Consider the following 55810-nt stretch of genomic DNA (forward strand, 5'->3'; position numbering starts at 1 on the left):
GAGGTCGACACCGTGGAATGGTTGGTGCGCTATCACTTGCTGATGTCGGATATGGCGCAGAAACGCGATATCTCTGACCCACGTACGGTGCGGGACTTTGCCAAGGCCGTGCAAACCGTCAAGCGGCTTGATCTGCTCTGCGTGCTTACCGTCTGCGATATCCGGGGCGTGGGACCGAACACGTGGAACAACTGGAAAGCCGTGTTGATCCGTGGATTGTACCGCCAGACCAAGCGGGCGCTTGAAACCGGCCTCGAAGACCTCAACCGCGAGAACCGTGGCGCAGGAGCTAAAAAGGCGCTGCGTGCCGCGCTCGCCCATTGGCCACGCAAAGACATTCAGGCTGAAACCGCGCGCCACTACCCGCCCTATTGGCAGGGGCTTCATACGGCATCGCAGGTCGTGTTCGCCGAACAGCTGCGCGACATTCAGGATGGTGAAATCCGCATTGACCTGCACCCTGACGATGACCGCGACGCCACCCGCGCCTGTTTTGTCATGGCGGACCATCCGGGCATTTTTGCACGGCTTGCGGGGGCGCTGGCGCTGGTCGGGGCCAATGTCGTCGATGCCCGCAGCTACACCACCAAAGACGGCTGGGTGACCGATGCCTTCTGGATACAGGACGCCGAAGGCAATCCCTACGATGTCTCGCGCCTGCCGCGCCTGCGGCAGATGATTTCCAAGACGCTCAAGGGTGAAATTCTGGCCCGCGATGCGCTAAAATCCCGCGACAAGGTGAAAAAACGCGAGAAGGTGTTCAAGGTCCCGACGCATATCACCTTTGATAACGACGGGTCGGAAATCTACACGATCATCGAGGTGGACACCCGCGACCGCCCCGGCCTGCTCTATGATCTCACCCGATCGCTGGCTGAATCCAACGTCTATATCGCCAATGCGGTGATCGCGACCTATGGGGAACAGGTGGTCGATACCTTCTACGTCAAGGATATGTTCGGGCTGAAATATTATACCGAAAGCAAGCAGAAGACGCTCGAGAAACGATTGCGCACGGCGATCATCGACGGTGTGGCACGGGCGCAGGACTGACATCGGCGCTTTCGCGCGGGCATGACGGCTGTCTTCGCATTTCCCTGATTGCGCAGTGCGGCGCCAACGGCTAGGCCATTTGCACCGCAGTTACGGGGCAGCACCACCATGAAACCTATCCGCCTTATGTCCGGCTTCTTCACCGTCGGAATCTGGACCCTCCTCAGCAGGGTCATGGGGTTCGTGCGCGATGTGATGATCGCGGGCTACCTTGGCTCCGGCCCCGCAGCCGAAGCGTTTCTGGTCGCCTTTTCCCTGCCCAACATGTTCCGCCGCTTCTTTGCCGAAGGCGCGTTCAACATGGCCTTTGTGCCGATGTTCTCGAAAAAGCTCGAAAGCGGCGATGATCCGGAAAAATTCGCGCAGGATGCTTTCGTCGGCATGGCGTTCATCCTGACGCTGTTCACCATCATCGGGATCGTCGCGATGCCGGGGCTGGTACTGCTGATGGCGTCAGGCTTTGCGGGCGACGAACGCTTCGATCTGGCGGTCGAATACGGACGGCTGGCCTTCCCCTACATCTTGTTCATCTCCCTTGCCGCCCTCGTGTCAGGCGTGCTGAACGCTACGGGGCGGTTTATGGCAGCGGCGGCGGCCCCTGTGGTGCTGAACATCGTTTTCATCCTTGCTGTGCTGATCGGGGCCGCCCTTGGCCGCGACGGATCAGAGGCGATTGGCATGGGCATCGACAAGGCGCTTGGGCTGCAAATCGGCGATACGCTGGCGCTGTCGGTCCCGCTCGCCGGGATCGCGCAGCTGGCGCTGGTCTGGTGGGCGGCGAAACGCGCAGGCTTTACGCTGGGCTTCAGCCGGCGCCCGCGCCTGACACCCGAGTTAAAGCGGCTCGCCATCATCGCCGCACCCGCAGCCTTGGCGGGCGGGGTCATGCAGATCAACCTGCTGGTGGGCCGTCAGGTCGCCAGCTTCTACGAAGGCGCTGTGGCATGGCTCAACTATGCCGACCGGCTCTACCAGCTGCCCTTGGGCGTGGTTGGCATTGCAATTGGCGTAGTGTTGCTGCCCGACCTGTCGCGGCGGCTCAAGGCTGGGGACGAACAGGGATCACACACCCAGATCAGCCGCGCTGCCGAGGTGTCTCTGGCGCTGACCATCCCGTCCGCGATCGCTCTGATGGTGATTCCGTTCACGCTGGCAACGGTGCTGTTCCAACGCGGGGCAACAACCACGGATGACGCAGCAGCCATCGCCATTGCCGTGGCGATCTATGGCCTTGGCCTGCCTGCCTTCGTTCTGCAAAAAATCCTGCAGCCCCTGTATTACGCCCGTGAAGACACCCGCCGCCCGTTCTACTTTGCCGTGGTGGCGATGGTGGTGAACGTGGTGCTGGCCGTCGGTCTCAGCCCCGTCCTCGGCTGGATCGCTCCTGCCATCGCGACGACATTGGCAGGGTGGGCGATGTTTGGCCTGCTGGCCTATGGCGCACGCGGCTTCGGGCTGGCCGCAAAATTCGATGCGCGGTTCCATAGACGTATATGGCGGATCATGGCAGCCTCGGCTGTCATGGGCGGCACACTGTGGATTGGAAATCTGGCGCTGCAGCCCATGATTGCCGAACCCTGGTGGCGCGGTATCGCCCTACTGATCCTGATCGCCCTCGCCGCCATTAGCTATTTCGGCACAGGCCAATGGATCGGCGCGTTCAAGCTCGGCGAATTCAAACGCGCCCTCAAACGCGGCTGAGCCAGCCTACTTCCAGATGGCGCAAAATCCCGGGGGGCAGGGGGCTGGCCCCCTTTCCGCCCCTTCGACACGCATTATCGATGCCGGATACGGCCCCGCAGCTTGCTCCATTCGCCCGGCGCAAAAACAAAGCTCAGCGCGAAACCACAGGCGAAACCCAAAAGCTCTGCCAGCCACTGGGTGCCCGCGTCAAAGAACACGCCCCAGATCAGCTGCAGCCCCATCAGCACGGCAATCAGTGAAAACGCCCGATATTGCTGTTCCCCTTGCCCCGCCAGCTTGCGCCACATGACAAAGGAATAGCCGCCGATCAGCCCATAGACCGAGGGATAGGCCCCGACCAACCAGACCGGATCATTAAGCACCAGCGCATAGACCACCGCTCCGAAAATGCCTGACACAAAGAAGATCGCCAGAAACGCCACCTGCCCCATTGCCTCGGCCACCATCTTGCCAAGCGCCAGCAACAGCACGCAGGCAAAGATCGCATGGGTGAACCCCAAATGGATGAAACTGTAACTGACCACGCGCGACAGTTCGCGCAGGGGGAATTGCATATTCGCAACCATCCAGTCGAACACATCGCCCGAGAACCCGTAGTCGCGGATCAACGCCAGACGCCAGCCCACCGCCGCAGGGCCGCCGATGATCCCAGCCTCGGCCAGCGACAGCACGATCTCTATCCCCGCCAACGCCAGAAAAAGCAGCGTTACGGTCGCGGGCATCGGGTTCACGGGGGGGTGAAAATCTGGGTCTTCCATAGGGCCTCCTTGACGGGCATGGTGCGCATGGGTAAGCCCATCTGGCCGTAGTTTCCAGCCTTATCGGAGCATCCAATGACCGACACCACTTTCACCCCGCGTGTGTTTTCCGGCATCCAGCCGTCGGGCGATTTGCATCTTGGAAACTACCTGGGCGCACTAAAACGTTTCGCCGATGCGCAGGACAAGGGGGTGCAGTCGATCTACTGCATGGTCGATCTGCACGCGATCACTGTCTGGCAGGACCCTGCCGACCTCAAGAAAAGCACGCGCGAGCTTTGTGCCGGCTTCATCGCGTCGGGCATCGACCCCGATAAATCCATCCTGATCAACCAAAGCCAGGTGCCCGAACATGCGCAGCTCGCGTGGGTTTTCAACTGCGTGGCGCGTATGGGCTGGATGGGCCGCATGACCCAGTGGAAGGACAAGGCCGGCAAAAACGCCGAAGCTGCCTCGCTGGGGCTCTTTGCCTATCCCGCGCTGATGGCCGCCGACATCCTGATCTATCACGCGACCCATGTGCCCGTGGGCGAGGATCAGAAACAGCATCTTGAACTGACTCGCGATATTGCAGCCAAGTTTAACCATGACTACGGCGTCGATTTCTTCCCGCTGACCGAACCGGTGATCGAAGGGGCCGCAACCCGCGTCATGTCCCTGCGCGACGGGTCCAAGAAGATGTCGAAATCCGACCCTTCGGATGCCAGCCGCATCAACCTGACCGACGATGCAGACACTATCGCCAAGAAAATCCGCAAGGCCAAGACCGACGCCGATGCGCTCCCCTCCGAAGTGGACGGTCTCAAGGACCGGCCAGAGGCGCGCAATCTGGTGAATATCTTTGCCGCGCTGAACGACCAGACCGTTGAACAGGTTCTGGCCGATGTGGGCGGCCAGCAGTTCGGCACCTTCAAGCCCGCGCTGGCCGAACTGGCCGTATCCAAGATGGGCCCGATTACCCAGGAAATGTCGCGCCTGATGGCCGACACTGCCGAGATCGACCGCATCCTAGCACACGGCGCGACCCAAGCCCGCGAGATCACCGCACCGATCCTCAAGAAAACCTACGAGATCGTAGGCATGGTAGGCTGAAAACGCGGGGGCGGACCCAAACCCGATAGGCCAGACCCCCTCTGATTAGGGCAGCTGGCTTGCGCCCCTGCCCTTCACCCTTTTGTCAAATACTCATCCTAGCGCCCCGCACCGAACCACGGCTGCGGCCCCTGCCCCCATGGACAATCCTTTAACGTTGGGCCAGCTTTGACCCGAAACCTCGGGGGACACATCATGACGACCGGCTTTTTCATGGATGAACGTTGCTTCTGGCACGCGGGCGGCAACTATGCCTTTACCATGCCTGTGGGCGGCTTGGTGCAGCCGCTGGCCGCGGGCGGTCTGCCTGAAAACCCCGAAACCAAACGCCGCCTGCGCAATCTGATGGAGGTCACCGGCCTGATGGCTGAACTCGACGTGCGTAGCGCGCCGCTTGCCACCCGCGAAGAACTGCTGCGTGTTCATCCTCCCGCCTATCTCGACGACTTCAAACGCCTCTCCGACGCGGGCGGCGGAGAGCTGGGCCTGCGCACCCCTTTTGCCGCGGGCGGGTTCGAAATTGCGGCGCTGTCCGCGGGCCTCTCTATCGCCGCGGTAGAGGCCGTCGCCAAGGGCGATCTCGACAATGCCTATGCGCTCAGCCGTCCCCCCGGACACCATGCGCTGCCTGATTTCCCCAACGGGTTCTGCCTGCTCGCCAATATCGCCATCGCGATAGAGGCGGCAAAGGCCAAGGGGCTGGTGCGCCGTGTTGCCGTGCTGGATTGGGACGTGCACCATTTCTTCCCGGTCGGGCATTAGCTTTGTATGACTTATTAACAGCTTAGCGCACAATGACTACCAAATCCTATCATTGAGCAATAATTCTGCGCTTAGAACCCAGATAGAGAAACCTTATAGGTTGTATAAAGCCACATGGTCACTTCTGCTTCGCCGATGAACCGTAGTTAAGGCAGCCTCACAATCGGGCGACCCGAACCAAAACAAATCTCGAACGCACCTTCGGAAAAAACAAAAAGATACTTGGCCCGCGGCTCGGTTTGCAAACGCATAAGGCAGTTCCCGGCTGAGCTTTGAAGTAAAATGGCTTAGCCAATCGGGACCGAACACTACCTCAAGTCCCAGAATCAATCAATTCTCGGTTAGCGAAGCTTTCACGAAGCTTTACACCATGCCGTTTTCTTTGCTGTGAAACCAGTCGAGCCCCTCCTCCTTTCGTCCAAGGGGAGTCCCACCGTAAACGTACCAAGGGTCAGTAGTAACCTTGCCATACGCCTTTAAATAGGTTGCATAGCTATAGGCCATTTCACGATCGAACTTTTCGATCAACCACGCCCTCAGCCGACGCATTCCTCGCTTTGTTAAGTATGCTTGCACACCAATAGATTCAGCGTGATGGCTCTTCTTGATAACGATGAGCCCCCGCTTTTTCGCAATGTTGCCTTGCTCTTCAGAAAGCCAGCCGTACCACACAAGCAGAAACGGCAAGACGAGGTCAGTGTTTAGGCCTTGGGCAGTAAGTTCGCCGTTCAACGGGGACATGATTCACTCCTATTTTGGGAGCATCCAACTAATCAACGTAAAGCGTCTTGTCGAGAGCAATCGGAGCAGAACATTGGCAGGCGCCGCGCATACAGGAACATATCTACTGTTCCGCAAGAAGTTAGTCGAATCAAGGAAGGCTGCGAACCTATCACAAGCTCAGCTTGCGAAAAAACTAGGGAAGCCGCCTTCCTATGTAGCCAAGTACGAGCTAGGAGAACGCCGATTGGACGTGATTGAGATGTGCGTCATCCTGAAATGTATCAACATTGATCCATACCAGTTTTTAACCCCTATTTTCGAAGTCGCGCCAACAAACCTTTCCTAACCGGACTTTGTTGAATTTATCGCCTTCGTCGTCCTAGCTTGTAATAGCTAAGCGGCTGACAGAATTTACAGTAAACCTAGCGTTGTACGTGCTGGCGAACAATGCAATCAATATACAAAACACGATCAGTCTGAGATCACCAACCTCCGGGTCTTTGACCGCATTGCAAGCAAAAACCTATATTAGGGCGAAGTCTATGGCATTTCACCGAAACCCCAATCAACAAGACCTTTCATGGTTCGTGGATATGCAGACGCAAAAGCGGCTGGAACTTGATCCGCCCTATCAAAGAAAGAGCGTTTGGACTTACAAAGATAAGCAATTCTTTCTCGACACCATCTTCAATAATTATCCCTGTCCCGCCGTATACCTTCAAAAAGAAAACACTGCTAAAGGCCCGCTCTACAACGTTGTCGACGGCAAGCAGCGGCTTAGCACTGTTTTGGATTTTTATGCCGGTAAGTTACGCATTGGCAAAGATTTTAGCGTGCCACGTCTTCGCGGCAAAAAGTTTGCGGACATACATGATGACGATAAAAGCCATTTCTATAACTACATTTTCATGGTTGAACAGATACGCTCTGAGACCGAAGTTGACTGGGGAGAAGTTTTTCAGCGGGTTAACAAAAACCAAAAGAAGCTTGGTGATCAGGAACTGCGGCATGCCCGTTTTGATGGATGGCTCATAAATAGGGCGGAGAAAGAGGCTGACAGAGAAGCATTCTGGCGAAACGTTGGGGTTTCAAGCAGTGCAAAATCTGCCCGGATGAAGGATGTTGAGTTCATATCAATTCTGATGCTAGTTTTACTCGAAGAAGACTACGTCGGCTTTCCCCAGAGCCATATTGATGAGCTCTATGCTAAGTACGATTTTGAGGAGGACCAACTTCCTGAGAATGAGGTTGGCCTTGAGGACACTGACGCTTGCGAGTGGCTTGAGGTAGACTTCACCAAAGAAAAATTAGGACACTTTGAAGATAAATTCGCAAAAGCACGTGATCTTCTTAAGAGCATGGAGGACACGAACAACTGCATCTCCAAACACAAGCGTCGCATTACAAACGACCTATACTCACTTTGGGCTGCGATCGTGTTTGAAGAAACAATAATCAATTCTGACCCGGATCTTTTGGCCGTTAAGTACAACGAGTTTATATCAGGCGTCTACCTAGCGTATAAAAAGGTTAAGAACGACGAGACCATAAAGGATCTTGACCAAAACGTTCAGGTCTATTTCTACAATAGCACCGGCGCTGCGACCGAAGTCGAGCTTCGAAAGAAGCGAACCAAAGCCCTTATTGCATTTTTGACCAAATGAGCGTCAAGATCGAGGCAACCATACGGCGTGCTCATGAAGCACTTCATGAGGAATTTACCTTCGTCGAAGCAGACGTAAGGGGCCTCCTGAAAGAAGCGTGCGAAATTCAGGGATGGAGTTTTGAAGATCGCTTGAAGTCAGCGGACTCCTACGCCATGAAACTAATGACCGGTCGCTACGACGACTACCAAATCGATGATTTCTATGCCTGCACTATCGTAGTTCCCAACCTCAAGGCGGTTCTGGAGGCTATAGATTTTGTAAAAAAGAGTGTCGTTATTATAGAAGAGAAACCAGGTGCTGAAACTCATTCTTGGCCGACCAGTTTCGGGTTCGACTCTGTTAGAATTTATTGTAAGTTGCCGACAAGTGTAAACCCGAAGCCTTACCAACGCCATTCCTTTGAAATTCAGGTTAAGACCCTATTGGAGCACGCTTGGGCAAAGGCGACGCATGATTTCTCGTATAAAGGCGATGATGTAAGCTGGGCAAGAGAGAGACTTGCGGCTCAGATCAAGGCGGTTCTGGACAATGTCGACCTCTCTATAAATGAACTCGAACGTACGGCTAATTCGGAGTTCCTTGACAAGAAAAATCCAGCATATGAGAAACTTCGCAGAATAATTACTGTTCTGAAAAGTGAATTCGGCACAGAGGACAGCCCGCATACGATAACTGACTATAAGCGCCTGGCAGAGCAGGTCGCCCGGCTGCTGGATCGCCTTGAGCTGGAAGCAGACGACCTTATCACGATCTTGTCGGCAGAGGCCGAGCTTGACCGAGGAAAATTCACGATCAACCTTTCGCCCTATTCAATTATTCTAGTGAGTATTGCGATGCAGCTTCCGGATAAGTTGAGAGATAAACTCACTGCCAGGCCGCAAAACTCGCGTTTAGGAAAAATTGTTATCCCACACGAGGTAATTGAGCTTTGTGAATTTGACCCCACCCCATTCAAGCGAGTGAAGATCCTTAGGCGCAATTAGTGGACGTCTATTTACACGAGATATTTCTCAAGGATTTCACATGGCACTGATTCCTAATTTTGCCCAGACTCAAGCATCCCCAGGCGAGGTTCATTAAATCTTTCGAACTGTTTCTTAGCGAGCTGCTCCATCAATTATACGAAATTTGGCATCTATGAGATTTCTTCTACAAGCTGTAAATAATGAAGATCACCTTACCCCGGCACGCGAAGTGTTCGGCATGGCTGATCTGCTATCTGCCACGATCAGCACGGCCTTTATGACCGAGTCGGGTCTCTCTTTGTTGCAAAGCGTTCTGGAACCCATTGCAGACCGGACGCGCATTTTCGTTGGAATACGCAACGGGGTGACCACTGTGCAATCAATTCAGAAGGCACTCGAAATTGGTTGCGAAACATACATGGTGGACACTGGCACTCGCCAGCGCATCTTCCATCCGAAGCTCTACTACTCCCGCTCAGCTTTGCGGTCTAAGCTGCTGCTGGGGAGCGCCAACCTGACGATGGGCGGCCTCCGAACGAATATCGAGGCCAGCGTTCTACAAGAATTCGATGTAGCTGATGATGCGGCATTCGTTAACGACCTAGAAGGTAAACTTGATGCGCTAATATCAGACTACCCGGACCATGTTATTCGCGCGATAGATGCTACGCAGCTAGCCGACCTCCAACGTGCGGGCCGGTTGATAGACGAGCGCAAACGTCGCCCCCCCGAACCGGCTGGAAGCTCAACAGACCGCTCGCTTGATGCAGTGCCAAGGATGCTCTTGCACACAAATCCAGTGAACGTTACGCGCCCTGCCCCGCCGCCGGCTCCGCCTGTGGTCCCAGCCGCTCCGGTGGCGCGGGCGCGGTTGGAGCAAGTTTGGGAAAGCAAAGGATTAACCCGCCGCCACTTAAACATTCCGACAGGGGCCAACACCAATCCTACAGGCTCCATGTTACTTGGAGTGGGGGCATGGGAAGGTGTCGACCAACGGCACTACTTCCGGGACGAAGTATTCGCTGCACTAGAGTGGGAACCTGATCCTGCCCCCGCGCGAGCTCACATTGAGCGGGCGGAGACCGTAATGCGCCTAATTGTTAAAGATGTGGATTATGGAGAACGCAGAATACATTTGTCTCATAACACTCGAACGGACACGGCAGCCTATCAGCAGCGAAACAGCATGACCGGGCTTCATTGGGGAGAGGCGAAACCATTGGTGGCACATGAAGATCTTTTGGGCCGGGTCCTCAAGTTGTACCGTGAGACTGACGCCCCGACGCGGTTCACATTGGAAATCGATTAAGTAGGCAGGCGGTGCCGCCGGTCGCGCAAAGTAGCCCATGCCGCCAGAAGGTCCATCTGTTCGGACTTGGAAAGTGCCGCGAGCACTGTTTCGGACTGCACCTCTAGCGTTTCGGCCACGGTATTATCGCGGACCATACGGTCTAACCTCTCTACATCCGGCACGAGATCTTCTGACGTGGGAAGCAGCAGCTTCTCTATCTCGGACGGGACCAGTTCGAGCACGCCGCCGCCGTAATGTCGTCCTTCCAACTCCGCGCTCAGGGCGGTGAGGCTGTTAAAGAAGCCGTAAACCAGCCCTTGAGCCGTGCCGCGCAACGGTTGGATGCGATAGGCAGTATCCGTCGTGTAGGCTCCAACGGTATTGAGAATGAGGCGCGGCGTGTCATGGCTTCGCTTAAGCATTCCCACTTCTGTAGCGTACACAGACGGCACGGTATACCATGGCTTTCTAATGCGGCACTTGTATCGCGTATGTAGATTCTCGTCCTCCCCCGATGCGATGTATGCGCGACCATTGGCACAATCTTCCACCGAAGGGTCAAGCCACAGGAAGTTCGTCGGCTTGCCGGTAGCCGCGTTGCTACAATGCTGCGCCTCGTCGTAGATCACGCCGGGGCAGTGATCGCTGCGACCGAACATGGGGTGCGCCCACTCATGCAACCCGTGTCGCTCCACGACTTCGTCAGTGACAAGGAAAAACTTGTTGGCTCCCGTAACGATTCCCACGTCGACCTTAGCAATATCGTTGAAGCGACAGAAACGGTCGCTGGACTCTATCGCGTCAAGAATAGCCAGTGTGGCGGGCGGCACAAGTGCGCGGGTCCACTTGCCCTGCACAGTCTTGCCATTGATCGCGCGGGGTTTATTAAAGACCGCCTCGGGATCCTGGCGCAGGAAGTCACGGCCCGCGACGCGAAGAATACCCAATCCCTCGCCGTGATCATCTGGGGAGGCCTTTTTTTCAGCCATGAGCAGAACCGCCCCCTGCAAAGTACCCTCGAACCAAATCTCTTGAGGGTCCACAATGACCATCCGGCGGCATTGCTGACCCAGGTAGGTCCGTAGCGATTGGGCATGCATGACATGTACAATTTCGGAAGGTACAACCATTGCCAGCCGCCCGCCGGGACGCAGCAATTCCATAGACGCTAATATGAACGGCACCCACGCATTCGTGTGCTTAGTGAACTTGCACCCCAGTCGGGAAAAAACCTGTTCAGCCTTGGTTTGGAAGGTTGCGGGTAGGTACTGATAGCGAATGAAGGGGGGGTTGCCGATGACAGCGTCAAACTGGCCGCCTTTAGCGTCCAAGGCCCAGCCAAGAAAATCTTGGTTATGTACGGTGCAATTCTGCAAGCCACGGGCCATGGCTTTTGCCGCTTCCTCTGGTGCCAACTCAAACGCGGTGACTTCAGCGCCGGTGCCTCGCAAAGTGGGAAAAAAAGCGCCATCGCCGCAGCTTGGCTCCAGCACTCTTGTCTCAGCGGTCGGCGCTACCCAGCGCGTAAGAAATTCCGCAAGGTCCTCTGGAGTATAGTACCCGCCACGTAGCTTCTGCTTAGTTTCTGATGCGATGAAATTCACTGCTGCCCCTATGACACCCCTTACCTAACATAGCCGAGTTTCACTAGACCTGACTGAGGAGTGTTGCTGGCTTATTGCCCGATTCACCATGCAGGACAAGGATAGATGAAAAGTGGTTTGTATCGGCATCCTGTTCAGGCAATATTCTTCTCAAGTTGAGGCGACCCTAGCGCCAAGTTCAAGAGATATTTCCTGATCGGACCCATTAACTGAAATGCAATCGGGCAGCATTGGATGCCAGCCCTTTCCATTCAGTGGTACAGTGCAGCGTCTCAGAGCCACGAAGCGCAACGTCCGCCTTGAGCCCCAGCTACCGCAACTGTGTCTCAGCTTCGCTCCTGGCGCGTTCGTGTGCTCCGCTGAAATATCCATGCCTTCCTTGACATTTATTATGCAAGTATCTTCAAGCGTGGGCGATGAGGTGCAAAGAGTGAACCGAACACATGACATTAGTTGATTTTCTTTCAGACCCTAAGCATTTTGTAGCCCGTGAGCGCCTCTTGCATACGAAAGCAACGTTGGACATGAAGTTGGCCGCGGCGCACTGCGGGGTTCAGCTCCAGGTAACGGAACCGGAGATTGATAATCTCGGACATGACTTCATCGCCTCAGTCTCTTTTGATCAAGTTTACCTCCAGAACAAGGCGACGTTAAGCAAAGCAAATGTCGAGAGATGGGAAATCCACACAAGGTTTCTGGAGGCTTCGTTCAAGGATAGAGATTTGGCGCCTGTTGTTCACGGGTTACCGGTTGGCGGCATGGAGGGCGCTTTCGGTGGCTTCCTTTTGCACGAGGTATCGACAGAGGCTGCCGCCCTAGGTGAGCTAAAGGTATCATATTGGTATTTTGATATTATTTTCGCGAATGCTGTTCGCACCGGTCTATGGAAGAGCAATACTTTTTCCCCGCAACAGGCTGAAAGTTTGCTCGTCGATATCGCGAAAGCCGATCGCGGGGGACGGGTGAAGATCCGCAAAGCCTTCATGCTGCCGATAACTTCACCAAATGCTATCTTGAACTTACGACTTCACTTACCTCGACCGTCCAACTGGAATTCTCTAGGGAGCGTAAATGACACATGGGATCAAAGTTGTCTCGTCGACCTTTGGCGCCGTGAGATCAGTTGTTGGGTGCCAGACACCTCTGAGTAAACGAAGGTGCTCGCCAAGCACCCCGCACGGGCATCGCTTCGCTATGCGAAGGCTTCGCTCAGCCCGCGCTACCAACGGAAGTTGCACTAAAATGCTTTCGCTAACAAACTAGTTCTTTACAAAATTCGAACCTCCACTCAATTTAAAGCACACCGAGTGCTAGCTTCACTCGCGATTTGCGCACGTCGTTGCTCTCTGCATGCTAAATTCAACCATACCTCAAAGCCGCAATAGCGCATATCCGCCACTGCACGGTCCTCGACAGCACGTCGGATCGATGAATATGATCCGACGAAAACTACTTGCTCCTGCGCCCGCGTAAGTGCGGTGTAGATCAGTGAACGATCTACGATCTTGCTCTCAAAAATCGGGATGATCACGCGCTTCCACTGGCTGCCTTGCGCCTTGTGAACACTAATCGCCCAAGCGAGATCGATAAACTGCCGGTCGGCAGGCGAGAGGTAGTGAAGTTGTCCGTCGAGCTCCGCAAGGATCGTCTCTCCCTCAATTTTGACGATCCGCCCCAGCGACCCGTTCGTAAGTCTACGCTGGGGGTCATTTCGCGTCCATATCACTGGCTCCCCTTCAGCAATGTGTTCAATATGGGGCCAAAGGTTCGGCTTTCTTCGAACAAGTCGGCGGTGGAAGAAATCATTTATATGTCCGATCCCAGCATTGGTTGGGGCAATTATCTGCATCTCCTCGCGTGTGCCCCCCCCTCGGGAGATCTCAACGCCAATCCTCGTTATCTCGTTGCAAAGATCCCCTTTCGAACACGGGACGAACGTCACGCCAGGCTCTGCACCTGAAAAGCCCGTCATCTCGGGCGCTAAGCCAATTCGAATGCGTTCTGCAAATTTGGGAATACCCGTTCGCTCATCCTGACGATGAACTCTGTCAAGAACGACGCTTACAATGCTGCGACTAGCACAGAGTGCGTTAAATACAACGCCTGGCGAAACAGGAGGAAGCTGGGCGGGATCGCCGCACAACACCAGCGACGCGTCGCCAAGCCAACGCAGAATGCGCCAAAACTCAACTAATCCGATCATACTGGCTTCATCAGCGATTAGAACCTGGTCAGCTCCTAAAACACTATGTGATTTTTCCTGTAATAGAAGGAAACGAGCGACCGTGATCGCAGGCCGTCCAGTGGCCTCGGAGGCGCGCTGCGCGGCTCGTCCCGAAAGGGTCACGATCAGCGGAGTTCTTCTTATGGCTTCCTGCGTTTCACAGATGGCCTTGAGCACAGTAGTCTTTCCGGACCCAGCGTAGCCAGCAAGAATGAGCAGGCGATGATCGTGGGACTTTTTGATAGCCTCCCTCTGACGTTCAGTTAACGGAAATGGCTGCGCCCCTTCATATTTTGTGATGAGATCGGCCAGCCTCCCCTTGGGAGTGCGCCCGGAACAAGGGGGCTGGGGGGCAAGTTTGAGAAGATGAAGCGCGCATGCAGCTTCCATGTGCGCCGCACCAGGGGGCTGCAATCCGCCGACAAGCCGTATGGCCGCGCCGGAGCGCACGGCTTTATCGATTACTGAAGGACACGGCTTGCACCCAAGGAGGCGCTCAGCAAGCTGCAAAGCGCGCGCATCGGGCATCAACGTAGATCCTCCCTCCAAGCCTTCTTGCCCCATCAGCACTGCTTCTAAAGCGGCTATTTGGCGTCTCACGTCAGTTTTCGGTATCGCCAAGCCTTCCGCTATGGCCTCTACCGTCTTCCAGTCACTGACGGCCAGCAAGAGAAATGGATTCTTCTTCACCTGCGCGACGCCTTGTTTTCCCCACGCACGCGCGAGCCGGATTGCCTTCGATATCGGGATATCCGCGCGGATATCCGACAGCCAGTCCAAAAAATCGGCTTCCGGCAGACGCGTTTCGAGCACGGCGGCCGCATTTATTGCCGATGCTTCACCGAGTATTGTCACAACGCGATCATCCAACCCGAGGATGGCTTGGCGAAGTTCCGATCCAAATGTGTTGAGCAGTGCAGCTGCCCGTTTTCGGCCGATGAACTTGAACGCGCGCTCACGAGCAAGATACTCTGCAAGGTGGTGACCATGCTCCGGCAAGCCGCATGGCGGAGATTGCCCGAGAGCCCTCATAAATCGAGGTCTCCGGGCTTTATGCGTCCGCCGATCTCAATGAGTTTTGCGACCTCATCCCCTCTGGACAATTGACTACGCAGGCGGACATTTTCAGCCATCAATTCGGCACTCCTGCGCTGTGCCGCACCCAATCGCCGTTGGGCTTCACGTAACCGCTCTACCGGAACCATGCTTCCCGTATTTACAGTTTCCTTGAGGGTCTCCTCCTCAGGAGCCACTTGCCCTTTACTACTGTAGGCGAGGTTGCTCTTCTGTGCGTAATCTTCAAGCATCTGCCGCAAACCATGATTGGTACTAAGCTGGTTCCGATTTAGTCCAGTTTCTCGAAGTATCTCAGCCAGCCAAAGCGCTGCGCCTCTATTCGGAAGAAGCTTTCCGCGATCACGGTGTTGGTTAATGTAGGCTTTCATTGTCTGTCTCGCGACCTTCCCTGAACCGCGGCCCAAGATTTTTTCAGTCATCCCAATACCCTTTCGGCGACTCGGGGTGTAGTGCAAGGACATTCGGATCAACCCTGCCACGCAATCCTTCTATGAAAGCATCACGTTCCGACAAGAGCTTCTTTAGCCTGACTAACTCTTTCTTGTAGCGCTCAATTTCCGCTTGCGTAGCCAGTCGATCAGCATCTTGGAGGCGGAGTATACGAGAAGACTTATCGAGCGCTTGGAGATAGTCCGGCTTTGCCTTTTTGCCATTAGCCATTTCGTTCGCATGAATCGTACGGTACCACGCCAAGAGATCTTGAACCTCCGACATATCGTTGATGGTATTTCGACTTGCGCCTGCCCTTCGCGTGATTTCAGCGACGGTCAACCTCATCTTACCTGGATAAACTTTTTGTGACGAAGCTTCGATCTCAGAACGAATGACATTGAGAGTTTCCCGGACTCTTCCCCTAACTCTCTCAGAGCGAATTTGGGAGGGGGGCTTGACGGTGCTCATACTGCTTGACCTGTACGGATTTCGTGGATGACTCTCATTGCGCGTTGGGCAGCTGGTAAAAGCTCTTCGAACATCGTCCCATCGATCGCATCCAGAACTTCATGGACCCGCAGATCATGGGCCTTCTCTTCCACCTCTCCATGGATTTCGTCGAAGCAATCAAGAAGGGCTACGGCGATATGATAGAACCCAAAATCTTTTGGATCGTAGGGTTTTTTGTATGCCAACATACCGAGGTAACCTTCAATCCTTTCGGCTTGGTCAAGCACGTATGCACCACTTTCAAGTCGATACATGCAATCTTTGTTTTCATTGCATTGCCCCGGATTAACTGCCTGGACCGCGTTCCGACACGCACCAATTTGGTCATTCCGCCGATTGCAGAAGACACCTGGTGCAGTCATTTGAAGCCCCTCTCCGAGCATACTCTCAATGTCTTCGACTTCACTTGTACCTAATTGCCTTATGGCGGAAGGAATTAAGCCATCAGGAAGATTGAGCCCTTCACCAACATGACATTTTATAGATGCGAGGCGTGTGGAAACTTCTTTAAGGCTGCGTTTCGGCAGCCTGCCACTGCAATAGTCGTCAAGCAGATGTTTGCCAAAGACCTGCTGTACTCGCGTCCGGGTAGCAAGCAATTCCGAAGCTAATTTCCCGTTTGCATTGGCGTACCCCATTGTCGTTGCTAGATCTCGGTGCCCCATGATCTGCCGCGCAATATTGTCGCCACCGAGTTCTGCGAGAACAACCAACCTACAGGCGGATGCCCGATACCGAGTGGGTACAATTCTTTGTTCATTAATCAAACGTCTTCCCTGGAAGTCCCGCATTCGGTCCCAGAATCGCGAATATCTAATATCGCTGACTAAGTCGTCACCGGAAAAAAGATACTTCGGTCGGGCACCTGCCTTTGCCATCGCTAAGGTCAAAGCTTGTTGGCGCTCAATAGTTTTCACCGCGAGTGGCGAGAGCGGCCAATCCCGGTGGTCGCCCGACGTGCTGAATGCCATTTTAGCGAAGTTTGAGGTCATGAGATGCAGGTCTGTTCCCAAATGCTTGCGAACCGCATCGAAAGGAAGATGCTCGGTTTCCCAAGCTCGCATCATCAGGAGAAAATTTAGAAGTTGCATGTGAGCAATCTGAACCTGACGCATCAATCCCCGCACAAAACTCCAAGGAAAGCTGTGTTCATCAATCCGGGAAACCAATCTCCCCGTAGTTCCCATCCAAAGAAACGGGAGGGCCCCATATTTAAGGTGCCTTCCCTCGTAGCCAAGCACGAACTGCCGTAGTTCCTTCGTCCTATATTTTTTCTCGATCAACAGGAGCTTTTGAGCATGGCTTTCAATCACTATCAGATCGTCTGTTAGATCAGACAGCAAAACACAGTTCTCTAAAATAGTGGCAAGATCTTCGTCTTCGAATGGCTCAATCTGGTTTTGGCCATCCGGTTTTTCGTTGCGGCCAGTTTCGCTACTCTTCTGTTTCCTCAGTTCAGCGTCACTCCACTCATTGAGATCGAATTCGAACCAATCATCAAAAAGAGATTTCTCCCGGGCGGATACTAAGATGGCATTCAGTCGATATAACTCTTTCTTGTATTTCGCATGCAGGAGGAGGTCCTGTTTTGTCAGATGGATGAAGATTGACAGTCCATCTGGGCAACTGTCGTCATCTCCAACCTTTCCTTCGATAAGCGCCACACGCGCCACTTCGACGAGACCCCGCGCTTCACTCGCAGCGGTTCCCCAGCTGTAGCTAGATTTGCTTTTCTTTCTCGGCCTAAGTGATGATTTCTTGTTTAAGATAAGCATAGCCCAAATGCGCAAAATTCGGCGTTTGAGGGCCACCAACCGCCTATCGTTTGGCGCAATCTCCTCTGGCCGATTTACCCGATGCAAGGGGATAGTCCGTTGTGATAGAGCAGTACCACTCTTGAAGTAGTGCTCAGGAATTTCGATTCTGTGATCTGCGGGCTCGCCACTCAATAGTCCGAGAACGTCAATGCCGAGGCTGCGATAGAAGTTTGTGACGCTGACCCAAGGCGCGCGCCAAGGATCGAATGTATCCAAGTTGGAATTCGAGCTTCTCAGTGTCTCGCTTATAGAATTACTACTGACCTTCATTTGTGGCCCCCTCGCGTTCGAAGCTTGTGGCTAATGCTTCGAATTCTTGCTTTCTTTCGGGGTAGTAGGCATAGACAATCTCTTGAATGCGGACGCTCTCATAGTCTTCCAGGCTTCCGCTGACATCATTGATAGGCATACGGGTCAGGCGTTTCTTAAGAATAGCATGCCGCCGAGCCAATGCTTCAAATACCCCAGGAGCGTCATCGACGATGATTCCGTGTTTGCAAATGACACACAATTCCAGCGTGCATCGAGACCTCTGATTTGTCGTTTCCCCTAGATTGGGAGGATCGTATGGGTCGGCACAGGGAACGCCAACGCGACCGCGAGGTAAGGTGTCTTTTTTCAGTTCAGCTCTAACCGCAGGAGGAATCCTCGCCTCTTGACCAAGCAATATACGTGCGTGGAGAATCCTTGGATCTACGCCTTCCCCGGCTTCGACTTCATCACCCAGAACCCCCATTACATTTGCGAAGCTTGCGAATGCTTCAAGGCGCTTTTGCCTTCGGTTCTGATAGGCCGCAGTCACACTAATATGACTATGTCCGAGTTGGGCCTGTACAGCGTAGAGACTACGGGTTTTATCCCAGACACGATCTGCTGCAGCATCTCGGAGATCGCTAAGTTTGGTGCTTTTTATGCGTTGAATGAGCTCTTCACGTCTTTCGTCGTCAAGGTGTCTGAGCATATGCCGCCCGGCGCGGCCAATGAGCGTGCCAATTTCATTTCTATAATTGTCCAAAACGTCGTCAAATAGAGAAACGACTTTTGAAGTATTTGTCGTGGGTCCGCCTCGAGGAAGGTAGGCAAATGGACTTCCTACGAGCTCCTTCAAGCGTACAATTTCGCGAATGCGCTCATCGTCATGAGGAAGATTTTCTTCTTCGAGACAGGCCAACCTCTCCCGCGTCAGTTCTCGAACAAGACTGGTCCGATTTTCCATACGTTTGATGATCCGGTAGGGGCTATATCGACCGCACGTGCTGGTATGGACCTGGAATCCTCCAGTTTTGGAGCGCCGAGCGGAGAGTAGATATCGAGGTTTCGGTCGACCTCCTGCTGATGTTGGATTCGCTTCATCCACCCAGTGCCTTGCTAAATTGAGGTGTGAAAGAGCATCAAGCCAACCAGTTCGGCCTGCCACCAAAATCCAAGCCGCGAGCACCTCCGACTTGTCTGGGATTAGCGCATTGACGTAGTCACCGAAGCTCTGGGTTGCGATACCGTTGTTTTCTGCGCGATTTAGTCCGACCTTCTTGGTAAACCCATAAGCGCCAACCGGGAGAAGCCTATCTCTACCAAGAATCCTTAGACGGAGGTCTTGATAAACTTTTTGACGACACCCAACTTCCGTTTTGGCCCAGTCATCCGGCGGGCTAGCATCGCGATCAATAGTGACGCCATCGAAAAACTTGCGTAGCGGCAGATTATCGGCTCTCCGAATTTCGCTGATGCAAATCTTATGAAGCCAACGTAGCGCCTCGTGATCGAGATCAGGGTGAACCCTCGAGCCCGCAGAACTCTCTGGAAGGTAATGAACACAAAGGGGTTCAAATTTCTCTATTCTCAATGCATCGTCGACTACATCTCTTACGAAAGAAAACCTTGTGCGCGCTGAGGCTCGCGAACTTACTGCGCTTCTAAGATAGTAATCAAAAAGATGCCAAGTATGGTGCGGTAGATCGCATAAATCGTCGATATAGGTGACAGGTGCGTCAAGTCCGTTGACTTCTATGGCACCTCTACTGCCCAACCTTTGGAGTAGTTCTCCCTCTCCCCTCGCCATTTCGATCTCGTATTCGTCCAACATGCACCAAAATAGAGCTAACGCCGATACATTTCGGGCTGCCGTCCTTCGGCTTGTGTCATTCAAGCGCTGTTCTATGGATATCAAAAGCTGTCTGACGAGGCGCGGTCGACCACGATACTCCAGCCGTCCGGTCGATCCCTTCGCGAGCCGGCCAATTGAGACTTCTTGCGGTATTCCGTTAGGATCAATGAAGCGAATCTCATCGACATAGGCCGTTTTAGTGATCTCGCTCATTTAGTACCTTGAGCATAGTTTAGAAGGTAATACTGCTCCTTCGCCCAATCCCGATAAATCTTCGTGGTAGAGCCATGACTATGCCCCATCTGCATTTGAAGTTGGAGCTCGGCTTCGTTAAGCGCGTGATCAAGCAAAGGGCCTGCATCTTTCCCAGAAACGGCTCCCGCAATGAGCATGGCGCGGACTGTGTGTCGCAACATGAACCTGGATGCAAAGTAGTGACGAAGCTTATGGGTCGTGTCTAAGCCACCGATGACCGCAGTTTCTTTAATAATATCGTCGTTAATATGGTTCTTCCCCCAAGGCCGACCGGTTTTAGGGTTAAAGAAGAGATAGGAAGGCTTGGCAGAATTAGGGTTCTTCGGAGTAAACTGCTTTACCGCATACGGGCGGTGTCTTTCTATTCGGACCCAAGCTTGCAGTGAAATCATCAGGTCCCTTGGAACCCAGATTATGCGTTGCTTTCCATATTTCGTGCCGTCTTCCGCCTCAATGCTGAGCTCGAAAATTTCCATTGAGGGGTCGCCGAGAATCCCCAACCTAGTCGAGTGCCCACCCCCTTGAAGCACAGACTTCTGAGGAATCCTCGATGCCCGGATATACCGTATCTCCCTAGACCTAAGACCAACTTCGAGCCCCAGTCGGATCATCAAGTAAGCTTGCCAATCAAACTGTTTCTTAACTCTTTCAAGCCAACGGCGGACCTCGTCTTCGTCCGGAATTCCGACCATTTCTTCTACGCGCATCTTCGGACGTACACCGCGGACGAATGTATAAGTGGTCGGCTCATAGAGGGATCGATGTTTATTCTTACCTGACCACCACAAAAAGTGTTGGACGTAGTAGAATCTTATGCCGACCGTGCTGGGGGAAACGATCGATTGACCGCAAGTACCTTCGAGCGAGGAATAGGCCCAATGCATCACTGACGGCCTGTCCCCTTTGTGTCCCAAATGAATGTCCCGCCAGTTCACGCGGTTGCGAATGCAATAGCTGAGAAAGTTAGAAAGGGCGCCGGCCACCTTTTTCGTAGTTTCGAATGCGTCATGACGAGCCCGACGTGGCTCCAGAACTGGATGATGCGTTATTGCTGGGGATGATAGGCCAGCCCGCGCCTCCAAAAACTCGCGGGCAGCATAGTATATTTCACCAGGGACCACTCGGTTGCCTGGCCAGACCAAGGTAGGTATGGAGGCAAGGCGCTGGTCCAGACCATGTTCGACAAGCCGGCCCATTTCCGGCCATATACTCGCTATGCGCGAAGACGCTGACATCTCTAAACGATGGGAAAAGGTGAACGCTCTGTCAATCTTAAAGTTAAGAAAAGCACTCCGGGAAGAACATCACGGCAATGGCACCGAAGCAATTTTCTATGACCGCGACGATGTGCTGACGATCTCGCTCCATCAGGAAGGCAACTATCCGCTTGATACCGGCGCGTTGGCGGATCGGGGCGTCGGGGCCGGGACGGGTTACAACATCAACCTGCCGCTGCATGCGGGGTCGGGGCATACCGCCTATCTGCATGCGCTCGAGCGCATCGTGATCCCCGCGCTCGAGGCATTCGCGCCCGACATGATCATCGTCGCCTGCGGCTTTGACGCCTCTATCGTCGATCCTCTGGCGCGGATGCAGGCCACAGCCGAAACGTTTGCCGATATGACCCATCGTATCAAAGCTACGGCGCAAAAACTTTGTGGCGGCAAGCTGGTGCTCGTCCACGAAGGCGGCTATTCAGAGGCCTATGTCCCCTTCTGTGGCCACGCCACAATCGCAGCCCTCGCAGACAGTGACATCACAGCGCCAGATCCCCATGCGAAGAACTTTCGCATTCGCCAGCCCAGTCCCAAATTCGACGCGTTCCTGCGCGCGTCCATTGACGCGATGGCGCAAGAGCTGAACCTATAAGAGAGACCCCGATGCCGACACCCAATACCGACGCGCTGCATTTCCTGCAAACCCGCCGTTCACGCCCTGCAAAGACGCTGACCACACCAGTTCCCGACCGCGACACGCTGACCGAGCTGCTGACCGTCGCCTCGCGTGCGCCAGATCACGGGATGCTGGAACCATGGCGTTTTATCGTGATCGAAAAGCCCGCGATGGCGCATCTGGCCGACATTGCCGAAGCACGCGGCACCGCCTTGGCGCTCGATGCGGAACAGATCCAGAAAGGTCGCGGGCAATTTGATCAGGGCGATCTGGCGGTGGTTGTGGTCGAGGTGCAAAAGCCGTCGCCCAAGATCCCGCCATTGGAACAGACCTATGCCGTGGGCGGGGTCTGTCTGTCGCTGGTCAACGCCGCGCTCGCATCGGGATGGGGCGCAAACTGGCTGAGCGGTTGGGTCAGCCACGACCGCGCCTTCATGACCGAGGCTTTCGGCCTCGCGGAACATGAACGCATCGCAGGCATCATTCATATCGGCACCGAAACCTCAGCCCCGCCAGAGCGCGGGCGCCCCGACATCACGGCGATCACCACATGGCAATAGCACAGATCTTTCGCGCCTTCGGGCTGGCGGTCGGACAGGTCGGCGATCCAAGCTTTCGCCGCGTCCTGCTGCTGGGTGTCGGATTGGCGTTGCTGCTGCTGGTCGGTGCGTCTGCGGGCTTTGTCTGGCTGATCGACTGGCTGACCGGAGAGGATAATTGGCTGCCCGTTCTGGGCGAAGTGTCCTGGCTGGACGATTTGTTCAGCTGGGGTGCTGCGCTGTTGCTGATGGTGCTGTCGGTGTTCCTGATGGTGCCCGTCGCCTCGGCGATCACATCAATGTTTCTGGACGATGTGGCCGACGCGGTAGAGGCCGAACACTACCCCCATCTGCCGCCCGCCACGCATGTGCCCTTTGGCGATGCGCTGCGCGATACGGTAAACTTCATGGGGGTGCTGATCGGTGTGAACATCGTGGCGCTGGTGCTCTACCTGATGTTCGCCCCCTTCGCGCCCCTGATCTTCTGGAGCGTGAACGGTTTCTTGTTGGGGCGCGAATATTTCACGCTTGCCGCGATCCGGCGGGTGGGCCGGACCGAGGCAAAGCGTCTGCGTGGCAAACATGGGCTTACGATATTCGTCGCCGGAGTGTTGATGGCGATTCCCTTGTCGGTGCCCCTGCTGAATCTGGTGATTCCGATCCTAGGGGCGGCGACCTTTACCCACTTGTTCCACCAATTGGTGTCGGTGCCCCGTGCAACAGACGTTCTACATCGGCCACGGTGAACCATCCCGACAGGATGATCCCCGCAATGATCGCCCAGAGAATCACCGAGATACCTGTGGTCCACAGGGCTTTCTTCTTAAGGTAGTGATGTTCGGGGGCCCCTGCATGGGTGCCCTCGACGATCTGCCCGAGATCCCCCTGCGTCTGCACCCGCACCGGCAGCAGGATCATAAAGACCATCGACCAGATCACGGTGAACAGAACGATGCCTGACATGACGGCCATGTTTACACCTGCTCCAGCTCGACCAGCGCGCCGTTAAAGTCTTTGGGGTGCAGGAAAATCACCGGTTTGCCGTGGGCACCGATCTTGGGCTCTCCGTTGCCCAGAACGCGCGCGCCGCTTTGTGTCAGACGGTCCCGCGCGGCGATGATGTCTTCGACCTCATAGCAGATGTGATGGATACCACCGGCAGGGTTCTTTTCCAAAAACCCGTTGATCGGGCTGTCATCACCCAGCGGGTACAGCAATTCGATCTTGGTGTTGGGCAGTTCAATAAAGATCACCGTGACGCCGTGGTCGGGCTCGTCCTGCGCAGGACCGACATTCGCGCCCAAAGCGTTGCGGTATTGATCCGCAGCGGCCTCAAGGTCCGGCACGGCGATGGCTACGTGGTTTAGGCGACCGATCATCATTCTTCTCCCTCAAATCAACATTTGACGCAGTTTATGGGCTGCCGCTGCCACAAGAGCAATGCGTCACGTTAACACCGTATTAGCGAAGCGCGCCTAACCATAGGTCACCCACAAAGCATAACGGAGGAATCATGGATACGCTTGAACATCAGGCCCAAAGCCTGCCCGCCCCCACGGCCGACCGCCCGCTTTTGGGCCTTACGGTTCTGGTGATCGAAGACAGCCGCTTTGCCTGCGAGGCGATGCGCCTGCTCTGTCTCCGCTCTGGCGCGCGGATCAGACGGGCCGGCAGCCTGCGCGCGGCGCGGCGGCATTTGCAGGTCTACCGCCCGTCGATCGTGATTGCCGATCTGGGGCTACCAGACGGAAACGGCATTGATCTGATTGCAGAACTAGCCCGCGCGCAGCCCCGCGTTGATGCCCTGCTGGCCATTTCGGGCGATACCCATTTGGCGGCGGATGCGCTGGCCGCTGGGGCGGACCGGTTCATGAGCAAACCGTTGCAATCGCTGTCGCAGTTTCAGCAAGTCGTGCTGGCCGCCCTGCCCCCGCATCATCGCCCACCGGGCCTGTCGGCGCTGAGCGATGACACAGTTAGGCCCGACGATATCGCGCTGCAGGATGATATGGCGCATATGGATGACGTGCTCACCGGCCCCTGTACGCCAGAGACGTTGGATTACGTCGCACAATTTCTGGCAGGCGTGGCGCGCAGTGCGCAGGACGCAGCACTGGAACAGGCCGCGACAGCGCTGGCAGCACGACGTGCCATGGGGCTGCCCACCAATGAAGAAAAACGGGTGATCCGGTCGGTCCTGCGCCAACGGCTGACGCGTCAGATCGCGATCTAGCTGCGGCGCATCACGTCAACGGATCGCTTGATACCCGCACAAGGCTGGTCAGATCGCCTAGACGTTCGCGCTGCTTGCCCTCTGCGTCGAAATTGGCGGGGGAAAGCCACGCTTCGAAGGCTTCGCGCAGGCCGGGCCATTCGGCATCGATTGCGGCAAACCACGCAGTATCACGGTTGCGCCCCTTGGCGACAGCAGCCTGCCGGAAGACGCCCTCGTAACTGAACCCCAACCGCTGTGCCGCGCGACGCGACGGCAGGTTCAACGCATTGCACTTCCATTCATAGCGACGGTATCCGGCGTCGAACGCCCATTTCATCATCAGATACATCGCATCCGTCGCTGCCCGCGTGCGCTGCAACGCTGGCCCGTAGGTGATCGACCCGACCTCTATCGATCCTGCCTCCGGTGCGATGCGCAGATAGCTCGCCACCCCTTCAATGTGCCCTGTCTCAAGGTTTTTGATCGCGTAGAACAGCGGATCGTCCTTGGTTTCGACCTCTCGGACCCAGCGATGAAACTGGGCAGATGATGAAAACGGCCCGTCGTACATGTAATGCCACAGCTGGTCCTGCCCCTCGAAGGCGCGGAACAACAACGCGGCGTGGGCTTCTGCGTTCAACGGTTCAAGCTGAGCATACCGGCCCGTCATCACCGCCCGCGGCGGGCGTGGCGGCACAGTGAAATTCGGGACAGCGGCACCAAGGGGGCCAGAGGGGTGGTCATCTTGCTTCATACACTTACGTTAGGGCCAAGCATCGCCACCGCCAAGGCCCGAATGTCATATGACATTACCCAACCTGACGCTCAAAAATGACCTTCTTTCGCCACAAACGCCTGCAAGTTTGGTGACAACCACAACGGGCACCGACCCACGCCATCCATCCCAAGGGGGCAAGATATGTTCACCAAGCTGCGCCGCATCTATATCAAAGAGACCCGCTTTGACTGGACTGTCTTTGCGGCGAATGTGGTGGGTGGGGCAATCGTTGCTTTGGCGTTCACCCAAGCACGGGCGACTGGCGCAGATGCGATCGTGCAATTGGCCCACGCCGGTTTCTGACCACCGGTGCCGCATGCGGAACGCCTGTCAGACACCACGCGTTAATCCCCGATACACATCGCACCAGGGGGTTAAGCCATGACATCCATTTATGACGCAATCAAAGCCGACCACGAAACACACCGCGACCTGCTGAACAAAATCGCCGAGACATCGGGCGACAGTACAGAGCGGCAGACCGCGTGGAAAGAGTTCTATGAGGATGTAAAATCCCATGCCGCGGCCGAAGAAGAAACGTTCTATTCGAAGCTGCTTCACGAAACATGGGGCCAAGACGCCGCGCGGCATTCGGTCTCGGAACACAAAGAGCTGGACGATCTGATGGAAGAACTGAATGACACGGATATGTCGTCGTCGGGCTGGCTGGCCAAATTCAAGACCCTCAAACACGACTATGAGCACCACATGGACGAAGAAGAGGAAGACGTGTTCAAACGCGCCAAAGACGTGATCGGCCAAGAGCATAACGACGCCTTCGGCCAACGTTTTGAACAGCGCAAAAAGGAAGAACGCGGCCTGATCGCCCAGAAACGCAAAGACAGTCTGGAAGACTAGAGCGACCATGTCTAAACGAAAAAGCCCGCCGTTGATCTCTCAACGGCGGGCTTTTCAACTATATTCTAAAGCGCTTAGTCCTGTGGAATGACCCGCAGACCCAGCTCCATCAACTGGTCCGACTGTGGTTCGCTTGGCGCGTTCATCATCAGGTCTTCGGCGCGCTGGTTCATCGGGAAGAGGATCACCTCGCGGATGTTCGCCTCTTCCGCCAGCAACATGACGATCCGGTCGATACCGGCGGCACAACCACCGTGGGGCGGGGCACCGTATTGGAACGCGTTCACCATGCCGCCAAAGCGTTTTTCGACTTCGTCCTTGCCGTAGCCTGCGATCTCGAACGCCTTGAACATGATCTCGGGCTTGTGGTTCCGGATGGCACCGGACACCAGTTCGTAGCCGTTGCACGCAAGGTCATACTGATAGCCAAGCACCTCAAGCGGGTCGCCCATCAGCGCGTCCATCCCGCCTTGCGGCATGGAGAACGGGTTGTGTTCAAAGTCGATCTTGCCGGTTTCTTCGTCTTTTTCGTAGATCGGGAAATCGACGATCCAGGCAAAGGCAAAACGATTTTCGTCCGTCAGACCGAGCTCTGCGCCGATGACGTTGCGGGCACGTCCCGCGACACCTTCGAAGGACTTGGGCTTGCCACCAAGGAAGAATGCAGCATCGCCGACGGTCAGACCCAGCTGCTGGCGGATCGCTTCGGTCCGTTCAGGGCCGATGTTCTTGGCCAGCGGGCCTGCCGCTTCCATGCCGCCTTCGACTTCGCCGGCTTTCAGCTTGGCTTGCGCTTCTTTCACTGTGATGCCCAGCTCTTGCGCGACGCTATCGGCGGTTTTCTCGCGCCAGAAGATATAGCCCATGCCGGGCAGACCCTCTTTTTGCGCGAAGGCGTTCATGCGATCACAGAATTTACGGCTGCCGCCTGTGGGCGCAGGAATGGCGCGGATTTCGGTGCCTTCCTGTTCCAGCAGTTTGGCAAAGATCGCAAAGCCGGAGCCCGCGAAATGGTCGGACACGACCTGCATCTTGATCGGGTTACGCAGGTCGGGCTTGTCAGAGCCATACCACAGCGCCGCATCTTTATAAGAGATTTGCGGCCATTCCTGATCCACCACCTTGCCGCCGCCGAATTCTTCGAAAATGCCGGTCAGCACGGGCTGGATGGTGTCGAACACGTCTTGCTGTTCGACAAAGGACATCTCGAGGTCGAGCTGGTAGAAATCGGTGGGCGACCGGTCAGCGCGCGGATCTTCGTCGCGGAAACACGGCGCGATCTGGAAATACTTGTCAAAGCCGGACACCATCAGCAGCTGTTTGAACTGCTGCGGGGCCTGCGGCAAAGCGTAGAATTTGCCCGGGTGCAGACGCGACGGCACCAAGAAGTCGCGCGCCCCTTCGGGGGAAGACGCGGTGATGATCGGCGTCTGGAATTCCTTGAAGTTCTGGTCCCACATGCGCTTGCGGATCGACGACACAACATCGGACCGCAGCACCATGTTGTCCTGCATCTTTTCGCGACGCAGATCGAGGTAGCGATAGCGCAGGCGCGTTTCCTCGGGGTATTCCTGATCGCCAAAGACCTGCAAAGGCAGCTCTTTCGACGGGCCCAGTACTTCGATGTCGCGCACGAAAACTTCGATCTCGCCGGTGGGGATCTTGGTGTTGACCAGATCATCGGCCCGCGCCTTCACTTCGCCATCGATGCGGATACACCATTCGGACCGCACCTTTTCCACATCCGCAAAAACGGGGGAATCGGGGTCGCATAGCACTTGGGTGATCCCGTAGTGGTCGCGCAAATCGATAAACAAGATACCGCCGTGGTCGCGCACACGGTGCACCCACCCGGACAGGCGCACCTTGTCGCCAACGTTTTTCTTGCTCAGATCGGCGCATGTATGGCTGCGATATGCGTGCATGACGGGTCCCTTTCGAGGGCTAGAATTGTTCGGGGCAGGTACACCGTTTGAGGCCGCGGAAGTCAAGAGTTTCCCGTAAAAACGGGCCAAACCGGGGGCAAAACCCCCGCGTCAAACCGTAGGGCTGAAAATAGATGGGCCGCCTGCTCCTCCCAAAGCAGACGGCCCTTCCCGCGCGACGTTGATGATCCTCTTACAGGACCAATACATCAAGCGGCGGAAACCCGTTAAAGCCGACCGAACTGTACGAGCTTGTGTAAGCGCCGCAGTTCTTGATCAAGATTTTGTCACCGTCCCTTAGGTCAAGTGGAAGGTCAACCGGATTCTTTTCATAAAGCACATCGGCACTGTCACAAGATGGCCCCGCCAGCACGCAGGGGCCGACAGGCTTGCCGTCATGCGGGGTCACGAATTCATAGCGGATCGCCTCGCCCTCGGTTTCGGCCAGACCGGAAAAACGCCCGATATCCAGATACACCCAACGGCGCGCCGCCTCTGCCGATTTGCGCGACACCAGCAACACTTCGGCCGCGATATGCCCTGCCTCTGCGACCATGCCGCGGCCCGGCTCTGCCATCAGGACCGGAATCTCGCCAAAGCGTTCGTTGACAGCGGCAACGACTGCGGCGGCATAGCCGCGCGGCGCATCCACCGGATCACCGTGATAGGCAGGAAAACCGCCGCCGATGTTGAGCAGTTGCAGGTTGTGCCCTGCTTCTTTCGCGGCGTGCCATAGCGGAGCGACCTGATCCAGAACGGGGTGCCAGTATTCGGCGCGACGGGTTTGCGAACCGACGTGAAACGACAGGCCATAAGGCACGAGACCCACGGATTTGGTGTACTCCAGCAGGCTTGGCAGCAACGAGCCTGCGCAGCCGAATTTACGGGTCAGCGGCCAGTCAGCCATCGAATTTTCGACGATTAGACGGATATAGACCCGCGCACCGGGGGCGTGCTCTGCGATTTTGTCGAGCTCAGCCTCGCAGTCGGCGGCGAACATGGTCACCCCGATGGAATGGGCAAACGCAATGTCCACGCCACGTTTAATCGTATTCCCGAAAGAGATCTTTGCAGGGTCCGCCCCTTGGGACAGGCACAGTTCGATTTCCTGACGCGACGCCGCATCAAATCCCGAACCCCGTTCGACCAGCATACGGATCACTTCCGGCGCAGGGTTTGCCTTGACCGCATAATGGATGCGGGCATCGCCCAAGCCCGCCTGAAGCGCGTCATATTGCACACCCACGCGGGCGCGGCTGATGACGAGGGTCGGTTTGTCGAAGCTGTTGTTCCAGATGTAATCAGCCGCTTCGTCATGGGTCGATGCTGCGGATGGGTTCACGGTGGCGGTAGCTGTGGCGTTCATGGTCATCTCCAAAGAGCAAGGAAGGGCGGGAGTACCCTAACATGTCGTTTCAAGAGACGTTACCGTCGCTGCATAGGCGCGGGGTCGATCCGCAGACAGACGAACCGGCCAGAGGCGCGTGCGTTGGCGTCTGTAAACGCGCATTTACGCTGTTTTCAGATTCGCGCAAGTGGTAAAATTCTTGATACGACAATTGATTATTCAGGTGGGCACGCAAGGCGCTGCGTGCCCAAAGGTCGGGACAGATCGGGGTTACTTTTCCCAGTCCGTGCCGATGGCTTCGCGGTCCTTTTCGCGCTCCTCGTCTGCCATTTCCCGCACCTCGGCGCGCTCTTCAGCGTCGCTTTTCTCGGGTATGGAATTCGCCTCCGCATTATCCGTCAACGCGAGCGAGAACAGGATCGGAAAGTGGTCGGACCCGATGTTGGGCAGGCGTGACATGCGGATCAGGCGAAACTCTGCATCGTGGAACAGATGATCGAGCGGCCAGCGCATGACAGGGATACCGGCGTGGAAAGTGTTGTAGAACCCCCGCCCGACACGCGGGTCCAGCAGGCCCGACAAGCGCTGAAAGCGACGGGTGGTTGTGGACCAGGCGACGTCATTGAGATCGCCGGTCACGATGGCGGGCACATCATCCTTGCTGGCCTCGATTCCGACCAGCGCAATTTCACCGTCGCGTCCCTTGGTATCGTGGTTGGGCACTGGGGGCTCGGGGTGAACGATGTACAAACGCCAGATCCGACCAGAGGGCATCGCGACTTTGGTTCGGATGGACGGCACATCATCGACCAGCAAGTCGCGGACCTGCGTCTCTGACAGCGCCATCTTGGACATCAGCACCACGCCATAGGAATTGTCTTTGGCCACCTTTATCCAGTGGGGATACCTATCGTGCAACCCGTCATACAAGGCATCGACCCAGTCCGGATCGACTTCAAGCGCCGTGGCAATATCGGGGTCTTCTTTGTGGATCAGATCGACGAGCCGATGATACTGCCGGTTTGATTGTTTCACGTTTGATGCCAGGATCGTCACCCGATTGCGCGCGTCCGCAGCCTGTTCAGGAGTGGCATCAACCGACTGTCGCGGCCAAAGCGGCGTGAATTTCACGATGTATCCGGTGTGGATCGCACCGATTATCGCAAGGGTCGCCAGCGCATAATTGCGCGGCTCGGGCGCAAGCCAGAAAAGCGCCACGACAGCCAAAAGGGCCGTGAGGATAAACAGCTGTTCACGCGGGAACGCCATGCCGCGAATGGCACCATGGGGTATCTTGCTGAAAGGAAGAACGCTGACCACGGCAATGATCGCAACAATGCCCCAAAATAGACTGAGTAGTATCGTTGCTAGCATTCATGCCTCCTAAATCAAAAAAGGGACGCAGAGCGATTGCCCTGCGTCCCTAGCCCAACACGAGCTTAGGCGGAATTGTTCCGAATATGCCGCGAGGGCGGAACTGAATTACTTATCTTCGTCTTCATCTTCGTCATTGCCACCTTCGGGCAGCTTGAAGAAGCTGTCGGCGTCGGAGTAGTCGCCGTGATCTTTTTCGTCATCATCGGCAGGGTTGCCGGACAGCGTGAATGTTTCCAGACCTTCAATGGCCGATGGAATCTTGGGATCGGTTTCCATGCCAAGCGATTGCTCGGTGCTGACCAGACGACGGCGTTCGTCATCGCTCATCAGGCCGCCTTCGGCAGCTTTCTTGGCAGCGGCTTTCTGGACGGCAGCATCCAGTTCGGACTGTTTGCACAGGCCCAATGCCACGGGATCAATCGGCTGGATGTTTGCAATGTTCCAGTGGGTCCGCTCGCGGATCGCCTGGATCGTCGGCTTGGTGGTGCCGACCAGCTTGCTGACCTGTCCGTCGGACAGTTCAGGGTGGAATTTAACCAACCAGTAGATCGACGCAGGACGGTCCTGGCGTTTGGACAGGGGCGTGTAGCGCGGGCCGCGACGTTTCTCTTCGCCCTGCGCCGAAGCGTTGAACTTGAGCTTGAGCTTGTGCAGCGGGCTTGCCTGACCCTTTTCGATTTCTTCTTCGGTCAGCTGGTTGTTGGCAATCGGGTCAAAGCCCTTCACACCTTGTGCCACGTCACCATCCGCGATGCCTTGCACTTCAAGCTCGTGCATCTCGACGAAATCCGCGATCTGCTTGAAGCTCAAGGTTGTGTTATCCACCAGCCATACGGCAGTGGCGCGGGCCATAATCGGTTTTGCCATGTCGGTCTCTCCTTAAAACGCACCTTCCCCGTCGCCTGAAATAGGCTGTCCTGCGGGGCAGAACGGTTTCCATTGTGGGGGAACTTGAACGCTTTATACTCAGCCAAGCGAAATAAGGAAAGACCTGAATGCGACTGCTGATCCTATGCCTCTTTCTCCTCCTGGCCCCGATGCCCCGCCCTGCGGCGGCAAAGGGTGAAATCGCGGGGGAATTCGACTATTACGTGCTCGCGCTCAGCTGGTCGCCGAACTGGTGTGCGCTGGAAGGCGATGCGCGCAATTCCGCGCAATGCGACGCGCGCCACGATCACGGCTGGATCATGCATGGTCTCTGGCCGCAGTTACATCGCGGGTTTCCATCGTATTGCCGCACCGCCGAACGCCCACCTGCCCGCAGCATGACCGCTGCGATGGCCGACATTATGGGAACGCCCGGTCTGGCCTGGCATCAGTGGAAGAAACATGGCAGCTGTACCGGCCTGCCCGCCGCCGGATATTTCGATCTGTCCCGAAAGGCCTTCGATGCCGTGACCCGCCCCGTCGTCTTTCGCAAGATCACGGGCGACATCCGCCTACCCGCCTCTGTCGTGGAAGAGGCATTCCTAAAAGCAAACCCGACGATGGAGGCCGATGGCGTCACCGTCACCTGCAAAAGCGGCTACATTCAAGAGGTCCGTTTGTGCCTGTCCAAAACGCTAAAGCCCGTGCCCTGCGGACGTGACGTGATCAAGGATTGCACGCTGAATGACGCGCTTTTTACCCCGATCAGATAAAGCCGGCGTTGCGGGCAATCATTGCGGCGTCGGTACGGTTGCGGGCGTCCAGCTTGCGGCACAGGGTCTTGACGTGCAGCTTGATCGTGACCTCTTGCAGCTCGAGATCGCGGGCGATTTCCTTGTTCGATTTCGCCTCCATCAAACCGCGCAAAACCTGACGCTCCCGCTCTGACAGGGCTTTTTCAAAGTCTGTTTCTTCGGGGTCATCCTTGCCGGACATAAAGTTCACCGGTGCGTAAATCTCGCCCGCAGCCATAAAGCGCACCGCGTTTACCAGTGACTTTGCCGGCAACGTCTTGGGCAGGAAACCGATCGCCCCCATCGCCAGTGCCTGTTCTGCAATCAGCCGCGTCGCTGTGCCTGAAATGAGCCCGACCGGCTTGTCTTCATTGGCTTTCATCACCTTCGGCAGCGCCTCAAGCCCCTTCATGCCCGGCATAGTATAATCAAGCAGGACCAGATCGAACGGCCCATCCGCTTCGATCTTGGCCATTGCTTCGGGCAAATCGCATGCAGCAACTGTCTCTGTTCCACCATCTGCGTCCAGAAACATTGCAATCGTTTCCCGAACCATATCGTGATCGTCTGCTATCAGTATCCGTAATGCCATTTATTCGTCCCTTCCCTCATCACCACCTCAGTGCTGCTTAAGTATTTGTAGACCAACTTTAAGGCGAAGAATAGGAAACATGAGAATAGGAAAACTGTGTCAAATTTTTTGCGACTATACCTTCGTATAGTTAAAATACCCTTAATCTTCGTCGCGCCACTCAGCACGTTAACCTAAGGTTGATGGTACAACACAGGGGAAGGATACCGAGTTATGACATTTCACGCTTTTACCAAAACGATCACCACCGCATTGTGCGGCATCGCATTGGCCACTGCTGTTAGCGCGCAAGAAGAAGCCGTTTTGACGGTCACAGCTGGCGACGAGGAACAAAGCTACACGATGGAGCAGCTGAAAGAACTGCCCTCTTCCAGCTTTACGACCGAAACCATCTGGACCGAGGGACCCCAGACCTTTCAGGGTGTCTCGCTTAAGGATTTGCTTGATACGCTAGAGGTGACCGAAGGCATGATCGAGGCGACCGCGATCAATGACTATGCCATTGAAATCCCGATTGAGGATGCCGTGCTGGACGGGCCGATCATCGCCTATGCCAATAATGACAAAGAAATGTCGCGCCGTGGCAAGGGCCCACTGTGGATTGTCTATCCCTATGACAGCGACGTAAAGTACCAGACAGAGACGATCTATAGCCGCTCTATCTGGCAGTTGAACCGGCTGGCGATCAAGTAAACGCAAGGCGAGATCCCCATGGCCGATTCGGTACATCACGGCCCGCAGCGCAGCAGGGTAAGATACGTTCTTGTCCTGGCGCTGATGGCTGGGATGATGCTGGCTGGCTATCTGGCGTTCAACGTCTGGGACCGCGTACGTGCGCTTGATAGCGCGCAGCAGGACCATGCCGAATGGGTGTTTTCGCAGCTTGAAATCGATTTCCTCAAACTGGACGGCGCGGTCGAACAGGCGCGCTCGGGCGACGAAAGCGATCTGGCCAACCTGCGCAAACGTTTTGATATCTTCTACAGCCGGACCGAGGTCGCTGAACGCGTGCAGCAGAGCGGCGACCTGACCCGCGAAATTCAAAAAATTCAGGCGGTTCTAGATACGCAGATACCCCTTATTGACGGTGGCGACGCGACGCTCATTTCTGGCCTTACGGCTCTCTCCGACGCGCTGCGCAGCATAGAAAACCTACCCCGCAATATCGGCCTCGCCTCTATCACCTTTGCCGCCAAAGCCGCAGAGGCCGAGCGCAAGCAGATCGCCCAGCTTATCGAAATCCTTCTGGTGATCGTGGTGACAGTGACCATCGCGCTGCTGGGGGCGATCCTCCGGCTGTCGCGCCAGACCATCACCCTGAACCGCGCCTCGCGCGAGGTCGAACGCAATCACTCGCAACTTGAAACCATGCTGCGGGCGTCGCTTGACGCGGTGATGGTTCTGTCTGTCGATGGAGAGATCATCGATTTCAACGGCTCCGCCGAGGACGTCTTTAGCATCTCGCGCAATCACGCGCTGGGGCGCAGTTATATCGAACTGCTGGTCCCGCCCGAATTGCGCAACCGCCAGCGCGACAACATCGCGCATTTCAACGCCACGGGTAAAACGCGACTGGCAGAAACAGGCCGCCACGAGACGAAGATGATCGACGGCAAGGGTCGGATTTTTCCTGTTGAACTGTCGGTATCCTTGGCACGGTCGAACGACGCACCGGTTTTTGTGACCTACATCCGCGACATCACCGACAAGCTCCAAAAAGAGAAAGAAATTATCCGCGCCCGCGACGAAGCGCTGGATGCCTATCAGGAAAAATCCCGCTTTTTCGCGATGATGAGCCACGAGATGCGCACGCCGCTCAACGGTATACTGTCTGCAATCCACCTGCTGCATGACGACCGGCTGGACGCCGAACAGCGCAACTACGTGGAGGCGGCGCTGAAATCCGGTGACATCCTGCTGGGCCACATCGACGACGTGCTGGCGATCGAACGCAGCGAGGCCGAAACGAACGCACATGAATTGCAAGCCAGCGATATGGTCGCGCTGACCTCGGGTTTGATCAACACCATGACGCCCCTGGCGCGAACTTCGGACACGCGGCTGCATCTGGATCAGGACGGGCTGACCGATACGCCGATTCTGACCGACCTGCGTGCCGTGCAGCAAATTCTGGCCAACCTGATCAGCAATGCGATCAAGTTCAGCCCCGACGACGACATCGTGCTCAGCGCATCCTATGACATGGAGGACGCCGAAGCACCGATTTTGCACATCGAAGTGGCCGATAATGGCCCCGGCATCCCATCCCACGACCTGAAACGCATCTTTGAAGATTACGTATCGCTCGACAGCCGGTACGAGCGGCGCACAGGGGGCACCGGGCTGGGACTGGGCATCGTGCGGCGTCTGGTGCACCGACTGGGCGGCACCATCACCTGCGTCTCGGAAGTCGGTAAAGGGGCGCGTTTTATTGTGCGGCTGCCGGCGAAATTCACTGAAACGGAAACGCCGCTGCCCGTCGCCCCCCTGCCGCTTGAGTGCGAAGACATGCCGGCGTTGACCCTGCTTGTTGTCGATGACAATGAAATCAACCGCGACCTGCTCAAGGCAATGCTGGTACGTCTGGGTCACACGGTCATGCTTGCCGACAGTGGCCAAGAGGGGATCGACCGTGCGGCAGAACACCGTTTCGATGCGATCTTGATGGATATTTCCATGCCGGGGATCAGCGGGCTTCAGGCGACACAGGTGATTTTGCAAGGCGAAGGCCCCAACGCCGACACCCCGATTATGGCCGTCACCGCCCACGCTCTGCCCAATGAACGCGCCGCCTTTACGGCCGGCGGCATGACCGGCTTTTTGCAAAAGCCCATCAACACCCAGACCCTGAAAACCGCGCTGAGCAATCTGGTACAGCCCCCCGCTTTGGCGCTAACAACGCCGAGTGACGCACAGACCCCGCCGCAGCATCCGGTGCTGAACAGCCATCAGGTTGACGAATTATTCGAACTTCTGGGACCTGAAAAACTTGCCGACCGGATCGGCGACCTGCGCCGCCGGGTGGAGGGGCAGTTGCCCCCGCTCGCCTCTGCCCAAGACGGTGACGAATTGCAACGCAAGACCCACGACCTTGCCGGGCTTTGCGGGATGTTCGGGGCAGAACGCCTGCACGCCCTTCTTGCCACAATAGAGAATGACTGCAAACGGGGCGACGTCCAGAAAGCCCGCGACCAGGTTACCAAAGTCCCTGCCGCCTGGGCCGAAACCATTGAAGCTTGGGAAGCGCGCCTGTCGGCGTAACGCCCGCCGCTGAACGACAAAGAGCACCCTGAGATCAGAACGCCCTTTGCTATATCTTATTGCTTGCCGGTTATGCGTTGGCGTCGACTTTCAACACGATCTTACCGATGTGGCCGCTGGTTTCCATACGAGCGTGGGCCTCGCTTGCGTTCTCGAAGGCATATTCGCTGTCCATCACCGGAGAGATCTTGCCCGCGTCCAGCAACGGCCAGACCTTTTCGCGCAGTTCTTCGGCGATTTTGGCCTTGGCCAGATCGCTTTGCGGACGCAGGGTGCTGCCTGTCATCGTCAGACGGCGTGTCATCAGCGTGGCAAAGTTTACCTCTACCTTCGGTCCGCTAAGGAAAGCGATCTGCACAAGGCGACCGTCCTCGGCCAGCGCCTGAAGGTTGCGCGGGATGTAATCGCCCCCGACCATATCAAGGATCAGATCCGCGCCGCCTTCGGCTTTCAGCACGTCAACGAAATCCGTGTCGCGGTAGTTGATCGCGGCCTCGGCCCCCAGTTTCGCACAGGCGTCGCACTTGGTGTCTGTGCCCGCCGTGGCAAAGACCCGTGCGCCAAATTCGCGTGCCAGCTGGATCGCTGTCGTCCCGATGCCCGACGACCCGCCGTGCACCAAGAACCGCTCGCCGGCTTTCAGACCACCGCGCATGAACACGTTGGACCAGACCGTAAAGAAGGTTTCGGGCAGGCAGGCGGCTTCTTTCATGCTCATGCCTTTGGGCACGGGCAAACAATGGGCGGCGGGCGTTACGACATATTCCGCATAGCCACCACCGGGCAGCAATGCGCAAACCTTGTCGCCCACGGCCAGACCGCTGACGCCTTCACCTACCGCAAATACCTCGCCCGACGCTTCAAGCCCGGGCAGATCACTGGCGGTGGGGGGCGGTGCGTACATGCCAGCGCGTTGCAGCGCATCGGGGCGGTTCACACCGGCATACGCCACCTTGATCACAACCTGCCCGTGGGCGGGCTGCGGCATCGGCCGGTCTGTCGGCTGAAGCACTTCGGGACCACCCGCTTTGGTGATTTCTATCGCGCGCATTGTGTCTGTCATTGTCTACGTCTCCTCCGTAAATCTGCGTTGCCGCACCATAGGCACGGATTTCACGGCATACAATGCGAACTGACAGACGTCAGGCCGGCACGGTGTTCCGCGTCACAACCCACCGCGAGCGCGCAGCGCCTCGGCCACATGTTCAGCGTCATCAATTGCCAGCACGGCAAAGGGAATGATCATGCGCCAGCCGACCCGTTTGGTCGACCGCGCGCGCCAAGACTGCGCCAGCAACTGGCCTTTTTGGGCCAGCACGGGCGTAAAGCGGATCACCAGAGCGATGCCCAGCTCGATCGCGCGGGTCTGGATGCCAAGACGGCGCAGCGGTGTGGTCAGCCATGTCACCACCGCCACCATCTGCGCCAGCTTTGTCGTCATTGTAACCAGATTGGCCAACGCCACCGCCGTCATCATCCGCAGGGTAATTGTCGCGCCCGCCATGACGTCGTTGGTGAGGATATGCCAGACCATGATCAGCACGACGAACGGCAACAACACCCGCAGCCGCGACAGTCCGACCTTGAAAAAGCGCCTCCCCGGCAACGCGTAGAACAGCAGGGTCAGCGCCAATGCCGCCGCCTGAAGCGCAGGATGGGTCAGGCTGAACAGCCCCATCGTCGCGATACAAAGCGCCGCCAACTTGGCCCCCGCGGGCCAACCGTGGGCGCGGGTCTCAACCGGTGAGGTGAGTGAAATCATCGCTTTCCCCGATATCATGCATCTTTGCCACAAAGGCGTCGGTCACGTCCGGCACCGCGCCGTCCTGCACAATTCGCCCCTGATCAATCCAGACCATCCGGTCATAGGTGGCAAGATGCGCGGGATCATGGGTGATGTGAATCAGATGCGCCTCTACCGCGTGCAATACCCGCGTCAGATGCAGCATCGTCGGGATATCGAGCCCCGCAAACGGTTCGTCGAGGATGATCAAACGCGGCTCCATGGCGAGGATCGACATCAGACAAACAAGTTGCCGCTGCCCCTGCGATAGCTGATGAATCGCCGCCTTGGCCCAATGGCTACGGTTAAAGCGGGCGAGGATATCTGCCGTTTTCTGCGCCGCCTCTTTCGGGGATTGCTTTAGCTGGGTCAGACCAAAGCTGATCTCTTCCTCGACGGTGGGAAAAATAATCTGGTGATCGGGGTTCTGGAACAGGATACCGACCTGACGCAGCGCGGCCTTGCGATCCTTGACCACATCCACCCCGTTGATCCGCAGCTTGCCCGACGACGGTGCCACCAGCCCCGCCAACACCCGCGCCAAAGATGTCTTACCCGACCCGTTGCGCCCCACGATACCTATCCGCCGCTCGGAGGCTCGCAGTGTCACATCACACAGCACATTGACGCCGTCAGGTGTGTAGGTGACGTCATCGAGATCAATCAGAAACGGTTGCATGTGCGTGAGTACCAACTAGCCGCGCCCGCGCCGAATGCGGACGCGCAGCACCTAGCAGGTCTGACCTGCCGCGTGAAGCCAGCCTAAGAGCGCCGGCTACCCCAGCTGCCGGGCAAGTCGCTGCGCGCCGTGCGCGAAGGCGCTTTTACGTGGGAAAGCAACCAGTTGGGCCCCGCCATCAGCATGCTCAGCGTGGGGCTGCTGTTGACCTGCGCCTTGACCTTTTCGATCTGCATCACGTTTTCTATCCGGCGATCAAGGAAGGCCCATGTCTCTGCATGGCCTTCGCTGGTGTCACCCAACCAGAACAGCACGGTCGAGGAATAAACCGCGCTCAGCGTGGCGCGTTTGGTGTACCAGTTCACGTCTTCGGACGTGTCGCCCAATGCGTTCCATATGGCGTCGGCGGTACCCCAAACCAATTTGGCCCCCTCGGGGGCATATTGCGGTAGGGCAAATAGGGTTGTCCCACGACGTACCGCTTCCTTGTCTGTCGCAGCCTCAAGCCGGAAGTGGACCATGGCGGCGACCTTGGCCGAGAACTTCATCTGGCTCATGTCTTCGGACCTCATGCGGTCGATCATCTGCTGATCGCCGCGTTTGTGATAGGCAACGGCCAGATCAACGGCACCACGCGGACAAACGGCGCGGGCGACGGTCGGGTCCATGCCTGTGTCGCGGACAGCGGCCTTGAACGTTGCCTCTGACCAGCCGTCAAACGCGACATGGATCAATGCAGCATCCAGTAGTTGCTCTTTCGGGGTCTGGGATGTGTTCGTCATAGCGGCCTCCTCAAGGTGATTGGCTTTGCTCTAGACAATATAGGTTTCGGTTGCTATATGGCCAGTTCCTGCAAATCCTTGCAACTTCAAACTAGAAAGGTGGTGAAAACCACATGCAGGTTAGTGTTCGCGATAATAACGTCGATCAAGCGCTGCGCGCCCTGAAGAAGAAACTTCAGCGCGAGGGTGTGTTTCGTGAAATGAAGCTCAAGCAACATTTCGAGAAGCCTTCCGAGAAAAAAGCACGCGAGAAAGCCGAAGCGATCCGCCGTAGCCGCAAACTGGCACGGAAAAAATTGCAGCGCGAAGGTATGATGTAAATCATCCAAGCGACGCATATGGATATGAACCCCCGTTACCTTTCGGTGCCGGGGGTTTTCTTTTGTCCGCCTGCGCCTTTGTGGTGACGCACGGGTACGGTGGACAGTGCCCCGCTTCTGCGCCTATCGCGGAACGGCCACGACACAGGACAGACCATGACCCAGCCCACCTACCCCAGCGTTGCCCCGATACACCGACGGGCCGATCTGATCGTTCACCTCGTGGGCTTGGCCCTAATTCTGGGCGCGGGCGGCGCGCTGGTGGTGAAAACCGCCACGTCCCTGACCACGGGCGTGTCCATCGCGGTGACGGTTTATGTTCTGTGTGCGCTGGCCTCGAACCTTGCGTCCTGCGCCTACCACTTCGCGCCGTGGCATGACGCGCGCAAATTGATGCGGCGGATTGACCACGCTGCGATCTATCCCAGCATCGCGGGCACTTTCACACCGTTCTTTGTGCAGGCGGGGACCACATGGACGATCACGCTGCTTTGTGTGTCATGGGGGCTGGCGCTGGTGGCGATGTATAAAAAGATCACCGACCCGCAGGTGCAGGGCAAATGGTCTACCGCGTCATACCTGGGCCTTGGTGCCGTTGGTTTATGTGCCCTGCCGGACCTGACAGGCGTGCCGCTGGCGACGCTCTGGAGCATTCTGGCGGGTGCCTTTGCTTATGTGATCGGTGTCGGATTTTATGTGCGCCGTGCCATGCGCTTTCGTTATGCCATCTGGCACGCGTGGGTGAACATCGGCGGTATCGCGATGTTTGTGGGCATTTGGATGGCGCTTTTTCCGTCTGCGGGTTAACCGACCGGCAGTGCCGTGGTGTTGCACACGGTGCGCAACGCAAAGCTCGACTGCATCTGCCCCACACCCGGCAACCGCGCCAAATGCTGGCGGTGGATACGGGCGAAATCTTCGGTGTTCTCAGCCACGACCTTAAGCAGATAATCCGCGGCCCCTGCCATCAGATGACATTCCAACACATCAGGAATACGCGCGACCGCTTTTTCAAAGGCATCCAGCACCTCATCCGCCTGCCCCTGTAGCGTAATCTCGACAAACACCGTCGTGGGCACGCCCATCTTGCGCGGGTTCAGTAGGGCGACATAATCACGGATGTAGCCGTCAGTTTCCAGCCGCTGCACCCGCCGGTGACATGCCGAGGCCGACAGGTGTACCTTTTCCGACAGGTCGGAGTTCGAGATCCGCCCGTTGCGTTGTAAGGCGGTCAGGATGCGGCGATCAATGTCGTCAAGGTTCATGCTACACAATACTTTCGCGTGGAATGGCACAAATACAACGTTTTATTCGAACAGAGCAAGGGAGAGCGCAGCGTAAACCGTGCTTAATTGCGCAATCAGAGGCGTACCGTAATCCACATTCACCCTTTTAATAGGCCAAACAGTATGAAAATCGGTTGCCCGAAAGAAATCAAACCACAGGAATTTCGCGTCGGCATGACGCCGAACGCCGCCTACGAGGCGGTAACCAAAGGACATGAGGTCGTGATCGAAACCGGCGCGGGCGTTGGCGCGGGCTTTGATGACGCAGCATATACCGATGCTGGCGCGACAATCCTTGCCACTGCCCAAGAGGTTTTCGCCAGCGCCGACATGATCGTCAAGGTCAAGGAACCCCAAGCGGCAGAACGCAAGATGCTGCGCGAGGGGCAGATCCTGTTCACCTATCTGCACCTCGCCCCTGACCCCGAACAGACAAAGGATCTGCTGGCTTCTGGTGCGACCTGTATCGCCTATGAAACCGTTACCGACCGCAACGGCGGATTGCCCCTGCTGGCACCGATGTCCGAAGTCGCGGGCCGTTTGGCCCCGCAGGTAGGGGCATGGACGTTGCAAAAAGCCAATGGCGGACGCGGCGTCTTGCTGGGCGGCGTGCCCGGTGTTGGCCCCGCCCGCGTGATCGTGATCGGCGGTGGCGTTGTTGGCACCCATGCGGCCCGAATCGCTGCGGGTATGGGCGCCGATGTGACCGTGCTTGACCGGTCCTTGCCCCGCCTGCGCTATCTGGATGATATCTATGGCGGCGTGTTCAACACCTCCTATGCATCAGCGGGCAACACGATCGAACTGGCACGCGAGGCCGACATGATCATCGGTGCCGTTCTGATCCCCGGTGCCGCAGCACCCAAGCTGATCAGCCGCGCGCAACTGTCCGAGCTAAAGACCGGCGCAGCACTGGTGGACGTGGCCATTGACCAAGGCGGCTGCTTTGAAACTTCAAAGGCGACCACGCACCAGGATCCAGTGTACGAGGTCGATGGCATCATGCATTACTGCGTTGCCAACATGCCCGGCGCGGTCGCACGGACCTCTACCATCGCGCTTGGCAACGCCACGATGCCCTTCATGCTGACACTGGCCGATAAAGGCTGGAAGCAAGCCTGCGCCGACGATCCCCACCTCAAGGCGGGACTGAACGTGCACGCAGGCCAACTGACCTACGCCGCCGTGGCCGAAGCCCTTGGGCTAGAGGCGATCACAGCAGATCAAGCCATCGCTGGTTAAGCGCCCCGAAAACAAGGAAAGGCCCGCAGTGAACCTGCGGGCCTTTTGCGTTTCACCAGTCGAGCCGGACTTACTTCTTGGCAAGCTCGTCCCGGATTTGGAGCAGCACGTCCAACTGGCTCGGGCCTGTTACCACCTCGGGTGCCACATCGTCGGGGCGCTCTGCCAACGACTTGATCCGGTTGACAAATTTAACCAGCATAAAGACTACAAAGGCGATGATCAGGAAGTTGATGCAGGCGGTGATGAACGCGCCATAGGCAAAGATCGCAGCGCCGGTTTCGCGGGCCGCATCCAGACCGGCGTCGGCAGGCACATCGCCAGACAGCACGACATACATGCTGGTGAAATCAACGCCCCCAAGCACCAGACCGATGACAGGGTTGATCAGGTCGCTGACCAGCGAGCTCACAATCGCGGTGAATGCGGCACCGATGATGATACCCACCGCCAGATCCATCACATTGCCCTTGGCAATGAAATCCTTGAATTCTTGAAGCATATTCGTCCCTCGCAAGTTTAAAAGCCGTGTCTGTTACGTCGCACGACATACTGTAGATGCGTTAGCACAGGTTTTCGAACGCGCGAGGTCTTTTTGTCAGATCAGCACAGTTTTCCCATGCATGGAGGCGAAAAACGCGCGATCCGGTCGTGCGTCTGGCTATTCGGGTAGGTCGCCCGTCAGGACATAGCGCAGGATTTGAACGACTTGCGCGGGGTCTTCGGCAACGGCCATCGCCGCAGCGTCGACTTCTTTCAGCGCGTGCGCGTGATCAGCGCCATGCAGAATGACCAAAGATTTTCCCAAAGCCGCCGCATAGCCCGCATCAAAAGCCGCGTTCCACTGTTTGTACTGCTCGCCAAAGCGGACCACAACGACATCCGCTTCTTCGATGCCCTTGCGGGTGCGGATCGCATTGAGCTGCGCGCCCTTGCGGTCGTGCCAGAATTTGTTGGCCTCGGGCCCCAGAATAGCCACACCGCAGTCATCGCTGGCCGCGTGGTCGGTGACAGGGCCGGTGAACACGACATCCAGTTCAGCCGCGCCATCAATGATCTGATCGCGCCAATCGGTGTGGATTTCACCAGAGAGATATACATGCAACGTCATAACGCCTCCGTTCGCTTTAACCGCGCAGCACACCGCCGCTGGCTTTGGTGACTTTGTCGATCACCTTGGCACTCACAGCTTCGATATCCGCGTCTTTCAAGGTCTTGTCACTGGGTTGCATCCGCACGGTCAGCGCGAGCGATTTCTTCCCCTCGCCCAAAGCCCCGCCGATGAATTCGTCAAACACGCGCACATCGTCAATCAGGGCCTTGTCCGCCCCCATCGCTGCATTGACCAAGGTCAGCGCATCCACGTCCGCATCCACCACAAAGGCAAAGTCGCGTTCAACCGCCTGCAACGCACTGACGTTCAGCGCCGGACGGGTGGAACCCGCTTTGCGCGGCAAAGGCACTTCGGCCGGCCAGATGGTAAAGCCCATCGCGGGCCCTTTCATATCCATCGCCGCCAACACCCGCGGGTGAATTTCGCCAAAGACGCCAAGCACTTTTTTCGGGCCAAGGCAGATCTGCCCGTGACGCCCGGGGTGGAACCAGTCAGCGCCATTGCGGTTGATCTGCACCTTGGCGGGGGCACCGATGGCGGACAAGACCGCCTCGATATCCGCCTTGACGTCGAAGACATCGACCGGACGGGATGCGCCGTGCACATCTTTGGGGCCGGTGCTGCCGGTCAGCAGACCGCTGATCTGCAGATGCTGATCGCCGGGCTCCCCTCCGGTGAAGACGGGGCCGACCTCGAACAGCGCCATGTCAGGGAAGCCCCGCGCCTGATTGCGGGCCGCAGCCTGAAGCAAGGCAGGCAACAGCGAGGGGCGCATATGGCTCATGTCGGCGCTGATCGGGTTTTCCAGACGGGTGTCATCGGTGCCGCCGCCAAACAGCGCGGCGGATGGCTGATCGATAAAGCTGTAGGACACACATTCGTTATAGCCCAAGGCGGCGCAGGCACGGCGTGCGATGGCCTCGCGACGCTGCATGGGCGACAGGACAGGCTTGGGCACGCCGGCGGTCAAACGCGGCAAGGGGCGCCCTTCAAGCTTGGTCAGCGAGGCAATCCGCGCGACTTCCTCGACCAGATCGGCCTCGCCCTGCACATCGGGGCGCCAGCTTGGCACATGGGCCATGTCGCCTTCAAGACGGAAGCCAAGCGCAGTCAGCGTCTTGCGCTGCTCGCTTTCCGAGATGGTCATCCCCACCAACGACTGCACGCGCGCCGCGTCCAGCTTGTAGGCGCGAGAATAGTCCGGTACCTTGCCCGCGACGACAACTTCGGACGCCTCACCGCCTGCGATGTCCAGGATCATCTGGGTCGCATGTTCGATGGCATAGGGTGTCCATTCGGGGTCGATCCCCCGTTCAAAGCGATAGCGCGCGTCCGAGTTGATCTTGAGCGCGCGGCCCGTGTAGGCGGTGCGGACCGGATCGAAATAGGCCGCTTCGACAAAGACATTCACCGTGTCCATCGAACAGCCGCTTTCCGCGCCGCCCATCACCCCCGCGATGCTTTCAACCTTTTCGGCGTCCGAAATCAGGGTCATGCCTTCGCTGAAGGTATATTCCTTGTCGTCCAGCCCCATCAGGGTCTCGCCGCCCTTGGCGCGGTGGATGCGCAGGCTGTTGCCCGCGACCTTATCCGCGTCGAACACGTGCAAAGGACGGTTGCGGTCATAGGTGAAGAAGTTCGTCACATCGACGAGGAACGAGATCGGGCGCAGGCCAATAGCGCGCAGCTTGTCCTGCAACCACGCCGGCGACGGGCCGTTTTTGACGCCTCGGATCACACGACCGTAGAAAACCGGACATTGGTCCAGCGTGTCTTCGTCGATCGAAACAGAGATCGGGCACGGGAACTGCCCCTCGACCGCGGGCACATCGCGCTGTTTCAGCGTGCCCAGACCACGGGCTGCCAGATCACGCGCGATCCCGCGCACACCCAAGGCATCGGGTCGGTTGGGGGTAATCGCGATCTCGATCACGGGGTCAACCTTGGCGGGGTCGTTTTCCGCCAGCCAGTCGATGAAACGGTCGCCGACATTGCCCGAGGGCAGTTCAATGATACCGTCATGTTCTTCGGACAGCTCAAGCTCGCGCTCTGACGCCATCATGCCAAAGCTTTCGACGCCACGGATCTTGCCGACGCCGATGGTGGTATCAATGCCCGGCACATAGACGCCCGGCTTTGCCACCACCACAGTGATGCCCTGACGCGCGTTCGGCGCACCGCAGATGATCTGCTGCACGCCTTCGTCGGTATCCACCTGACAGATCTGCAAACGATCCGCGTCGGGGTGCTTTTCCGCCGACTGCACGTAGCCCAGCGTAAAATCCGCCAGCTTTGCGCCGCGATCCTCGACGCCTTCGACCTCGAGCCCCAGATCGGTCAGCGCATAGGTGATTTCATCGATCGACGCGGTGGTGTCGAGATGTTCCTTCAGCCAGGACAGTGTGAATTTCATGGCGGTGATCCTCATGCAATGCTTGCGCTAGGGCGTAGCGTTTAATCGGCGCGGTTTCAATGCGGTGCGGCTGCGTTTTGCGCCTAGCCCGGTGTTTTGGGCATCAACCCGTCCAGCTGGTAGCCAAGCCATCCGGTCGGGATGAAATGTCCGCCGGTATGGATGTCCAGCGTCACGCTGCGGTCGCCGGCGCAATTGTCCCAGGTGAAATGCGCGAACTCTACCCCCGGGGCGAGGGTCAGCGCGCCGTCCAGCCGGCCCTTGCCACAGCGGAACGCCTTGCGCCAGAGGGCGACAACATTGGTGGTGTCATGTTCGGGCCCGCGCGGCAGGCTCATCCACAGATCGTTCAGCCCGTGCACATGGCGGACCTGACGCGGCGGGTTGGCGCAGGTGCTGGCCTGTTTGATGGTGCCCGACATGGTCATCAGCCCCGCGATCCGGTCGCCGCGCGCGCAGGCATAGCGCCACGCCATCGCCGCGCCAAAGCTGAACCCCGAGATATAGATCTGGCTTTGATTCACCGGATAGCGTTTCGCCACATCCGCGAGCACCGCATCAGCAAAGGCGATATCCGCAGGGTCATCCTGCCAGAACCGCCACGCCCGATGCTGCGCCGACGGGGCCACCAGCATCACGCCACGCGGCTTTGTTTCAGACCCGATGCGCGGATGGTTGATCACGGTACGCCCACGCCGCAGGAAAGCGTGGAAATGCATCATGACAGGTAGAGGCGTCACGCCGTCCCAGTCGTCGGGCATCAGGATGCTGTAGCTGCGGTCACCGACCTTGCAGACCGTATCGCCGCCGCAGGGCGGGAGGGACTGGGCGGTGGCGGGAGAGGCGATGAGCAGGCTGAAGCAGAATAGGAGTATTAGATATTTCACCAGTACAGCTCACGGATAGAATGGAACATTTTGGAACCCTTACCACTGTCTAATCTAGTCACATATGCCCCCTATAGACAGCGGTGTGATTAGGCTACTAATCTAGCAGTCTCTGAAGCGATCTAGGAATATCAGCTATTTGAAGGCACCGAAGTTTTCAAAGAACAGCCCCCAAAACACGGTAACTATTAGTACGAAAGTCAAAAGGTACACCCCTCTCTGGATGTACCGAAACAACCATTCGCGATAAAATAGCTCCCCAAATACCGCGTTCTGATAGACATGTTGAGCAGCGTCGTGTTTGGGGTTAGCGCGCTTTCGGACGAACTTCAAAAAATCAGTTGTACCGTAGTGGTTCTGGCATCGAATACATAGCAGCGCCAAAAACAAATAGGCCGTCAGCTCGATAGCGAGCACCAACCTATAACCCTCCGCTTCACCGTTAATCGCGAATAGAATCCCTGTAACAGCAATCATCATCGAAATATGAGCGAGTACGACACCAGCTTTAGTTTCTAACGTGGATATCCAGCGCTCGCCGTTCTGAACCTGCCCATCCATAGTCATTTGACCACCTAGTGGAGCGGCTCTGCGCTGGACAATTTTTCTTTCCGCAGCATTGATTCTATACGGACGGAATAGAGCCAATACATGCTCAAATCTCACCTACTCAAACCACCATGCAAATTCGGCTGATCCAAACTCGCAAAACCATAGTGCCTCAGCCAGCGCAGGTCTGAATCAAAGAATGCCCGCAGATCGGGGATGCCGTATTTCAGCATCGCGATGCGGTCGATGCCCATGCCGAAGGCAAAACCCTGCCAGTCGTTCGGGTCGATCCCGCCTGCTTGCAGCACCTTCGGGTGGACCATGCCGGAGCCCAGCACCTCCATCCAGCCGTCGCCTTCGCCGATGCGCAGCTGGCCGTCGACCCAGGAACACTGGATATCGACCTCTGCCGACGGCTCGGTGAAGGGGAAATGCGAGGCGCGGAAGCGGGTCTTGATGCCCTCGACCTCGAAGAAGGCGCTAAAGAATTCCTCAAGCGTCCATTTCAGGTTCGCCATAGAGATGTCTTTGTCGATCGCCAGACCTTCGACCTGATGAAACATCGGTGTGTGGGTCTGGTCATAGTCGGCACGGTACACGCCACCGGGGCAGATGATGCGCAGGGGCGCGCCTTCGGCCTCCATCGTGCGAATCTGCACGGGGCTGGTGTGGGTGCGCAGCACGTGGGGCGGACGGTCGTCGCCCTCGGCACGGGCCATATAAAACGTATCCATCTCGGCACGCGCGGGGTGGTGGCCGGGGATGTTCAGCGCGTCGAAGTTATACCAATCGGTGTCGATGCGCGGCCCTTCGGCGACGGAAAACCCCAGCTCGGCAAAGATCGCGGTCACTTCTTCGGTCACTTGGCTAACGGGGTGGATCGTGCCCTGACGCGTCGCCCGCGTGGGCAGTGTCACGTCCAGCCATTCGCTGCGCAGGCGTTCATCAAGTGCGGCATCGCCAAGCGCCGCTTTCTTGGCGGCGATGGCCGATATGATCTCGTCCTTGAGCGCATTTAGCGCTGGCCCGACCGTCTGGCGTTCTTCGGGCGTCATCTTGCCCAGTTCGCGCATTTTCAGGGCGACTTCGCCCTTTTTACCCACGGCGGTCAGACGGATGTCCTCCAACGCGGCTTCGTCGGCGGCACCAGCGATCTGGCCCAGATATTTCGCTTTCAGGTCGTCCATATCGGCCTCATGTCTTTTGCTCGGGCTGGTGCTAGCAGAATTGGGCCCGAATACAAGCGGCAGGGCTATTTGATGCGGGTCTTGTGATGCCGAAACTGCGGGCACATAGTGCGGCAAACCACCAAAAGGGAGCAGAGCGTGGCAGAGATTTCACAACCCATAGGTAGCCCGACGCTTCCCCGACCTGTCACACGGCCCTGGCTGGCGCTGCTTGGCCTGACGCTGGGGGTGACCGTCACCAACGGGTTTGCACGCTTTGCCTACGGACTGATCCTGCCAGCGATGAAGACCGAGCTGGACTGGACCTATGCGCAAGCGGGCTGGCTGAACACGGCGAATGCGCTTGGCTATATCATTGGCGCAGTGCTGACGTTGCTGCTGATCGGGCGCATCGCGCCGGCGCGGCTGTTCGGCTTTGGCATGGTCGCAACCACGCTGACCCTGCTGGCCACGGGATACGAGGCGACGATGGGCTGGCAAACTTTCTGGCGGTTCGCGGCAGGGGTATTCGGGGCGATGTCATTCTCTACTGCTGGCGTGCTAACCGCGCGGCTGTTTCCCGGCGACGCGCGGCGCAATGCGCTGGCGATCGCGATCCTGTTCGGCGCGGGTGGCGGTATCGGGATCATGCTCGCAGGCGCGTCCCTGCCCCTGATGATAGAGCTCTGGGGCACCGGATCATGGCGCTATGGCTGGTATATCATCGGCGCGATCAGCGTGGCCTGCCTGCCCCTGTCCCTATGGGCTGCGGCGCGGCTGTCGGTCCCTGCGCAACGCAACACGGCAGTGGGTGGCATCAAGCTACGCCTGATCTGGAAAGAGCTGGCAGGCTATATCGGCTTTGCTATGGGGTATATCGTGTATCTGACATTCCTGTCGGCATGGATGACCGACCAGCAGGCGCCAGCGCTGCTGATCTCGGCGGTGTGGATCATCATGGGGGTGGCCCTGATCGCCTCGCCTTTTGTGTGGCGCGGCGTGTTGGCGCGGCACGCCTCGGGCAAGCCCTTGGCGATGATCCTGACCGGTATCGCAGTCGGGTCGGCGCTGCCGCTGGTCCTGCCCGCGGGCGGGGCCGTGGTGATTTCGGCGATCGTTTTCGGGCTGTGTGTGTTCATGGCCCCAAGCGCGATCACCAGCTTTATCCGCCAGAACCTGCCCGCCGAAAGCTGGGCCGCCGCGATGAGCCTGTTCACCGTTGTCTTCGCCGTTGCACAGACCGCAGGCCCTTTTGCCGCCGGCGCCTTGGGGGATCTGACCGGCAACATCGGATCGAGCCTGCTGGTCGCCGCTGCGATCCTGCTGATGGGGGCGGCTGTCGTTGCCTTTCAAAAGCCCCTGACGGCGCAAGACCCCGCTTAAACGAAAAACGCCGCCCCGGTGTCAGGGCGGCATTCTAAAACTCTGGATCGTCAAAGGGCGCTTATGCGGCCAATGCGTCTTGTGCTTGCTTTACGATGGCACCGAATGCTTCGGGCTCGTTGACTGCCAGGTCGGACAGAACCTTCCGGTCCACTTCGATACCAGCCAAGGACAGACCGTTGATGAAGCGGCTGTATGTCAGTGCTTCGTCGTGGCTGCGCACAGCGGCGTTGATCCGCTGGATCCACAATGCGCGGAAGTTCCGCTTGCGGTTCTTACGGTCACGCGTGGCGTATTGGTTGGCTTTGTCGACCGCCTGACGGGCGACCTTAAAGGTGTTCTTGCGACGGCCGTAGTAACCTTTGGCTGCCTTGATTACCTTTTTTGTGACGGGCGTGGGTGACCACACCACCTTTTGTACGGGACATATCGGCTCTCCTATCTTAGCGGTCGTAGGGCATAAAGCCCTTGATGATCTTGGCGTCGGGAGCAGACAAAGCTGTTGTCCCACGCGCGTCACGGATAAATTTCTTAGACCGTTTGATCATACCATGCTGTTTGCCAGCCTGACCGCCGATGACCTTGCCGGTCGCCGAGATCTTAAAGCGCTTTTTTGCACTCGATTTCGTCTTCATCTTGGGCATTTCCGTCTCCTTAACTTGAGTTCGGTAAGTGCGCGACTCGGCATGCCACGAAGGCCGGACGCGCGGAACGAAGCTGGCGTATAGGAGGGACCGCCCCTCAAAGCAAGGGCAAAAGCGCGAAACGCGGGCGGTTACCAGAACTTATAGCGCGCAACGACATGCAGGACGGAGGTGGGGATATCTTCCAGCGCATAGCCACCCGGATGGGTGTTAATCGCATAGACAATCATCCCGCCCGCGATCAGCACCGTCAACGCCGACGCCCGCGGCGCACGGCCATCAGAGAAGGCCGACACGACAGAGGGGATAGAAAGCACAGCAAGGGCAAGACCAATCACCAAAATCAGATCAGTATCCATAGTCTTTGCCCCTGCTCGATATATTTTTATTGCCTGACCAGAGGTTATTCCGGATCGGTATTAAAAATCAATCGTTCGTCGCAAGGGGCAACGCGCAGGATATTGGTGCTGCCCTCGACGTTAAAGGGTACGCCTGCAGTGACCACGATCATGTCTTCCGGTCCGGCATATCCTTCGTCACGGGCGACCCGTGCAGCGCTGACCACAGCCATCTTGAACCGCTCCAGCGTGCCGGTCTGCACGCAGTTGACACCCCAGGTCAGCGCCAGACGACGTGCGGTCCTGACCAATGGCGTTAGCGCAATGATCGGCACCCGTGGCCGTTCGCGCGCTGTCAGCAGTGCGGTGGTGCCGCTTTGCGTGAAGCAGCAGATCGCCTTGATGTTCGCGGTTTCCGCAATCTCGCGGGCAGCGGCAACGATACCGTCAGCCACTGTCATGCGATCCACCTTGCGCGACGATTCAATGATCTGCGTATAGGTCGGGTCCTGCTCTACCTCGGTGGCGACGTTGTCCATCGTGCGCACCGCCTCGACCGGATAGGCACCGGCAGCAGATTCCGCCGACAACATCACGGCATCCGCGCCTTCATAGATCGCGGTCGCCACGTCCGACACCTCGGCCCGAGTGGGGATCGGGCTTTCGATCATCGATTCCAGCATCTGCGTCGCCACGATCACCGGCTTTGCCGCCGCACGGCATTTGCGCACCAGTCGTTTCTGGATCGGCGGTACGTTCTGCACTGGCAGCTCAACCCCCAGATCACCGCGCGCGACCATGATACCGTCGCTCACCGCCAGGATGTCCTCGAACCGGTCCACCGCCGACGGCTTTTCGATCTTGCTGAGCAATGCGGCACGGCCATTGGCCAGTTCGCGCGCCTCGGTCACATCTTCGGGGCGCTGCACAAAGCTTAGCGCCAGCCAGTCGACCCCCAACTCGCACACGAATTCCAGATCGGCGCGGTCTTTTTCCGACAGGGCGGCAAGCGGCAGCACCACATCCGGCACGTTCACGCCCTTGCGGTTAGAGATCACGCCGCCGATCATCACTTCGCACTCAGCGAAATCGGGGCCGCATTCCTTGACCTTCAGACGGATCTTGCCGTCATTGACCAACAGCGATGCGCCCGGTTCAAGCGCCTGGAAAATCTCGGGGTGCGGCAGGCACACGCGGCGGGCGTTGCCCTCTGCCTCGTCCAGATCCAGCCGGAACGACGCGCCCTCGACCAGCAATTCGCTGTCCCCCGAAAAGACACCCACACGCAGCTTTGGCCCCTGAAGATCCGCGAGAATACCGATCGTGGATCCTGTTTCTTCTTCGATCTGGCGGATGATCTGGTGCTTGATCCGGATTTCGTCATGGCTGCCGTGGCTCATGTTCAACCGGAACACATCCGCGCCCGCGTGAAACAGTGCCGATATCGTCTCGTGCGTGTCCGAGGCCGGACCCAAGGTGGCAACTACTTTGACATTCCGCGTGCGTTTCATACTGGTGACGTCCCTTTTCATCTGCGGGCTTTGGCAGCCCCTGCGCTTATTGCCACGGGTTTAACACGCGCGGCGGTCAGAGTGGATAGTAAATAAGTTAGCGTTAACATTTAGCAAGGCTGGCCCATACCGTCTATGCCCCCTTCAGTGTTACAGCACCATGACGATTGCAAGCAGACCACAAGACACGCAGCCAGGCGCCCGCCTTGAACCCACACCGACCAACCCATAACTTTACGGTACCGACACCGAGGAGAGCATAATGCCCACACAACAGGAAATCGAACTGCAGGCTGCGGCGTTCCGCCGACTGCAACAGCATCTGATGCAAGACCGCACGGATGTTCAAAACATCGACATGATGAACTTAGCCGGCTTTTGCCGCAATTGCCTGTCGCGCTGGTATCAAGAGGCCGCAAACGAACGCGGCATCGACATGGGCAAGGAAGAAGCGCGTGAATTGTTTTACGGCATGACCATGGACGCATGGAAAGCCGGCTATCAGACCGACGCGAAAGACACGCAGAAAGAAGCGTTCAAAGTTGCGTTTGAGCAGAACGTGGAAAAGAGCTGACCGCACGCGGCCAGCCCCTTGGCAAGGCGAGTTACACCGCCGCCTTGCGCATTTCTTCCAGATAGATCTCGCGCAGACGCGGCGCGACCTTGCCTGGTGTTCCATCGCCCAAGGCCACGCCGTCGATCTCGACCACTGGCATGACAAAGGCGCTGGCTGATGTGGTAAACGCCTCATCCGCCTGCTGCGCTTCGTGGATGGTAAAGTTACGCTCTTCCACGACCATCTGCGCCTCTTTGGCAAACCGCAGAACCGCAGCGCGGGTGATACCGTGCAAAATCTCGTTGCTCAGGGCGCGGGTGATGATCTTGTTGCCCATGACGATATAGGCGTTGTTGCTGGTGCCTTCGGTGACAAACCCGTCCTCGACCATCCACGCATCGTCACAGCCCGCTTTCTTGGCCATCATTTTGCCCATCGACGGATACAAAAGTTGAACCGTCTTGATGTCGCGGCGGCCCCAGCGGATGTCCTCGATGCTGATGACCTTGGCCCCCTTCTTGGCGGCGGGGCTATCGGCCATGCCAGGCTTGGATTGGGTGAACAACACGATCGTAGGCTCGGTTGTGTCGGGATCGGGGAAGGCAAAGTCTCGATCCCCGTCCGACCCGCGCGTGATCTGCAAATAGATCAGCCCCTCGTCGATCTCGTTCACACGGACCAGCTCGCGATGCACCTCCAACAGATCCTCTTTCGAGATCGGGTTGCGCATCTGTAGCTCGTTCAACGACCGGCTGAGCCGGATGGCATGGCCGTCAAAGTCGATCAGCTTGCCGTCCAGCACGCTGGTGACCTCATAGACCCCGTCCGCCATCAGAAACCCGCGATCAAAGATCGAAACCTTGGCTTCGGTCTCGGGCAGGTATTCGCCGTTCACATATACAGTCCGCATGTCTTATCCCCAAAGCTTGGCCGCAGGCGGGTGCACCCCGGCGGCGTCAAATGTCAAAGCGTCCGCGCGGTCTTCGGCCAGAAGCAGCGGGCCGTCAAGGTCCACCACCTTGGCCCCCTGCGCCACCAAGGTCGCCGGTGCCATTGCCAGCGAAGACCCGACCATGCAGCCGACCATCACCTCAAAGCCCTGTGCGACAGCGGCATCGCGCAGCGCCAGCGCCTCCGTCAGGCCGCCGGTTTTGTCCAGCTTGATATTGACCACATCGTATTTGCCCTTCAGCGCAGCAAGGCTCGCACGGTCATGACAGCTTTCATCCGCACAGACCGGCACCGGCCGATCCATCCCGATCAGCGCATCATCATCGCCTGCAGGCAAAGGCTGCTCCACCAATGACACACCCAGCCGCACCAGATGCGGGGCAAGATCGGCGTAAACCTCTGCCGACCAGCCCTCATTCGCATCGATGATGATCTGCGCATCGGGGGCACCGGCGCGCACAGCCTCAAGACGGGGCATATCGTCCGGCGTACCAAGCTTGATCTTCAACAACGGACGATGCGCATGCAATGCAGCCTGTTCGCGCATTTTGTCGGGGCTATCCAACGACAGGGTAAAGGCCGTGACCTCGGGCTCCGGCTGGGCCAGCCCCGCCAGTTCCCACACACGTTTGCCCGCTTGCTTGGCCTGCAAATCCCACAAGGCACAGTCCACCGCATTGCGCGCAGCCCCGGCGGGCAGCAGATCGTACAGCGCCTCGCGGGTCAGGGACCCGCTTAACGCTTCGATCTCTGTCGTGACCGATTCCAACGTCTCGCCATAACGGGCGTAGGGCACACATTCGCCCCATCCCGTCACGCCGGCTTCGGTGATCCGAACCGTGAGCACCTGCGCCTCGGTCCGCGATCCACGCGAAATGGTAAAGACCTGCGCCAGCCGAAAGACATCCCGGCTTACCTCAATACGCATATCCGCTCCTTCATTTTGCCACTTAAACTCTCCCCGAAGGGCCGATCAGAGGGCTGCCAAAGCATCCGCCAGTTTCGCGGCACCTTGCCGGAACGGGTCCACGGCTGGCAAGCCCAGGCGTTGCTCAACCTCGGCGAGGTACGCGTCTGCCTCTGCTTCCGACAGATGCTGCGTATTGATCGAGATGCCGACCACCTGACAGCCTGCGTTGGCGACCTTTGCCAGCGTCAGTGCCACGTCGCGCACCTCTTCCAGCGTGGGCAGCGTGTAGTCGGGCAGACCGCGCATGGTCTTGCGGGTTGGCTCGTGGCACAGGATCAGGGCATCGGGTTGGCCGCCGTGGATCAGCGCCATGGTGACGCCGGAATAGGACACGTGGAACAGGCTGCCCTGCCCTTCGATGATATCCCAGTGATCGTCGTCATTGTCAGGCGTCAGATACTCGATCGAGCCGGCCATGAAATCCGCGATCACGGCGTCCAACGGCACGCCTTCGCCGGTGATCAGAATACCGGTCTGGCCCGTCGCGCGGAAGCTGCATTTCAGCCCCTTTTCCTTCATCGCCGCGTCCAATGCCAGCGCGGTATACATCTTGCCGACAGAACAATCGGTGCCGACTGCCAGCACCCGCTTGCCGGTGCGTTTGACACCGTTCGCGATGGGATATTGCACCGACGGGATGCGCACATCATGCAAGGTGCGGCCGTGTTTCTCGGCGGCGGCAACCAGTTCTGGTTCGTTGCGCAGCAGGTTGTGCAGGCCGGATGCCAGATCAAAGCCAGCCTCCAGCGCT

The 55810-nt window shown here is 57.4% G+C and carries 55 protein-coding genes and 3 pseudogenes (2 of these 58 only partly in view); 23 read left to right on the forward strand and 35 right to left on the reverse strand.

Going from position 1 to position 55810, the window contains the following annotated elements:
• Positions 1-1053, forward strand: partial view of a [protein-PII] uridylyltransferase gene (locus GLP52_RS10570; protein WP_093731460.1) — the 3' end only. Its footprint begins 1731 nt before the window's first position; 1053 of the gene's 2784 nt are visible here — the last part of the coding sequence; its start codon lies beyond the left edge, outside the window; its stop codon occupies positions 1051-1053.
• Between the two features lie 108 nt (positions 1054-1161).
• Positions 1162-2754 (forward strand): murein biosynthesis integral membrane protein MurJ, encoded by a 1593-nt coding sequence (gene murJ / locus GLP52_RS10575; protein WP_093731461.1) that lies wholly within the window; start codon positions 1162-1164, stop codon positions 2752-2754.
• A 74-nt stretch (positions 2755-2828) separates the two neighbouring features.
• Here murJ and GLP52_RS10580 read toward each other — a convergent pair whose 3' ends face one another.
• Positions 2829-3515: a rhomboid family intramembrane serine protease gene (locus GLP52_RS10580; protein ID WP_237272363.1), complete on the reverse strand. Its 687-nt coding sequence runs from the start codon at positions 3513-3515 to the stop codon at positions 2829-2831.
• Positions 3516-3590: 75 nt separating this feature from the next.
• On the opposite strand from GLP52_RS10580, the gene trpS reads away from it, so the two are divergent.
• Both trpS and GLP52_RS10590 read left to right on the forward strand, forming a co-directional pair.
• A complete protein-coding gene (trpS, locus tag GLP52_RS10585) occupies positions 3591-4607 on the forward strand; it encodes a tryptophan--tRNA ligase (protein WP_237272364.1) in 1017 nt (338 codons plus the stop codon).
• A gap of 195 nt (positions 4608-4802) precedes the next feature.
• Positions 4803-5348 (forward strand): annotated as a pseudogene (locus GLP52_RS10590) (class II histone deacetylase); the annotation flags it as partial.
• 384 nt (positions 5349-5732) lie between these two features.
• Here GLP52_RS10590 and GLP52_RS10595 read toward each other — a convergent pair.
• Entirely contained in the window at positions 5733-6110 is a 378-nt protein-coding gene (locus tag GLP52_RS10595) for a hypothetical protein (RefSeq protein WP_237273527.1), read from the reverse strand.
• On the opposite strand from GLP52_RS10595, the gene GLP52_RS10600 reads away from it, so the two are divergent.
• From GLP52_RS10600 to GLP52_RS10615, 4 genes are all read left to right on the forward strand, one after another.
• Positions 6109-6438, forward strand: a complete 330-nt coding sequence (locus tag GLP52_RS10600) for a helix-turn-helix domain-containing protein (protein ID WP_237273528.1) — start codon at positions 6109-6111, stop codon at positions 6436-6438. The genes GLP52_RS10595 and GLP52_RS10600 overlap by 2 nt on opposite strands.
• 196 nt (positions 6439-6634) lie before the next feature.
• Positions 6635-7756 (forward strand): DUF262 domain-containing protein, encoded by a 1122-nt coding sequence (locus GLP52_RS10605; protein WP_237273529.1) that lies wholly within the window; start codon positions 6635-6637, stop codon positions 7754-7756.
• The gene (locus GLP52_RS10610) at positions 7753-8742 is read left to right on the forward strand and encodes a hypothetical protein (protein WP_237273530.1); all 990 of its coding nucleotides are present in this window, start codon (positions 7753-7755) and stop codon (positions 8740-8742) included. Before GLP52_RS10605 ends, GLP52_RS10610 begins: the two co-directional genes overlap by 4 nt.
• A gap of 154 nt (positions 8743-8896) precedes the next feature.
• Positions 8897-10033, forward strand: a complete 1137-nt coding sequence (locus tag GLP52_RS10615) for a phospholipase D family protein (RefSeq protein WP_237273531.1) — start codon at positions 8897-8899, stop codon at positions 10031-10033.
• Here GLP52_RS10615 and GLP52_RS10620 read toward each other — a convergent pair.
• Positions 10030-11619 (reverse strand): Eco57I restriction-modification methylase domain-containing protein, encoded by a 1590-nt coding sequence (locus tag GLP52_RS10620; protein ID WP_237273532.1) that lies wholly within the window; start codon positions 11617-11619, stop codon positions 10030-10032. The two genes, GLP52_RS10615 and GLP52_RS10620, sit on opposite strands and share 4 nt — an antisense overlap.
• A 443-nt stretch (positions 11620-12062) precedes the next feature.
• On the opposite strand from GLP52_RS10620, the gene GLP52_RS10625 reads away from it, so the two are divergent.
• Positions 12063-12770 carry a hypothetical protein gene (locus GLP52_RS10625; RefSeq protein WP_237273533.1) on the forward strand — a complete coding sequence of 236 codons (708 nt, stop codon included), beginning with the start codon at positions 12063-12065 and terminating at the stop codon, positions 12768-12770.
• 137 nt (positions 12771-12907) lie between these two features.
• On the opposite strand, the gene GLP52_RS10630 is transcribed toward GLP52_RS10625, so the two are convergent.
• The 6 genes from GLP52_RS10630 to GLP52_RS10655 all read right to left on the reverse strand — a co-directional run bounded on the left by GLP52_RS10630 (position 12908) and on the right by GLP52_RS10655 (position 20514).
• The gene (locus GLP52_RS10630) at positions 12908-14713 is read right to left on the reverse strand and encodes an AAA family ATPase (RefSeq protein WP_237273534.1); all 1806 of its coding nucleotides are present in this window, start codon (positions 14711-14713) and stop codon (positions 12908-12910) included.
• Between the two features lie 158 nt (positions 14714-14871).
• Positions 14872-15339, reverse strand: a complete 468-nt coding sequence (locus tag GLP52_RS10635; RefSeq protein ID WP_237273535.1) for a hypothetical protein — start codon at positions 15337-15339, stop codon at positions 14872-14874.
• Positions 15332-15820, reverse strand: a complete 489-nt coding sequence (locus tag GLP52_RS10640; protein WP_237273536.1) for a hypothetical protein — start codon at positions 15818-15820, stop codon at positions 15332-15334. The genes GLP52_RS10635 and GLP52_RS10640 overlap by 8 nt, the downstream gene beginning before the upstream one ends.
• Positions 15817-17895, reverse strand: a complete 2079-nt coding sequence (locus tag GLP52_RS10645) for a hypothetical protein (protein ID WP_237273537.1) — start codon at positions 17893-17895, stop codon at positions 15817-15819. The genes GLP52_RS10640 and GLP52_RS10645 overlap by 4 nt, the downstream gene beginning before the upstream one ends.
• Before the next feature lie 40 nt (positions 17896-17935).
• Positions 17936-19996: a hypothetical protein gene (locus GLP52_RS10650; RefSeq protein ID WP_237273538.1), complete on the reverse strand. Its 2061-nt coding sequence runs from the start codon at positions 19994-19996 to the stop codon at positions 17936-17938.
• Complete coding sequence (locus GLP52_RS10655) at positions 19993-20514, reverse strand: site-specific integrase (RefSeq protein ID WP_237273539.1); 522 nt, start codon at positions 20512-20514, stop codon at positions 19993-19995. Before GLP52_RS10655 ends, GLP52_RS10650 begins: the two co-directional genes overlap by 4 nt.
• A gap of 826 nt (positions 20515-21340) precedes the next feature.
• On the opposite strand from GLP52_RS10655, the pseudogene GLP52_RS10660 reads away from it, so the two are divergent.
• The 3 genes and pseudogenes from GLP52_RS10660 to GLP52_RS10670 form a co-directional block, all read left to right on the forward strand.
• A pseudogene (locus tag GLP52_RS10660) lies at positions 21341-21907 on the forward strand (class II histone deacetylase); the annotation flags it as partial.
• A gap of 11 nt (positions 21908-21918) precedes the next feature.
• Positions 21919-22491 carry a nitroreductase family protein gene (locus GLP52_RS10665; RefSeq protein ID WP_237272366.1) on the forward strand — a complete coding sequence of 191 codons (573 nt, stop codon included), beginning with the start codon at positions 21919-21921 and terminating at the stop codon, positions 22489-22491.
• Positions 22482-23216 carry an EI24 domain-containing protein gene (locus GLP52_RS10670; RefSeq protein WP_093731466.1) on the forward strand — a complete coding sequence of 245 codons (735 nt, stop codon included), beginning with the start codon at positions 22482-22484 and terminating at the stop codon, positions 23214-23216. The genes GLP52_RS10665 and GLP52_RS10670 overlap by 10 nt, the downstream gene beginning before the upstream one ends.
• Here GLP52_RS10670 and GLP52_RS10675 read toward each other — a convergent pair.
• Both GLP52_RS10675 and mce read right to left on the reverse strand, forming a co-directional pair.
• Positions 23149-23442 (reverse strand): DUF1467 family protein, encoded by a 294-nt coding sequence (locus GLP52_RS10675; RefSeq protein WP_093731467.1) that lies wholly within the window; start codon positions 23440-23442, stop codon positions 23149-23151. The genes GLP52_RS10670 and GLP52_RS10675 overlap by 68 nt on opposite strands.
• A gap of 2 nt (positions 23443-23444) precedes the next feature.
• A complete protein-coding gene (gene mce / locus GLP52_RS10680) occupies positions 23445-23849 on the reverse strand; it encodes a methylmalonyl-CoA epimerase (protein ID WP_093731639.1) in 405 nt (134 codons plus the stop codon).
• A 134-nt stretch (positions 23850-23983) separates the two neighbouring features.
• Between mce and GLP52_RS10685 the strand changes: the two genes are divergently transcribed.
• On the forward strand, positions 23984-24703 hold the full coding sequence (locus tag GLP52_RS10685) for a response regulator (RefSeq protein WP_093731468.1): 720 nt from the start codon (positions 23984-23986) through the stop codon (positions 24701-24703).
• A 10-nt stretch (positions 24704-24713) separates the two neighbouring features.
• Here the strand turns inward: GLP52_RS10685 and GLP52_RS10690 are convergent, their stop codons facing one another.
• Positions 24714-25439, reverse strand: coding sequence for a GNAT family N-acetyltransferase (locus tag GLP52_RS10690; RefSeq protein WP_093731469.1), 726 nt, complete (start codon positions 25437-25439; stop codon positions 24714-24716).
• A gap of 165 nt (positions 25440-25604) precedes the next feature.
• On the opposite strand from GLP52_RS10690, the gene GLP52_RS10695 reads away from it, so the two are divergent.
• Positions 25605-25766 carry a hypothetical protein gene (locus tag GLP52_RS10695; protein ID WP_237272367.1) on the forward strand — a complete coding sequence of 54 codons (162 nt, stop codon included), beginning with the start codon at positions 25605-25607 and terminating at the stop codon, positions 25764-25766.
• A 78-nt stretch (positions 25767-25844) separates the two neighbouring features.
• Positions 25845-26321: a hemerythrin domain-containing protein gene (locus GLP52_RS10700; RefSeq protein WP_237272368.1), complete on the forward strand. Its 477-nt coding sequence runs from the start codon at positions 25845-25847 to the stop codon at positions 26319-26321.
• A gap of 74 nt (positions 26322-26395) precedes the next feature.
• Here the strand turns inward: GLP52_RS10700 and aspS are convergent, their stop codons facing one another.
• The 4 genes from aspS to GLP52_RS10720 all read right to left on the reverse strand — a co-directional run bounded on the left by aspS (position 26396) and on the right by GLP52_RS10720 (position 31838).
• On the reverse strand, positions 26396-28246 hold the full coding sequence (gene aspS / locus GLP52_RS10705; RefSeq protein WP_237272369.1) for an aspartate--tRNA ligase: 1851 nt from the start codon (positions 28244-28246) through the stop codon (positions 26396-26398).
• 193 nt (positions 28247-28439) lie between these two features.
• Positions 28440-29618, reverse strand: coding sequence for a type III PLP-dependent enzyme (locus tag GLP52_RS10710; RefSeq protein ID WP_237273540.1), 1179 nt, complete (start codon positions 29616-29618; stop codon positions 28440-28442).
• A gap of 246 nt (positions 29619-29864) precedes the next feature.
• The gene (locus GLP52_RS10715) at positions 29865-30968 is read right to left on the reverse strand and encodes an endonuclease/exonuclease/phosphatase family protein (protein ID WP_237272371.1); all 1104 of its coding nucleotides are present in this window, start codon (positions 30966-30968) and stop codon (positions 29865-29867) included.
• A gap of 108 nt (positions 30969-31076) precedes the next feature.
• Positions 31077-31838 carry a DUF1013 domain-containing protein gene (locus tag GLP52_RS10720; RefSeq protein WP_093731474.1) on the reverse strand — a complete coding sequence of 254 codons (762 nt, stop codon included), beginning with the start codon at positions 31836-31838 and terminating at the stop codon, positions 31077-31079.
• Positions 31839-31966: 128 nt separating this feature from the next.
• Between GLP52_RS10720 and GLP52_RS10725 the strand changes: the two genes are divergently transcribed.
• Complete coding sequence (locus tag GLP52_RS10725; RefSeq protein WP_093731475.1) at positions 31967-32611, forward strand: ribonuclease T2 family protein; 645 nt, start codon at positions 31967-31969, stop codon at positions 32609-32611.
• Here the strand turns inward: GLP52_RS10725 and GLP52_RS10730 are convergent.
• Positions 32604-33224 carry a response regulator transcription factor gene (locus GLP52_RS10730; protein WP_093731476.1) on the reverse strand — a complete coding sequence of 207 codons (621 nt, stop codon included), beginning with the start codon at positions 33222-33224 and terminating at the stop codon, positions 32604-32606. The two genes, GLP52_RS10725 and GLP52_RS10730, sit on opposite strands and share 8 nt — an antisense overlap.
• A gap of 213 nt (positions 33225-33437) precedes the next feature.
• On the opposite strand from GLP52_RS10730, the gene GLP52_RS10735 reads away from it, so the two are divergent.
• Both GLP52_RS10735 and GLP52_RS10740 read left to right on the forward strand, forming a co-directional pair.
• Positions 33438-33917 carry a molybdopterin-dependent oxidoreductase gene (locus GLP52_RS10735; RefSeq protein WP_093731477.1) on the forward strand — a complete coding sequence of 160 codons (480 nt, stop codon included), beginning with the start codon at positions 33438-33440 and terminating at the stop codon, positions 33915-33917.
• Positions 33918-33935: 18 nt separating this feature from the next.
• Positions 33936-36485 (forward strand): hybrid sensor histidine kinase/response regulator, encoded by a 2550-nt coding sequence (locus GLP52_RS10740; RefSeq protein WP_237272372.1) that lies wholly within the window; start codon positions 33936-33938, stop codon positions 36483-36485.
• 70 nt (positions 36486-36555) lie between these two features.
• Here GLP52_RS10740 and GLP52_RS10745 read toward each other — a convergent pair whose 3' ends face one another.
• The 4 genes from GLP52_RS10745 to GLP52_RS10760 form a co-directional block, all read right to left on the reverse strand.
• Entirely contained in the window at positions 36556-37548 is a 993-nt protein-coding gene (locus GLP52_RS10745) for an NAD(P)H-quinone oxidoreductase (protein ID WP_237272373.1), read from the reverse strand.
• A gap of 102 nt (positions 37549-37650) precedes the next feature.
• Positions 37651-38247: an energy-coupling factor transporter transmembrane component T family protein gene (locus tag GLP52_RS10750; RefSeq protein WP_237272374.1), complete on the reverse strand. Its 597-nt coding sequence runs from the start codon at positions 38245-38247 to the stop codon at positions 37651-37653.
• Positions 38222-38947, reverse strand: coding sequence for an energy-coupling factor ABC transporter ATP-binding protein (locus GLP52_RS10755; RefSeq protein ID WP_237272375.1), 726 nt, complete (start codon positions 38945-38947; stop codon positions 38222-38224). Before GLP52_RS10755 ends, GLP52_RS10750 begins: the two co-directional genes overlap by 26 nt.
• Before the next feature lie 83 nt (positions 38948-39030).
• Positions 39031-39729 (reverse strand): COQ9 family protein, encoded by a 699-nt coding sequence (locus GLP52_RS10760; RefSeq protein WP_237272376.1) that lies wholly within the window; start codon positions 39727-39729, stop codon positions 39031-39033.
• Between the two features lie 113 nt (positions 39730-39842).
• Between GLP52_RS10760 and rpsU the strand changes: the two genes are divergently transcribed.
• Both rpsU and trhA read left to right on the forward strand, forming a co-directional pair.
• The gene (gene rpsU / locus GLP52_RS10765) at positions 39843-40049 is read left to right on the forward strand and encodes a 30S ribosomal protein S21 (protein WP_005851231.1); all 207 of its coding nucleotides are present in this window, start codon (positions 39843-39845) and stop codon (positions 40047-40049) included.
• A gap of 156 nt (positions 40050-40205) precedes the next feature.
• Entirely contained in the window at positions 40206-40856 is a 651-nt protein-coding gene (gene trhA, locus GLP52_RS10770; RefSeq protein WP_237272377.1) for a PAQR family membrane homeostasis protein TrhA, read from the forward strand.
• On the opposite strand, the gene GLP52_RS10775 is transcribed toward trhA, so the two are convergent.
• A complete protein-coding gene (locus GLP52_RS10775; protein WP_093731484.1) occupies positions 40853-41314 on the reverse strand; it encodes an Lrp/AsnC family transcriptional regulator in 462 nt (153 codons plus the stop codon). The two genes, trhA and GLP52_RS10775, sit on opposite strands and share 4 nt — an antisense overlap.
• Positions 41315-41458: 144 nt before the next feature.
• Here GLP52_RS10775 and ald point away from each other — a divergent pair, with 144 nt between their 5' ends.
• Entirely contained in the window at positions 41459-42577 is a 1119-nt protein-coding gene (ald, locus tag GLP52_RS10780; RefSeq protein WP_093731485.1) for an alanine dehydrogenase, read from the forward strand.
• Positions 42578-42647: 70 nt separating this feature from the next.
• On the opposite strand, the gene mscL is transcribed toward ald, so the two are convergent.
• From mscL to pheS, 6 genes are all read right to left on the reverse strand, one after another.
• The gene (mscL, locus tag GLP52_RS10785) at positions 42648-43079 is read right to left on the reverse strand and encodes a large conductance mechanosensitive channel protein MscL (RefSeq protein WP_093731486.1); all 432 of its coding nucleotides are present in this window, start codon (positions 43077-43079) and stop codon (positions 42648-42650) included.
• Positions 43080-43238: 159 nt separating this feature from the next.
• Complete coding sequence (locus tag GLP52_RS10790) at positions 43239-43688, reverse strand: YtoQ family protein (protein WP_093731487.1); 450 nt, start codon at positions 43686-43688, stop codon at positions 43239-43241.
• Positions 43689-43704: 16 nt separating this feature from the next.
• Positions 43705-46104, reverse strand: a complete 2400-nt coding sequence (gene pheT / locus GLP52_RS10795) for a phenylalanine--tRNA ligase subunit beta (RefSeq protein WP_093731488.1) — start codon at positions 46102-46104, stop codon at positions 43705-43707.
• An 83-nt stretch (positions 46105-46187) separates the two neighbouring features.
• Entirely contained in the window at positions 46188-46991 is an 804-nt protein-coding gene (locus GLP52_RS10800) for an alpha/beta hydrolase family esterase (protein WP_237272379.1), read from the reverse strand.
• Between the two features lie 135 nt (positions 46992-47126).
• Positions 47127-47558, reverse strand: a complete 432-nt coding sequence (locus GLP52_RS10805; protein ID WP_237272380.1) for a hypothetical protein — start codon at positions 47556-47558, stop codon at positions 47127-47129.
• 95 nt (positions 47559-47653) lie between these two features.
• Positions 47654-48727, reverse strand: coding sequence for a phenylalanine--tRNA ligase subunit alpha (gene pheS / locus GLP52_RS10810; RefSeq protein ID WP_237272381.1), 1074 nt, complete (start codon positions 48725-48727; stop codon positions 47654-47656).
• A 138-nt stretch (positions 48728-48865) separates the two neighbouring features.
• Between pheS and GLP52_RS10815 the strand changes: the two genes are divergently transcribed.
• Positions 48866-50089, forward strand: a complete 1224-nt coding sequence (locus GLP52_RS10815) for a YbfB/YjiJ family MFS transporter (RefSeq protein WP_237272382.1) — start codon at positions 48866-48868, stop codon at positions 50087-50089.
• Positions 50090-50150: 61 nt separating this feature from the next.
• Here GLP52_RS10815 and rplT read toward each other — a convergent pair.
• The 4 genes and pseudogenes from rplT to pyk form a co-directional block, all read right to left on the reverse strand.
• A pseudogene (gene rplT / locus GLP52_RS10820) lies at positions 50151-50517 on the reverse strand (50S ribosomal protein L20).
• A gap of 15 nt (positions 50518-50532) precedes the next feature.
• Entirely contained in the window at positions 50533-50733 is a 201-nt protein-coding gene (gene rpmI, locus GLP52_RS10825; RefSeq protein ID WP_093731493.1) for a 50S ribosomal protein L35, read from the reverse strand.
• 131 nt (positions 50734-50864) lie between these two features.
• Entirely contained in the window at positions 50865-51092 is a 228-nt protein-coding gene (locus tag GLP52_RS10830; protein ID WP_093731494.1) for a hypothetical protein, read from the reverse strand.
• A gap of 44 nt (positions 51093-51136) precedes the next feature.
• Complete coding sequence (pyk, locus tag GLP52_RS10835; protein WP_237272383.1) at positions 51137-52582, reverse strand: pyruvate kinase; 1446 nt, start codon at positions 52580-52582, stop codon at positions 51137-51139.
• A gap of 262 nt (positions 52583-52844) precedes the next feature.
• On the opposite strand from pyk, the gene GLP52_RS10840 reads away from it, so the two are divergent.
• Positions 52845-53156, forward strand: coding sequence for a DUF1244 domain-containing protein (locus tag GLP52_RS10840; protein ID WP_237272384.1), 312 nt, complete (start codon positions 52845-52847; stop codon positions 53154-53156).
• A 31-nt stretch (positions 53157-53187) separates the two neighbouring features.
• Here the strand turns inward: GLP52_RS10840 and GLP52_RS10845 are convergent, their stop codons facing one another.
• The 3 genes in view from GLP52_RS10845 to dgcN are tightly spaced (at most 45 nt apart) and all read right to left on the reverse strand, a layout consistent with a single transcriptional unit that may run on beyond the window.
• Entirely contained in the window at positions 53188-54048 is an 861-nt protein-coding gene (locus GLP52_RS10845) for a D-amino-acid transaminase (RefSeq protein ID WP_237272385.1), read from the reverse strand.
• Between the two features lie 3 nt (positions 54049-54051).
• A complete protein-coding gene (dgcA, locus tag GLP52_RS10850) occupies positions 54052-55017 on the reverse strand; it encodes an N-acetyl-D-Glu racemase DgcA (RefSeq protein WP_237272386.1) in 966 nt (321 codons plus the stop codon).
• Between the two features lie 45 nt (positions 55018-55062).
• Positions 55063-55810, reverse strand: the 3' portion of a protein-coding gene (dgcN, locus tag GLP52_RS10855) for an N-acetyltransferase DgcN (RefSeq protein ID WP_237272387.1). 254 nt of this gene lie beyond the right edge of the window; the window shows 748 of its 1002 coding nt (coding positions 255-1002); the start codon falls outside the window, past its right edge; the stop codon is at positions 55063-55065.

Source organism: Sulfitobacter sp. M22, assembly GCF_021736025.1.
Taxonomy (GTDB): domain Bacteria; phylum Pseudomonadota; class Alphaproteobacteria; order Rhodobacterales; family Rhodobacteraceae; genus Sulfitobacter; species Sulfitobacter litoralis.

Coding starts and splice junctions, on each gene's coding strand:
- GLP52_RS10730 (WP_093731476.1), bottom strand. CDS start 33,224: ATGGCATTACGGATACTGATAGCAGACGATCACGATATGGTTCGGGAA.
- GLP52_RS10740 (WP_237272372.1), top strand. CDS start 33,936: ATGGCCGATTCGGTACATCACGGCCCGCAGCGCAGCAGGGTAAGATAC.
- pheS (WP_237272381.1), bottom strand. CDS start 48,727: ATGGACGACCTGAAAGCGAAATATCTGGGCCAGATCGCTGGTGCCGCC.
- mscL (WP_093731486.1), bottom strand. CDS start 43,079: ATGCTTCAAGAATTCAAGGATTTCATTGCCAAGGGCAATGTGATGGAT.
- pyk (WP_237272383.1), bottom strand. CDS start 52,582: ATGAAACGCACGCGGAATGTCAAAGTAGTTGCCACCTTGGGTCCGGCC.
- ald (WP_093731485.1), top strand. CDS start 41,459: ATGAAAATCGGTTGCCCGAAAGAAATCAAACCACAGGAATTTCGCGTC.
- GLP52_RS10610 (WP_237273530.1), top strand. CDS start 7,753: ATGAGCGTCAAGATCGAGGCAACCATACGGCGTGCTCATGAAGCACTT.
- GLP52_RS10830 (WP_093731494.1), bottom strand. CDS start 51,092: ATGGATACTGATCTGATTTTGGTGATTGGTCTTGCCCTTGCTGTGCTT.
- GLP52_RS10600 (WP_237273528.1), top strand. CDS start 6,109: ATGATTCACTCCTATTTTGGGAGCATCCAACTAATCAACGTAAAGCGT.
- GLP52_RS10775 (WP_093731484.1), bottom strand. CDS start 41,314: ATGAACCTTGACGACATTGATCGCCGCATCCTGACCGCCTTACAACGC.
- GLP52_RS10760 (WP_237272376.1), bottom strand. CDS start 39,729: ATGACGAACACATCCCAGACCCCGAAAGAGCAACTACTGGATGCTGCA.
- GLP52_RS10840 (WP_237272384.1), top strand. CDS start 52,845: ATGCCCACACAACAGGAAATCGAACTGCAGGCTGCGGCGTTCCGCCGA.
- GLP52_RS10790 (WP_093731487.1), bottom strand. CDS start 43,688: ATGACGTTGCATGTATATCTCTCTGGTGAAATCCACACCGATTGGCGC.
- GLP52_RS10605 (WP_237273529.1), top strand. CDS start 6,635: ATGGCATTTCACCGAAACCCCAATCAACAAGACCTTTCATGGTTCGTG.
- mce (WP_093731639.1), bottom strand. CDS start 23,849: ATGATCGGTCGCCTAAACCACGTAGCCATCGCCGTGCCGGACCTTGAG.
- GLP52_RS10635 (WP_237273535.1), bottom strand. CDS start 15,339: ATGACTGAAAAAATCTTGGGCCGCGGTTCAGGGAAGGTCGCGAGACAG.
- GLP52_RS10655 (WP_237273539.1), bottom strand. CDS start 20,514: ATGGAAATTTTCGAGCTCAGCATTGAGGCGGAAGACGGCACGAAATAT.
- GLP52_RS10720 (WP_093731474.1), bottom strand. CDS start 31,838: ATGGCAAAACCGATTATGGCCCGCGCCACTGCCGTATGGCTGGTGGAT.
- GLP52_RS10640 (WP_237273536.1), bottom strand. CDS start 15,820: ATGAGCACCGTCAAGCCCCCCTCCCAAATTCGCTCTGAGAGAGTTAGG.
- GLP52_RS10700 (WP_237272368.1), top strand. CDS start 25,845: ATGACATCCATTTATGACGCAATCAAAGCCGACCACGAAACACACCGC.
- pheT (WP_093731488.1), bottom strand. CDS start 46,104: ATGAAATTCACACTGTCCTGGCTGAAGGAACATCTCGACACCACCGCG.
- GLP52_RS10650 (WP_237273538.1), bottom strand. CDS start 19,996: ATGAGCGAGATCACTAAAACGGCCTATGTCGATGAGATTCGCTTCATT.
- murJ (WP_093731461.1), top strand. CDS start 1,162: ATGAAACCTATCCGCCTTATGTCCGGCTTCTTCACCGTCGGAATCTGG.
- GLP52_RS10690 (WP_093731469.1), bottom strand. CDS start 25,439: ATGAAGCAAGATGACCACCCCTCTGGCCCCCTTGGTGCCGCTGTCCCG.
- GLP52_RS10685 (WP_093731468.1), top strand. CDS start 23,984: ATGGATACGCTTGAACATCAGGCCCAAAGCCTGCCCGCCCCCACGGCC.
- GLP52_RS10715 (WP_237272371.1), bottom strand. CDS start 30,968: ATGCTAGCAACGATACTACTCAGTCTATTTTGGGGCATTGTTGCGATC.
- trpS (WP_237272364.1), top strand. CDS start 3,591: ATGACCGACACCACTTTCACCCCGCGTGTGTTTTCCGGCATCCAGCCG.
- aspS (WP_237272369.1), bottom strand. CDS start 28,246: ATGCACGCATATCGCAGCCATACATGCGCCGATCTGAGCAAGAAAAAC.
- GLP52_RS10595 (WP_237273527.1), bottom strand. CDS start 6,110: ATGTCCCCGTTGAACGGCGAACTTACTGCCCAAGGCCTAAACACTGAC.
- GLP52_RS10695 (WP_237272367.1), top strand. CDS start 25,605: ATGTTCACCAAGCTGCGCCGCATCTATATCAAAGAGACCCGCTTTGAC.
- GLP52_RS10750 (WP_237272374.1), bottom strand. CDS start 38,247: ATGATTTCACTCACCTCACCGGTTGAGACCCGCGCCCACGGTTGGCCC.
- GLP52_RS10580 (WP_237272363.1), bottom strand. CDS start 3,515: ATGGAAGACCCAGATTTTCACCCCCCCGTGAACCCGATGCCCGCGACC.
- dgcA (WP_237272386.1), bottom strand. CDS start 55,017: ATGCGTATTGAGGTAAGCCGGGATGTCTTTCGGCTGGCGCAGGTCTTT.
- GLP52_RS10725 (WP_093731475.1), top strand. CDS start 31,967: ATGCGACTGCTGATCCTATGCCTCTTTCTCCTCCTGGCCCCGATGCCC.
- GLP52_RS10805 (WP_237272380.1), bottom strand. CDS start 47,558: ATGACTATGGATGGGCAGGTTCAGAACGGCGAGCGCTGGATATCCACG.
- GLP52_RS10710 (WP_237273540.1), bottom strand. CDS start 29,618: ATGACCATGAACGCCACAGCTACCGCCACCGTGAACCCATCCGCAGCA.
- GLP52_RS10845 (WP_237272385.1), bottom strand. CDS start 54,048: ATGCGGACTGTATATGTGAACGGCGAATACCTGCCCGAGACCGAAGCC.
- GLP52_RS10665 (WP_237272366.1), top strand. CDS start 21,919: ATGCCGACACCCAATACCGACGCGCTGCATTTCCTGCAAACCCGCCGT.
- rpsU (WP_005851231.1), top strand. CDS start 39,843: ATGCAGGTTAGTGTTCGCGATAATAACGTCGATCAAGCGCTGCGCGCC.
- rpmI (WP_093731493.1), bottom strand. CDS start 50,733: ATGCCCAAGATGAAGACGAAATCGAGTGCAAAAAAGCGCTTTAAGATC.
- GLP52_RS10675 (WP_093731467.1), bottom strand. CDS start 23,442: ATGGCCGTCATGTCAGGCATCGTTCTGTTCACCGTGATCTGGTCGATG.
- GLP52_RS10625 (WP_237273533.1), top strand. CDS start 12,063: ATGACATTAGTTGATTTTCTTTCAGACCCTAAGCATTTTGTAGCCCGT.
- GLP52_RS10615 (WP_237273531.1), top strand. CDS start 8,897: ATGAGATTTCTTCTACAAGCTGTAAATAATGAAGATCACCTTACCCCG.
- GLP52_RS10735 (WP_093731477.1), top strand. CDS start 33,438: ATGACATTTCACGCTTTTACCAAAACGATCACCACCGCATTGTGCGGC.
- trhA (WP_237272377.1), top strand. CDS start 40,206: ATGACCCAGCCCACCTACCCCAGCGTTGCCCCGATACACCGACGGGCC.
- GLP52_RS10745 (WP_237272373.1), bottom strand. CDS start 37,548: ATGACAGACACAATGCGCGCGATAGAAATCACCAAAGCGGGTGGTCCC.
- GLP52_RS10755 (WP_237272375.1), bottom strand. CDS start 38,947: ATGCAACCGTTTCTGATTGATCTCGATGACGTCACCTACACACCTGAC.
- GLP52_RS10670 (WP_093731466.1), top strand. CDS start 22,482: ATGGCAATAGCACAGATCTTTCGCGCCTTCGGGCTGGCGGTCGGACAG.